This window comes from Nocardia sp. NPDC057440 (assembly GCF_042802915.1).
Taxonomy (GTDB): domain Bacteria; phylum Actinomycetota; class Actinomycetes; order Mycobacteriales; family Mycobacteriaceae; genus Nocardia.
Genome location: NZ_JBHVDF010000027.1, coordinates 1 through 47,877 on the forward strand (window position 1 = coordinate 1; position 47,877 = coordinate 47,877).

A 47,877-nucleotide genomic window follows, 5' to 3' on the forward strand; every position below is an offset into this window, starting at 1 on the left:
ACCTCTCCCGCCCTCTCCTCGGACGGTCGCGAGTCGCGCCCCCGCCCCCGCCCCCCCCCCCCCCGGGCCCCCCAACTCTAGTGCTCGGTCTCGCTTCGCTCGGAAGGTGTCATCGTGCCGAGTGGGGGCGTCGGTAGCTGAGCTTGCGACCTTGGTCGATGCGCTTCGGCTGTTGTGGGGTGGGACGGGCCGCGAACTTTAACGCTCGGTCTCGCTTCGCTCGGAAGGTGTCATCGTGCCGAGTGGGCGCGTGTGTGGGGATATTGCGGCTTAGTTGTCTGCGCTTTGTGTTGTATGTGTGGCAGGCCGCGAACGCTGGTGTTGGTTGCTCAGTGTCGTCCTCCCGAGTGGGCGTCGTTGGCGGGCGGGCGGGCGATTGGGTTGTGCAAGGGGTGGGTGGGTGCGAACTCGAGTGGTGAGTCTTTGTTGCGCTGGGACGGTGTCATCGCACCGATTGGGTGGGTTGGGCGTGGTGTTTGCGACCTCGTTGGATGGGTCTGTGTCTGCGCGAGGCGGCTGTGCAGGGCATGGGTAATACGGGCTTTTCGGTGGCTTTCGGCGCTCGAAGTGCGATCACATTCCGACCTCTGGGATTTGCCGCAAAGTGGGTGTCTGATCAGGCAAAAAGGATGGCGCGTTGTGTCGCCGAGGTGCCATGCTGAGGGTGGTCGGATCCCGCACTCCCCAAAGGGGCGATGGCTATGGGCTTGGATCGCCCAATTGCCCGCGAACAATTGGAACTCGAATTGGTGCGCGAAGTGGTACTGGCCAGGCGTCGCCTGGACAGTTTGGTCCTTGCTGCGCTGACTCTCGGCGCCGAGCTGATGGACCATCCGTCCGAGCGGGCGACTGCGACACGGGCCGCGCAGATCCTGGAACAGTATGCCGTGGACGAGAGCGAAGTCGCGCGCGATCCGCACGGCGCGTTGCGCTCGGATATGGCCCGCGATAACGCACGGGCCTGCCGGATCGGGCTCAGTGTAGAACCAGGTACACCCGCCTCCGAACAAGATCGGCGCAGACAGCGGCAGAAAGCGCTGCTGTGCGAGGTGCGCGCCGATCTGCTGGAGGTCATCAGCAAGTGCAGGAAGTTCCGGTTCGATCGCGTGGCGTTCGCGGACGAGATCGCGCAGGGGCTGTGCGCCGCCACCGACAAGCTGGTCGTCGGTGCGGATATGGACACCTATCAAGCCTGGCAGCGGGGCATGGTGCTGAAGTTGAACGAGGTACCGGTGCCTTTCGGGCCGCCACGGGTGATGGCGACCGTGGACGCCGGGCCGGGGCGCGGTCAACTCATCGTCGAGTGGGACAGCTGTGAGCGCCGTCTGGCGCTGGTCGCGCGGATGGCGCGCGCGGGGATCTCGCCCGTGGTGATCTGTGATCGGTTGCTGGCGGACCTGTCGGTCTCGTCACCGCTGCGGTATTCGGTGCGCTGATGAGCGGGTGCGGCGTGGTCCGCTTGGTGTGCCACCCGCTGTCGGGATGACCGGAAGGCGTGTCCTCTCGACCAAGCAAATGCTTGGTTGTATCATGGCGACGTGACCGCACCAGACGCCTCGAAATCAGCACGGCGCAATGAACTGCTCGCGCTGGCAGCCCAGCTGTTCGCCGAGCGGGGGCTGCGCGCGACCACCGTGCGCGATATCGCCGATGCGGCCGGAATCTTATCGGGGAGCCTCTATCACCATTTCGATTCCAAGGAGTCGATGGTCGACGAGATCCTGCGCGGCTTCCTCGACGATCTGTTCGGGCGCTACCGGGAGATCGTCGGTTCCGGGCTCAGCTCGCGAGACACCTTGGAAGCCTTGGTGCTTGCCTCCTACGAGTCCTTCGACCGCTCACACGCGGCCGTCGCGATCTACCAGGCCGAGGCCAAGCGCCTGCGCGGCTCGGAGCGGTTCACCTATATCGCCGACTACAACCGCGAATTCCGCGAACTCTGGCACCGAGTATTGACCAACGGTGTGCAGGACGGCAGCTTCCGGCCCGAGCTCGATGTCGAACTGGCCTACCGCTTCCTGCGCGACACCGTGTGGGTCGCGGTGCGGTGGTACGAGCCGGGCGGCGCCATCACCGTCGAAAACCTTGCCAAGCAATACCTCACCATCGTGCTCGACGGGCTCACCGTGCCCGCGTCCACCAAGTAGGAGATTCCATGTCTGCACCTGCCCGCCGTCCCTATGCCCCGCTGCGGGATGCCTACGTGATCGACGCGGTGCGCACCCCGGTCGGCAAGCGCAACGGCGCACTGGCCGGCGTGCATCCCGCCGACCTCGGCGCGGCCGCGTTACGCGGACTGCTGGACCGCACCCCGATCGACCCGGCGGTCGTAGACGACGTGATCGTCGGCTGCGTCGACAACATCGGCCCGCAGGCGGGCAATATCGGCCGCACGGCGTGGCTGACCGCCGGATACCCGGAGGAAGTTCCCGGCGTCACGGTCGACCGGCAATGCGGATCTTCCCAGCAGGCCATCAATTTCGGCGCCCAGGCCATCATGAGCGGCACCGCCGAGGTGATCGTCGCGGGCGGCGTGCAGAACATGAGCGCCATCCCGATCTCCGCGGCGATGCTCGCGGGCAAGGAGTACGGGTTCGATTCCCCCTTCGTCGGGGCCACCGGCTGGGATCACCGCTACGGCACCGGCGAAGTGTCGCAGTTCAACGGCGCGCAGCTGATCGCCGACAAGTGGGATATCAGCCGGGAAGACATGGAGCGCTGGGCTCTTCGCAGCCACGAACGGGCGCGCGATGCCATCAAGAACGGTCGCTTCGACAACGAGATCGTGCCCGTCGGTGACTTCTGGATCGACCAGTGCCCGCGCGAAACCACGCTCGAGAAGATGGCGTCGCTGCCCGTGCTCGCCGAGGGCGGCACGCTGACCGCCGCGGTCGCCAGCCAGATCTCCGACGGCGCGAGCGCGACGCTGCTGGCCTCCGAATGGGCCGTCGAGGCATACGGTTTGCGGCCGCGTGCCCGTATCCACCACGTCAGCGCCCGCGGCGCCGATCCGATCATGATGCTCACCGGCCCCATCCCGGCGACCAAGTGGGCGCTGGAGAAGTCCGGCCTGACCATCGACGACATCGATGTGGTCGAGATCAACGAGGCGTTCGCGCCGGTTGTCCTCGCGTGGCTGAAGGAGATCGGCGCGGATCCGGAGCGGGTCAATGTCAACGGCGGCGCGATCGCCCTCGGCCACCCGCTCGGCGCTACCGGCGCAAAGCTTTTCGCCACTCTCCTCAACGAGCTGGAGCGCGTCAACGGCCGCTATGGCCTGCTGACCATCTGTGAAGGCGGCGGCACCGCGAATGCCACCATCATCGAACGCTTGTCCGCCTAGCCGAGTATTCAGCCGGGCGGCCTCGTTTTCTATCGCCCTCGAGATCATCGCAACAGCGCCGCATGGTCCCGCGGCGTCGCCACCATCCCGTTGACCTGGAAGGACGGGATGGGCTGCCCCGAGTATCCAAGGGCGTTGCGCACTCGGCACAGACCCGAGCCCGACGAGGGGCGAATGGTGGAGAGACAATCTCGGCTGTCGGTGCAAATGGACGCCACTCGGGACACACGAAAGGCCGCCCCGGTCGGCAAGATCGGGGCGGCCTCGGTGGGTAAGTAGAAGGAATACTCGGGTCAGGGCGCGCTCGGGGTCACCTTGTGGTGCTCGGTGAGGGCGTTGACGGCGTCGATTCGGGCGACGGCGTCGGTGATGATGCGGTCGATGAGTTCTTTGCAGGTGGGCAGATCGTCGATGATGCCGGTGACCTGGCCCGCGGCCAGCACGCCCGCGTGGGTGTTGCCCTCGACAAGCCCCGCGCGCAACAGCATCGGGGTGTTGGCCGCCATGACGACCTGGGACCAGGTGAGGTCCTTGGCCTTTCGCATGGCCAGGCCGTCACGGACCATGGTCGACCACTTCATGCCGGTCATACCCTTGAACTTCGCCGCGTTGGAGACCGCGGCGGCCAGGCCGCGCCAGCGGCCCGAATGCTCCAGGCGCTGTACCAATTCCGTATTCAGCACCCGGTGCGGCATGCCGTCGACCTTGAGGGAGACGACAGTGTCCTGCAGCTGTCTCGCCAGGTACTCCTGCTTGACCGCATCGGGCACGGTGCTCTCCTGTGTGAGCAGGAAACGGGTGCCCATCGCGACACCTGCCGCGCCGTAGGCCAGGGCGGCGGCGAGGCCGCGTCCATCGAAGAACCCGCCCGCCGCGACAACGGGAATGTCCACGGCGTCGAGCACCGACGGCAGCAGCAGGGTGGTGGCCACCGGGCCGGTGTGCCCACCGCCCTCGCCGCCCTGCACGATCACCGCGTCCGCGCCCCAGGAGGCGACCTTCACCGCGTGCTTCGCCGCGCCGATCGACGGAATCACCACGACTCCGGCATCTTTCAGCTTGGCGATGAGGTCCTGCTTGGGCGCGAGCGCGAACGAGGCGACCGCCACTTTCTCGCGGATCAGCAGGTCGATGCGCTCGCCTGCGTCGGTCGCGTCGGCGCGGATGTTCACGCCGAACGGTTTCGGGGTCTGCGCCTTGGTCTTCGCGATCGCCGCTTCCAGCTCTTCGAAGGTCATGGTGGCCGAGGCGAGGATGCCGAGACCACCGGCGTTGGCGGTGGCCGACACCAGGCTCGGGCCCGCGACCCAGCCCATGCCGGTCTGTACGACGGGATGCTCGATGCCGACGAGTTCGGTCAGTGGCGTCCGCAGTGGTCCACTCATGACGCCACCTCGCCTGCGCTCGGCTTGCTGTGCGCACTCATGCCGGTACCTCCGATTCACGAACCTTTTTGGGGTCGAGCACATCTCGGATCAACCGCAGCTGCTCGGCGGTGGGCAGCGGGGTCTCGCCCGCGTCGGCAAGCCCCGCGATCTCGAAGGAGGTGTTCTCGGCGACCTCGGCGGCGGTGACGCCGGGGTGCAGGCTGCGCGCCCGCATGGTGTGATCGGGGCCCTCGAAATCGAAAACGCCGAGATTGGTGACCACGCGGTGCAGGTGGTGGAAACGGAACGCCGGATTGGCCGGATCGATCTTGTCGTAGCCGATGCCGGACACGATGTCGACCGCGTCGACGAAGACCCGCTTCGTGTGCCGAGACACCCAGTAGCTCGTCGCATGGTTGATCGTGTTGCCCGGCGCGCCGCGCACCCCGAACATCTGCCTGCTCGGCTGTTGCAACGGGCCGAAGGCCGACAGGTTCTGGTTGCCGAACCGATCGATCTGGTTGGCGCCCATCACCACATGGCGGCGGCCGGAGGCCACCACGTCGAACACTCTGCGGAATGGAATCCAGCCCTCGATCGGAGACTTGCCGCCGATCGGGGGAGTGTCGGCGAACAACAGCGCCTCGCCGTCGGAGAGCAACAGGTCCGGCTCGGTGGTGAGCTTGGCAAGCCGCGCCCCGATGATCGACATCGGCGACATCGGGCTCGCCATGATTTCCCCCGCACCACTGAATATCTCGGCGCACGCGACCGCGCAGATCTCGGCCCTTGTGCTGGTCTCGGTGCTCGTCACTTCGACGCCTCCTGTCCAAACTCACGAACGGCGGCCTGGTACTCCGCTTCGGAGACGGCCAGATACTTGTCGACGAACTGCTGCCAGGTTTCCGGCGTCTTGGCCGCTTCCGCGTAGTGGCGCTGGAACTTCTCGTCACGGCCGTAGCTGTCGCCCGCCAAGGTGAAGTGCGCGCCATCGGGCGCCTCGACGACGCCGTCGACCATCATCCGATTGAGCAGCAGTGATTGCAGCGGAACGGTTTTCACAAGTTCCTCGGTGTCGACCACGCGTTCCACCGAGACGTAGCGGCGGTCGGCGGCCAGGCAGTACAGGTCGTCGAAGTACGGATCGACACCGGTGTAACCGGCATTGCCGTGCCGATCTCCGATGTTCAGATGGACAAGCGCCGCATCGAGTCTCAGTGCAGGCATCGCGACGAGCGTCTCGGCCTTGCCGTCCGCGTCGGCGTACGGGGAGGTGACGGTCCGCAGTTCGCCTTCCCAGAAGTCGAGGACATCGGACCCGAGTCCGGCGCGGATCGGCAGGAACGGCAGTCGCGCCGCGGCCGCTTCCAGCCCGCACTTGAGCATGCCCTCGTCCATTTCCCGCGCCACCAGCGCACCGGACGTGCGTGCCTTGGAGAACCATGGATCGTAGAACGGCGGCGAATCCAGCGACACGAAGCCGTAGTAGGCCTTGCGGACCTTGCCCGCCGAGCACAACAGCCCGAGGTCGGGTCCGCCGTAGCTGACCACCGTCAGGTCGGTGATGTCCGAGCGCAGGATGGCCCGTACCAGGGACATCGGCTTGCGCCGGGAACCCCAGCCGCCGATGCCGATGGTCATTCCGCTGCGCAGTTCGCCGACGACCTCGTCGAGCGACATTCGCTTGTCCCGCATGGTCTCAGTTCCCCTTGCTCTCTGCTGCCTTGCGCGCCGCCAGATCGTCGTCGAAGCGGGCGCGGATCTCGTCCGCGACGCCTGCCAGGTTCAGCTCGAAGGTGAAGCCCTGCTCGAAGCGGTAGCTGCGGTGCACGTCCTGCACGTCGATGCCGTTGAGCGCGCGTTTCGCCGCGCGAATCACCCGGCCGTCCTTCGTCGCGATGTTCTTCGCGACTTCCATGGCGGCGGCGTCGAGCTCGGCGCGTGGCACCACCTGGTACACCGAGCCGAAGTGCTGCAACTGCTGTGCGGTGATGGTGCTCGCGGTGTAGAACAGCGCCCGCATCAGGTGCTGCGGCACCAGCCGCGACAGGTGGGTGGCCGCGCCGAGCGCACCACGGTCGACTTCGGGCAGGCCGAAGGTGGCATCGTCGGAGGCGATGACGACGTCGGCATTGCCGACCAGCCCGATCCCGCCGCCGAGGCAGAAGCCCTGGACGGCCGCGATCACCGGAACCGGGCAGTCGTAGACCGCCGCGAACGCCTCGTAGCAGCCGTGGTTGGCATCGATCAGCGCCTGATGGCCGGGCGTGCGCTGCATTTCCTTGATGTCGACACCGGCGTTGAAACCGCGGTTCTCGGCGCGCAGCACGACAACCTTGGTCTCCTGGTCGCGCCCTGCCGCGCGGATCTCGTCGGCGATGGCGAACCAGCCGTCGGACGGTATGGCATTGACCGGCGGGTAGTCGACCGTGACCACGGTGATGCCGGTTGATTCGGAGTGACGGTTGATCCCCATCGCATATCCCATCGTGCGTGCCGGATTAGCTCGGCGCATTGGCAAAGCAAGCAGTTGCTTGGTAGGTTAGCACGGTGGCACTCGAAATCGATCTCGCCGGCAGCGTCGTTCTGGTCACCGGAGGTGTGCGCGGGGTGGGCGCCGGCGTGAGCAAGGCATTTCTCGCCGCGGGCGCGACCGTGGTGGCGTGCGCGCGGCGGCCGGCCGACGGCCCGGTGCGCGGCGGTGGGCGCGAGATCGAATACCTGCCGTGCGATGTTCGCGACGCCGAGTCCGTGCAGGCGCTGATCGGCACGATCGTCGAGCGGCACGGTCGGCTCGACCACCTGATCAACAATGCCGGCGGCGCACCCTTCGCCCTCGCCGCCGAGGCGAGCAAGAATTTCCACGCCAAGATCGTCGAATTGAATCTGCTTGCACCACTGCTTGTTTCGCAGGCCGCGAATGCGGTGATGCAGCAGCAGTCCAGCGGCGGATCGATCGTGATGGTGTCGAGTGTGAGCGGTCACCGGCCCTCGCCCGGCACTGCCGCCTATGGGGCCGCGAAAGCGGGCATGGACAGCCTCACCGCGTCGCTCGCCGTCGAGTGGGCGCCGAAGGTTCGGGTGAATTCCCTGGTCGTCGGCCCGGTCGAGACCGAGCAGAGCCAGTTGCACTATGGCGACCAGGACGGCATCGACGCGGTGGGCGCGACGATCCCGCTCGGGCGGATGGCCGCGCCCGATGATATCGGTCGTTGCGCGGCCTTCCTTGCCTCCCCGCTGGCTTCATATGTCAGCGGCGCGACGTTGCTCGTGCACGGTGGCGGGGAACGGCCCGCCTTCCTTGCGGCGTCCAATGCGGTGGTCGGTGGACAGCGGGCCGACGCCTGACCCGGCAGACCTGAACTGACAAGACAAATACGACAGAGGGACAACAGGTATGGACACCGAGCAGATCTGCGCCGGGCGCACCGTCATCGTCACCGGCGCGGGCCGCGGCATCGGCAGGGCGCACGCGCTCGCCTTCGCCGCCGCGGGAGCCCGAGTGGTGGTCAACGATCTCGGCTCGGCGCTCGACGGCGCGGAAACCACGGAGACACCGGCCGAACAGGTGGTCGCGGAGATCAAAGCGCTCGGCGGCGAGGCCGTGGCCAACGGCGACGACATCGCGGACTGGGACGGCGCCCGCAATCTGATCCGGCAGGCCGTCGACACGTTCGGCGGTCTCGACGTGCTCGTCAACAACGCGGGCTTCGTGCGCGACCGCATGCTGGTCAACCTCGGCGAGGACGAGTGGGACGCGGTCATCCGGGTCCACCTCAAGGGCCATTTCGCGACCATGCGGCACGCGATCGAATACTGGCGCGGCGAATCCAAGGCAGGCCGCCCCGTCGACGCCCGCATCATCAACACCAGCTCGGGCGCCGGCCTCCAGGGCAGCGTCGGCCAGGGCAACTACGGCGCGGCCAAGGCGGGTATCGCGGGCCTCACCCTGACCGCGTCCGCCGAGTTCGCCCGCTATGGCGTCACCGTGAACGCCATCGCACCGGCCGCCCGGACCCGAATGACCGAAACTGTTTTCGCCGAAACCATGGCGGCCCCCGACGACGGCTTCGACGCAATGGCCCCCGAGAACATCTCCCCCCTGGTCGTCTGGCTCGGCAGTCCGCAGTCCGCAGGCGTCACCGGCCGCATGTTCGAGGTCGAAGGAGGCAAAGTGGCCATTGCCGACGGCTGGCGCCACGGCGCTCCCGTAGACCGCGGCGCCCGCTGGACCCCCGCGGAACTAGGCCCCGTAGTCGCCGACCTGATCGCAAAGGCAATTCCAGCCGAGCCCGTATACGGTGCCTGAGCTCTGCCTGCCCCCCGACTGCGTGGGCCCCGACTCTGAAACAGTGCGCGCCTAACCCCGCCGAGACGCACCGCGCACCCGAAGTGTGCGCCCACCAGGGCTTCTGACTCAGCCGCCGCGTGCGCCGTCACAGTGCCACCCACCCCACCCCACCCGCCCAACACCGAGCGCAGTGAAATGGTGGTTCCTGCTCCCATCTCCAACCACCATTTCACTACTTCTCGCTCGAGAAGGGGTTCTCGAGAACGGCACCACAGCCAGATGACTACGCCGGAACGGTGTCGGGTGTTCACGCGGAAGGTTGTGCGGGGTTACCAGGTGATCGCTGGGCGTGTGCCGTCTCTGCGTGTCGGGCGTGTCGTTGGAGTGCCGCGGCCGACCCCCTGCGCCGATCTGGGCTGGGGTTTACTATGGGCTCCCGTCCGTCAAAAGTCCCGGACCTGTGCGTTGCGACCGGGCGAAGATCTGCGCTATATCGAATGAGGGGAAGGCTGGCGCATGGCCGTTGGTCGCACGTCGCGCGTAGTTGCAGTAGCTGTGGCTGTTGCCGGCATTGCGCTACTCGGGGGCGTTGCGGCTCAGGCCCAGCCCGATTCGTCCGGCTCATCAGATGCGTCCGGTCCTGACAACGGTGATGGCTGGCAGCCGCTTTCGATCCCGGGCCAGCAGTCGCTCGTCGCCCTCCCGGTAGAGCCGACCGATGCCGCGTCGAACGTGGCGCTGGTACCAGGGTCGGCGGCGGCGGGCTCCGCCGCCGCTGGTTCGGCCGCGGCCGGATCTGCGACAGCGACTTCGGTGATTCTCGGTGCGCTGCTCGGGTCGGGTTCGGCAGGACTCGCCGTCGCTCTCGGCACCGGTTCGGCCGCTCTCGGCGCCGTGGCCTTCGGCGTCGGCTCCGCTGTTGCGGGGACCGGATCCGCCGCTCTCGGCACGGGTTCGGCTGCTATCGGAACCGGTTCTGCGGCAGTCGGTTCCGCTGCGGTAGGCGCCGGTTCGGCGGTCCTCGGTGCGGGTTCGGCACTCGGCGCGACCGGTTCCGCCGCGGTCGGCTCCGCAGGCGTTGGTTCCGCAGGCGTTGGTTCCGCTGGAGTCGGGTCGGCTGGTGTCGGTTCCGCGGGTGTCGGAACCGGTTCTGCAGCAGTCGGTTCTGCAGCAGTCGGTTCTGCGGCGGTCGGTTCTGCGGCGGTCGGTTCGGCCAGCCCGCTGCTGCTGCTCTTGATACCGCTGCCCACCCCACCGGCTCCGGTCGTCCCGTCGGCGCCCATCGTCATTCCACCCGCACCCGGCGCACCGCAGCTCGCGCCGGTCCCGGTGGCAGCGCCGCGTGCCCCGGCGGACGCACCTCCGCCGCCCCCGCCTCCGCCCGCATCTCCAGCCGCGACCCCGCCCGCTGCGCCCGCCAAGCCGAACCCCGACGTTCGGCCGACCAGTGCGAACGACGCACTGCCGAAGCCGAAGCTGTTGTCGGTGATCGGTGGCCTCGTCGCGATGGCATTGGTCGGAACCGGTTCCGGCGCAGTGAGTTTCCAGAGCGCTTCGGCCGCACAGGCACGTATCGATGCGGCACGTGCCGAGTTCTTCGGACCTCGGGCGTAAGGGGCGACTGATGAGTAAGCGAATTGTGTTTCAGCGTGCGTCGCGCGTGCCGGTGTCGAGTGTCGGCGAGGTGCAGGTGTGGGTGAGCGAAGCGAGCGAATTGTGTTTCAGCGTGCGTCGCGCGTGCCGGAGCCGAGCGTCGGCGAGGTGCAGGCGTGAGTGAGAGCAGAACACAGAGTAGTTCTCGGTCCTACCGGCGGGTCGCCGCTGCGGTCGACGCCGTGTGCGCCGTCGCCGCGGACTCCGATGCGACCACCCTCGACGAGGTGGTCGCCTCGATCGCCAGTGAACGCCAACGGCAGATCGAGATCGCCAGTGCGCAACTGGGCCCCGGGGTCTGCGGGCAGCGCAGGTTTTATCCGGACCGGGACGTGATCGTGCTCGCCACCGCGCTGCCGAGCCGCGATCACACTCTCGCACATGAGTTGGGCCACATCGTGTTCGATCACGAAGGCGCGCCCGCGCCGGAGGTGACGCTCGAGGCCAGTGACGATTTGATCGCGTACATGCTCAGCCAGCGGGCACATCAGCAGATCATGGACGACGGCTCCGACGAACTCGCCGAATGGGAGGCCGAGACGTTCGCCGCCATGTTGATGACCCGTTTGCGCGTATTCAACAGCCGGGGCGCAGGTGTCTCGGTCCTTCGATTCGATGAGGCACTCGGATGACCCTCTGGTTGACTGCCCTGCTGGTCTGGGCCGCCGCCGGTGCGCGAGTGGGCCGCGTGCTGGTGAAGCCCGCGACCACCGCTCGGGTGGCCATCGTCGTCGCGGTCGCCGCCGTGGCGCTTGCCGCGACGGTCGCGGTTCCCGAGATCGCTGTGGCGATAGACAATCTCGTGCCGCGCGGATTGCACGACGCCATGCTCTCCGAAGGTGTTGTGGTATCGGCCTGGATGACTTTCGCCGCGGCCACCTCGGTGGTCGCCTCGGCCGCGTGGCCGGTGGTGTCGCGCCAGAATCTGCGCCAGGTCGCCATGGCGATCTACGGCGTCGGTGTGATCGCGGTCGCGATCACCCTGGCCTGGTCGAGGACCTTCGGCTGGGCGGTGGTGGCACTGGGCGGCATATTCATCGTCGTCACCGGACTGCGCAACCTCGACTGGACGGCGCTTGGCCGCGGCATCGCGATCTACACCGCCGGCACGGCATTCGTGGCAGTGCTTGCGGTGCTGCAGATTCGGCAGGCCTCGATCAATGCGCCGCGAACGGCTCCCGGCCATGCGGCGTGGGCCTGGCCGGCGTGGGAGATCGCCGGTCTGCTCATCGCGTTCGGTGCGGTGTGGATCGTGGTGGAGCTGTGGGTGCGAGCGCGGGTGCTGCTGCGCCGGATTCAGCCGCTGCACCACATCATGATCAGCCGGTTCCCCGAGGTGATCGCGCACGAGCAGGCGAGTTCTTCCACGCAGCTCAGGGCGTCCGATCAGGTGGCGCAGATCATGGACGCGCTGTATCTGCAGTCGGGTGGCGGCGTTGAGCTGATCGCCGCGGGCCCACCGCCGTCGTCACCGGTCGAGCGTGCGGACCGCGTCGCGGAATGGGCACGTAATCCCTTGGGTGAGGTAGTGGTAGACGCGCGGTGGATTGCTCCACCCGAGGGAATCAGTCCGCGCGGCTGGGTCCAGACCATCGCTCGCGCCTATGAGGCGTCAACTCCCGTCCACGCCCGGAATTGATCGACTCGCCGCAATACTGATCATCTCGACGCATTCTTCGTGAAACCCCCGAATCGATTCTCCTGACACAACAACGAATCCAGCTCGGCGATCGCCGAGCCGGATTCGTGTATGCCCACGTGGTATCCGATCAAACTGTTTTCGTACACACATGGGGAAGTCGCGGGGGACACCTATGACCCACCCCCGCACTCTCCGCGAGCCCATAACTTTTGGGGCACCCGACCCATGACGCAGTACGGTGCGACCCGAAGGCCGCACCGTACCGCACTGTAGGAGAACCTATTCGGTACCGTCCGGAGGAATTTCGGGCAAGCCTTCGCTTGCTCGCAACTTCTCCGCCATGGAGGTGAGGAGGTTCTGTGATTCTTCGGACAGGTCGAACGCTCTACTCGACAACCGCCGCAGTCCGTAGCCCTGCAGCTGGGACAGCAACTCCAGATCGTGATCGATCTTGGCGGCATAGATGTCGTTGAAGAAGTAGTCCGGCTTGACCTTGAAGAACTTGGCCAGTGCAGCCACCGTTTCGTCCGACGGATTCGTCCGCTGCCCCGACCGCAACTGCGAGAGGTACGGTTTCGAGATCGGATGCCCGGAGGCTGTCAGCGCAGCCGCAACCTCCGCGTTGGTGTGCGGCTTGCGCCCCGGGGGATGCACGGTTTCGAACAGCTTGTTCAGCCGCGCCGCGAAATCAGCCATTGTGAGCCGCCCAATTCCCTTCGCTGTACTAACAGTCGTTATCTCGGATACGTATCATTGATATTAGCGGCTCAGTAACTGAAAACCTACGCCTGATTCAGGATTTCCTTGAAGCTTCCAGGTCCAGCTCCGGCGAAGTGACTGCGACCGTTGCGTTTGCGGGTCGCCCCAACGGCTCTTGTGAAGGGGTGGTGTTCTCCGGTTCTGGCCCGTCGCAGGGGTCTCGCCCCGCAGATCAATGATAGCCTAAAGATAGCTGACGTCTCATCTACCTGACCTCGATGATCTTTGTGTGGCGTACGACACGTTTTGGCGGCTCTGGGATGAACGTTCAACAAATCGTGGGGAATTGGTTGACGACCGCTACAACCGCTCGATGATCGTGCCTGTCGCCAGTGCGCCGCCCGCACACATGAGCACCATCGCCGTACTGCCCCCGGTGCGCTCCAGTTCGTGCAAAGCCGTTGTGATGAGCCGAGATCCGGTGGAACCGACCGGGTGTCCCAGTGCGATCGCGCCGCCGTTGACATTGACCCGGTCCATGTCCGGATTGTGTACAGATGCCCACGAAAGTGCGACCGACGCGAATGCTTCATTGATCTCGAATAGATCGATGTCGCCGATATTCATGCCCGACCGCTCGAGCAGTCGGGTGCAGGCCTGAACGGGTCCGTCGAGATGGAACTCGGGCTCGGCGCCGACCAGGACTTGCGTGACGATCCGGGCGCGCGGGCGCAATCCCGCTCGCTGTGCGGCCTTTTCGTCCATCAGCAGCACAGCGGCCGCGCCGTCGGAGATCTGTGACGACGTGCCCGCGGTGTGGATGCCGCCTTCGAGCACCGGCTTCAGCTTGGCGAGGCTTTCCAGGTTGGTGTCGCGCAGGCCCTGGTCCTTGTTCACCTCGAGCTTCTCACCGGTGAGGTTGCCCTCCTTGTCGACGGCGGGTGCGGTCACCGAAAGCACCTCGCGGTCGAAGCGGCCCTCGGCCCATGCCTGTGCGGCGCGCTGCTGCGAGCGGACGCCGAGCGCGTCGACATCGTCGCGAGTGATGCCGCGCCGCTTGGCAATACGCTCGGCCGCCTCGAACTGGTTGGGCAGATCAATGCTCCATGACGCGGGCCTGCGCGGGCCCGCGTTCGTGCCGACGTTGGCGCCCAACGGAACTCGGCTCATGGCTTCCACGCCGCAGGCCATGCCGATGTCGATGGCGTCGGTCGCGATGAGCCCGGCGATCAGATGATTGGCCTGCTGGGCCGAACCGCACTGGGTGTCGATGGTGGTCGCACCGACCTGCCACGGCAGGCCGGCATGCAGCCAGGCGACCCGGGTGACGTTGTTGGACTGCTCGCCCGCCTGGGTGACGCAGCCGCCGATGACCTGCTCGACAAGGGCGGGGTCCAGGTGCGCCTTCTCGAGCAGCCCGCGCTGCGCGAGGCCGAGTAGTTCGGCGGCGTGCAGGCCCGCGAGCCAGCCGCCGCGCTTGCCGATCGGGGTGCGTGCGGCCTCGACGATTACGGGTGTGCCCATGACCAACCTTTCCTTTGGGACAGAAAACTGAAACGTGTGTCCACGTTAGCCTCAGGCGGATCTGTCCAGTTCTTCCCTCGTTATCCAGCCTATGCTTCAATGATTGTAGAACGTGTTTCAGTTTGTCGAAGGAGACATCTGGTGGTTGACCCTCGGAATGCTCGGCCCAATCTGCCGGACGGGTTCGACGTCACGGACCCGGACATTTACGCCGAGCGTGTTCCGGTCGAGGAGTTCGCGGAACTACGCAGAACCGCCCCGATCTGGTGGAATCCGAAATCACCCGAGACGGGTGGATTCCATGACGACGGCTTCTGGGTCGTCAGCAAGCATGCTGAAGTCAAGGAAGTCTCGCGGCGCAGCGATGTGTTCTCCTCGTTCGAGAACACCGCGATCCCGCGCTTCAATGACGAGATCACCCGCGAGGCGATCGAACTACAGCGGTTCGTCCTGCTCAATATGGACGCGCCCCAGCACACCAAACTCCGCAAGATCATCTCGCGTGGCTTCACCCCGCGCGTGATCAACGGGCTGCGCGCGGAACTCAAGGCCAGGGCAGAGTCGATCGTGCAGGCGGCGGTGGCGTCCGGATCCGGCGACTTCGTCACCCAGGTCGCCTCGGAACTGCCGCTGCAGGCCATCGCCGAGCTCATCGGCATCCCGCAGGAAGACCGTATGAAGGTGTTCACCTGGTCGAACGATATGACCGGGTATGACGATCCGGAGAACGAGGCCGACCCGGTCGCGGCATCCGGCGAGGTGCTCGGTTACGCCTACCAGATGGCCGCGGCTCGCAAAGAATGTCCGGCCGACGACATCGTCACCAAGCTGATCGAGGCGGATGTCGACGGCGACGAGCTGACGCCGGAGGAGTTCGGCTTCTTCGTGATCATGCTGGCCGTGGCGGGCAATGAGACGACCCGTAACGCGATCACCCACGGCATGGCGGCCTTCCTCGAGAACCCGGACCAGTGGGAGCTGTTCAAGAAAGAGCGCCCGGCCACCGCCGCCGACGAGATCATCCGGTGGGCGACGCCTGTCACCTCGTTCCAGCGGACCGCGCTCGAGGACACCGAGCTCGGGGGAGCGCAGATCGAGAAGGGTCAGCGGGTGGTCATGCTCTACCGCTCGGCCAACTTCGACGAGGATGTCTTCGAGCACCCGGAGAAGTTCGACATCACCCGAAAGGACAACCAGCACTTGTCCTTCGGCGGCACCGGCGCGCACTTCTGCATCGGCGCGAACCTCGCGCGGATGGAGGTCGATCTGATCTTCAACGCCATTGCCGACTACATGCCCGACATCACCAAGCTGGGTGACCCGAAGCGCCTGCGTTCGGGCTGGCTCAACGGTGTCAAGGAGTTCACGGTCGACTACAAGACCTCGAGCGGCTGCCCGGTCGCACACTGACGACGGCAAAAGGGCCCTCGCACCCGGTGTTTCAGTGCCGGCGCGAGGGCCCTTTGCCGTGCTGCCCGGAGAGGGTGTAGGCAGCGAGCTCAGCCGACGGGCTTTGCGGTCGCCATCGCGCGGTCGACCTCCCAGAAAGCCCGCAGCGCAGCGATTTTGCCCTTTTCGTCCACCTTGTAGGTGAACACGCCTTCGGCATCGATGTGATGACCGCCGAGCGTGGAGCGAATGGTGCCGGTGAAGGCGATCTCGTTGCCGCAGGCGAAGGAATCGCCGAACAGGAACTCGATGGAATCGGTCTTCGCGATCGCCATGTCCCAGAACGCCGCGATGGCTTCCTTACCTCGGTGGCCCTTGCCCTCGGGATCGAAACCCGAAGGGCCGACCGGATCTTCGACGATGCCGTCCTCGGCGAACAGCGCGACCCACGCTTGCTTGTCCCTTGCTCGCACGGCGGCTTGCGAGGCGAGTCCGGCGGCCCGTGCTGGATGTTCGGTAGTGGTCATGCGCCTGCCTTCGCGACGATGGGTTCCTCGATATTTTTCGCGGCGAAGCGGCGCAGCGAGTCCTGCTTGGCCGCGAGCTCGCCGTCGAAGCCGATGCCGTCGGCCAGCCACGGAACGACGATCGCGTCGGTGACCCCGGCATCGGCCAGATCCTGGTACCCGGAGCGCCCGTATCGGTCGATGCACACCGCCTGGATCTCGAACGGCTCTGCCGCACGGTCGAATTCGGCTCGCAGCGCCTCGAGCTTTCCGATGGTCAGGCACAGCTCGTCGTAGGTCATCATGGCCGAGGTCCAGCCGTCGCCGACCCGGGCGGCCCGCCGCAGCGCGGGCTCGGTGTGTCCACCGATGTAGAACGGCACCGGCTCGGTCGGCGCCGGACTGATCTGCAGTGGATCGAAGTCGAAGAACTCGCCGTGGAATTCGACCATACCGCCGCCGAGCACCAGCTTGATGACCTCGATCATCTCGTCCACCCGTGCGCCGCGCCGGGCGTAGGGCACCCCGCACCACTCGAATTCCTCTGGTGCCCAGCCGATCCCGACACCGAAACCGAACCGGTTGCCCGACAGGTTGGCCACCGAGCCGACCTGTCTGGCCAGCAGCAGCGGGTTGCGCGAACCCAGCTTGAGCACGTTGGTGTAGAAGCGGATCCGGCTGGTCACCGCCGCCATCGCGGTCGCGCCGATGAGCGGGTCGACCCAGGGCGTCTCCGGTCCCCAGAAGCGGCTGCCGTCGGCGGTGTAGGGGTACTTCGCCGACGCGGACTTCATATAGAACAGCGAGTCGGGCAGGCCGATCGAGGCGAAGCCACACTCCTCCGCCGTCTTCGCCAGTTCGGGCAGCTGCTCCAGCGGGCTCAGCGCGATGCCGAGGGTGAATTTCATCGGTGCGGTGCTCATCGGCGCTCCGACCCGACCACCCACATCGAGAAGTACTGCGAGCCACCGCCGTACGCGTGGCCGAGCGCCTTCTTGGCATTTTCCACCTGATAGGCCCCGGCTCGGCCCATCACCTGCTTGGCGGCCTCGGCGAAGCGGATGAGCCCGGACGCGCCGATCGGATTCGAGGAGAGCACCCCACCCGAGGGGTTGACCGGCAGCGTGCCGCCGATTTCCGTCTCGCCCTTGTCGGTGAGCTTCCAGCCGTCCCCCGGCGGCACGAAGCCGAGGTTCTCCAGCCACATCGGCTCGAACCACGAGAACGGCACATAGATTTCGGCGACATCGATCTCGGCGAGCGGGTCGGTGATGCCTGCCGCCTTCCACAGCGCGGCGGCCGCGTCCTGGCCTGCCTGCGGGTTCACCTGATCGCGCCCGGCGAAGGTGGTCGGTTCGGTGCGCATCGCGGTGCCGTGCACCCATGCCACCTTCTTGCCCGCGGCTTCGGCGGCGGTCGCTGCTTCCTCGTCGCCGATCACCACCGCACAGGCGCCGTCCGACGACGGGCACGTTTCGTCGAATCGGATGGGATCCCACAGCATTTGCGACGCGAGCACCTTCTCCAGCGTGATATCCGGCTGATGCAGGTGCGCGAGCGGATTCTTCGCGCCGTTGCGGCGATCCTTGACCGCGACCATCGCGCCGATGTGTCCTGGCGCGTTCGAACGGCGGATGTAGGAACGGACGTGCGGGGCGAAGTACCCGCCCGCGCCCGCGCCGACCGGCATGGTGAACGGCACCGGAATCGACAACGCCCACATGGCATTCGATTCCGACTGCTTCTCCCAGGCGATTGCGAGCACACGCTTGTGCACGCCGGCCTGAACGAGGTTCGCGGCGACCACGCCGGTAGAGCCGCCCACCGAACCCGCGGTGTGCACGCGCAGCAGCGGCTTTCCGGTGGCGCCCAACGCATCCGCGAGATACAGCTCGGGCATCATGACGCCCTCGAACAGGTCGGGCGCCTTGCCGACCACGACCGCGTCGATATCGGCGATGGTGAGGCCCGAATCCTCGAGCGCGCGATCGATTGCCTCGCGACACATGCCCGCCATGGACACGTCGGCCCGTTTCGTCACGTGATGGGTTTGTCCGGTGCCGAGCACCGCAGCGGGGAGTGTCATCGAGTCTCCAAAACGGTCACAAGATTCTGCTGCAGCACGGGGCCGCTGGTGGCGTGGGCGAGCGCGCGATTCGCGGTGCCCGCCATGATGGCCTCGGCCGCGAAGCCGATCCGCTCCAAACCTGCGGCGAACATCGGGTTGGCCGCTAGGGCGCCACCTGAGGGGTTCACCCTGGTTTCGGGCTTCAGGCCGATCGCCTCGGCGAGGATCAGCTGCTGGTGACTGAACGGCGCGTGCAGTTCGGCAATATCGAAGCCGCTGGTGTCACCGCCGGTAACCGCGTGGGCGGCAGCCGAAGTCGAAGGGGAGACGGTCAGATCGCGGGCGCCGAGCTGAGGGGTGTCGACGCGGTGCGCCATCCCGGAGATCCAGGCCGGACGCTCGCAGAGCTCGCGGGCCCGGTCGCCGACGGCGAGCACGATCGCCGCCGCACCGTCGGTGATGGGCGCGACGTCATGTGCGCGCAGCGGGTCGGCGACATACGGAGTGTCGAGCAGGCTTGCGATATCGCCGGCAGCGCCCGCCGCCACGGCGGCCATATCGCGTTCGGTCCAGCGACCGGCATCCAGTCCGGCGCGCGCCTGCAGGCCCGCGATGGACAGCGCGTCCGGCCACAGCGGGGCGACCAGATAGGGATCGAGCTGCATAGTGAGGACCTGCCGCAGCGTGCCCGCCGAGGACTTGCCGAAGCCGTACACCAGTGCGGTCTTGGCCTGCCCTGAGCGCAGTTTCACGAACGCCTCGTAGAGCGCCCATGCGGCGTCCATCTCTACATGGGATTCATTGATCGGCGGCACCGCGCCGATGGCGTCGATCGCCGAAATGAACGAGAAGGCCCGTCCGGCCAGATAATCGGAGGAGCCGGAGCACCAGAAGTCGATATCGGACTTGGTGATGCCGAGTTCGGAGTAGAGCTGCTGGAAGATGGGCACCAGCATCTCGACACCGTTGGTGGTGCCGAAGGTTTCCGGCACGTGCGGTGCGTGGGCGAATCCCACGACCGCGATGTCGGTGGCGTTGTCGGTCACGTGGGCCTCTCTAGAGGTGATGGGAGTAGGTGTCGTATTCGGCGTCCGGCTCGCCGGTGGGACGGAAGTGGTCCACGTTCTCCAGCCCGTAGCCCCATTCCTCGCGCGGCTTCCACACGGCCTCCACCCGCATGCCCATCCGCACTTCAGTCGCCTCGCAACCGAGGACGAGGTGCAGGAACGGGATATCGGCGCCGTCGAGCAGCACGTAGGCCGCCACGTACGGCGGCTTGATCCGCTGACCGAGGAACGGCACGTTCACGATGCAGAAGGTGGTGACGGTGCCACGGTCGGGCAGTTCGACGATGTCGTCGGTCGGCCTGCCGTCTGTCGGGTTGGCGCCGCGCGGCGGGAAGTACACCTTGCCCGCGGCGTCGGTTCGCCCGCCGAGCAGCTTGCCCTCGGCCAGTCCGCGCAGGTAGATGGTCTCCTGCGGCGAGGCGGTGTGTTTGTAGTCGAGATCGACGGGGGTGGTGATCATCGTGACCGGCTCGGCGTCGTCGACGGAGTCCGCCGGCGCGTGCGATGTTTCGCCCGGCTCGAAGCAGACGATGTCCTTGATGCTGCCCGCGGTCTCGGCCGCCCACCTGGCGACGACGCGCTGGCCGGTGTGGATGGCGCCGGGCTCGGCCACGTCGACGGCGTGCAGCAGGGTGGTGTCCGCGCCGTCGAGTCTGATCAGCGCCCAGGCGAACGGGCGATCGAAGGGTTGCCCCGGCAGCGGGTCGTGCACCCAGGTCCATGATTCGACAGTGCCGGTGTCGGCCACATCGACGAACTCGGTGAGCGGCGCGGAGGTGATCGGATCGTATTCCGGTGGCGGCACGAGCACCCGCCCGTCCGAACCGCGTACGCCCACGATCTTGCGGCCGCGCAGCTCGGTCAGGAAGTTGCCGATCGTCGGTCCGACCGATCGGGTGTAGTCGAAGCGCACCCGAAGGGGCGCGCTGAGTACGTCGGGCTCGGTGTGGCCACCCGTCGCCGAGCCACCGCCCGCCATAGAGTCGCTGCGCGACGCAGTGTTCAATTCCGACCCTCTCTCATTCGCGATTGTGCCGGATGCAGTATTCCCCTGAGTCACAATGTCGAGTAGAACAGGTTCTTATTCTGCTGGCAAGAAGTTGGCTGGAAAGAGGTCGATGGTGAAGTTCGGATTGCAACTCGGGTACTGGATGGCACAACCACCGCAGAATGCCGGTGAGTTGGTGGCGGCCGCCGAGGCGGCCGGGTTCGACGCCGTATTCGCCGCCGAATCCTGGGGGTCGGACGCCTTCGGTCCGCTGATGTGGTGGGGATCTTCGACGCAGCGGGTGCGCCTGGGCACCTCGGTGGTGCAGATGTCGGCGCGCACGCCCGCCGCGACCGCCATGCACGCATTGACGCTGGATCATCTCAGCGGCGGCAGGGCGATCCTCGGCCTCGGCGTCTCCGGACCGCAGGTGGTGGAGGGCTGGTACGGCCAGCCGTTCGCCAAGCCGTTGCAGCGCACCAGGGAGTATGTCGGGATCGTTCGTCAGGTGCTGGCGCGGCAGGCCCCGGTCACCAATGCCGGACCGCAGTACCCGCTGCCGTACACGGGACAGGGTTCGACCGGGCTCGGCAAGCCGCTCAAGCCGATCGTGCATCCGCTACGAGCGGATTTGCCGATCTGGCTCGGCGCGGAAGGCCCGAAGAATGTGGCGCTGACGGCCGAGATCGCCGACGGCTGGCTGGCGATCTACTACGCGCCGCGGCTGGCCGGGATGTACAACGACTGGCTCGACGAGGGTTTCGCCAGGGCGGGCGCGCGGCGTTCGCGGGCGGACTTCGAGATCGCCGCGAGCTGCCAGGTGGTGCTGACCGACGATGCCAAGAGCGAGATCGAGCGGATGCGCTGGATTATGGCGCTCTACATCGGCGGCATGGGCGCGCCGGAAATGAACTTCCACGCGCAGGTGTACCGGCGGATGGGCTACGAGCGCGAGGTCGACGAGATCGGCAGGCTCTTCCAGGCGGGCAAGAAGGCGGAAGCGGCTGCGCTGGTCCCCGACGAGCTGATTCTGGACACCGCGATCATCGGCGACGAGGAGCATGTTCGTAAGCAACTCGGGGTGTGGGAGGCGGCCGGTGTCACCGAGATGCTGGTGTCTGTTCCAGATATTGAGCAATTGCATCGGCTCGCACCCCTTGTCCAGATGTAGAACACGTTCTAGATTCGTAGGGTGACGACGCAGGAGTCAGTAGAAATTCTCGGTCTCTGGAATATCGCGAACGCGGAACCCGATCGGACCGCCTTGGTCGACCCGGTCGGCCGCGAGGTGACGTATCGCGAATTAGCCACGCTGGCCAATCGATACGGCACCGGCCTGCGGGCGCTGGGCCTACAGCCCGGCGACGTGCTCGTCAGCATGGTGCACAACTGCGTCGAGGCGGTCGCCGCCTACTTCGCGGCGTACCAGGCCGGGCTGTACATCGTGGCGGTGAACTGGCACCTGACCGGCCCCGAGGTCGCCTACATCCTCTCCGACAGCGAGGCGAAGGCGTTCATCGCCAGCGACCGGTTCGCCGCGGCCGCGATCGCCGCGGCCGATGAGGCCGGATTGCCGGCGGCGGCACGCTTCGCGGTGGGTGAGATCGAGGGCTTCAAGTCGGTGGCCTGGCTCGGCGCGGCCGACACCGGCAGGCCCGACAACCGGACCACCGGCGCGCCGATGCTCTACACCTCCGGAACAACGGGGCGCCCCAAGGGCGTTCGCCGCCCTTTGACCGGCGCCGATCCGGATGTCGTTCCACCGCATACGAATGCGTTCTTCGGGCTTTTCGAGCTCGCGCCCTACGACGACCATGTCCACATCTGCGGCTCGCCGCTCTATCACACCGCGGTGCTGAACTGGGCGACCATCTCGATTCAGCTGGGGCACAAGGTTGTCCTGATGGATCGTTGGGACGCCGAGGAGATGTTGCGGCTTATCGAGAAGCATCGGGTGACCCACAGCCACATGGTGCCGACCCAGTTCCACCGGCTGCTCGCGCTGCCGGAGGAGGTGCGCGCCAAGTACGACGTGTCCTCGCTGCGCAGCATGGTGCACGGTGCGGCGCCGTGTCCGCAGGAGACCAAGCGGCAAATGCTGGCGTGGTGGGGCCCGACGGTCACCGAGTACTACGCGGCCACCGAGGGCGGCGGCACGGTGATCAACGGCACCGAGTGGCTGCTCAAGCCCGGCTCGGTCGGCAAGGCCTGGCCATGGTCGGTGATCAAGGTGCTCAGCGAGGAGGACGGCTCCGAAGTGCCCGCCGGTGAGACCGGACTGGTCTACATGAAGATGGGCGCATCGAGCTTCGAGTACCACCACGCCAAGGAGAAGACCGAGGAGTCGAGGGTCGGTGACCTCTTCACCGTCGGCGACATCGGCCATCTCGATGAGGACGGCTACCTCTACCTGCACGACCGCCGATCCGATCTGATTCTCTCCGGCGGCGTGAACATCTATCCGGCCGAAATCGAAAGCGTGCTGGTCACCCACCCGAAGGTCGCCGATGTGGCGGTTTTCGGTCTGCCACACGCCGATTGGGGCCAGGAGGTGAAGGCCGTAGTCCAGCCCGCCAACGGGTTCGAGGGCGACGACAACCTCACCGCCGAGCTACTCGCCTTCGCCGCAACACAATTGGCGAAGTACAAGATGCCACGCTCGATCGACTACCTCCCCGAACTCCCCCGCGACCCCAACGGCAAGCTCTACAAGCGCAAGCTCAAGGAAAGCTACCTGGCCGCGTCCTAGCACTGCCTCGCGCCGAACACCCCGGGTGGCAACCAGACATCTGGCACACGGGGTGTTCGGTTGCGATGGGTGTTCGGATCGATACGAGGTGCGGATCGACAGGGGCGCAGCTGTGGTTGAGCCACCATAGGACTACGTTCGTCAGATTTCTTCGCGTAGTTCCTGGGGGAGGCCGAAGAGGGGGAACAGCTTTTCGGTGTCGAGGAAGAAGTTGAGACCGGCGACGGCGGCGCCGTCGAGTTCCAGGACGGTGATCGACCACGGAACCCAGACGCCGGGCTCCTCGCTCGGCTTGTAGTGGCCGAACGCGGGGAGACCGTTGGCGCCGTCGAGGCGAACCAGCCGGGAATCGCGGCAGGCCTGGCCGGTGCCGAGCATGAACGCGGCCACGTTCTCCGGGCCGGAGATCCACAGCTCGATCGGGGGCATCGACAGTGCGACATCCGCTTTCAGCAGGGTGGTCAGCGTGTCCATGTCGTAGGCCTCGAACGCCTTGACGAAGTCGTCGACCAGTTTGCGCTGGTCCTCGTCGGTCTCGTCGTAGGTGTCGGTGGTCGTGGGCTGCACCTTCGACATGGTCGCCCGTGCGCGCTGCAGCGCGCTGTTCACCGACGCGGGCGACATGGTGAGGGCCTCGGCGGTCTCGCTGGCCGAGAAGCGCAGTACCTCACGCATGATCAGGATGGCGCGCTGGGTGGCGGGCAGATGCTGGCAGGCGGCGACGAACGCCAGCCGTAGCGTTTCCTTCACGCTCGCGTGCTCGGCCGGGTCCGACCCGAAGGCGAGGGCATTGGGGATCGGTTCGATCCAGACGTAGTCCGGTTGTGGCATGGGCAGCGGGGTGTCCGGCCGCGACGGCCCCGACAGATCCATCGGCCGGGCGCGGCGCTGCGGACCGTCGATCATGTCCAGGCAGACATTGGTGGCGATTCGGTACAGCCAGGACCGTAGACTGGCGCGCCCTTCGAACGAGTCGTAGGACTTCCATGCGCGGGTGAAGGTCTCCTGCACCGCGTCTTCCGCCTCGAAGGACGAGCCGAGCATTCGGTAGGCGTATGCGCACAGCTCCCGCCGGTGCCCCTCGAACGAGGAGAGCACATCGGGGGCGAGGCCGGCGGTATTGCCGGACAAGTCGGTCATGGAAGTCACCCTGCCATAGCCCACCGACACATCACAGACCCTATAAACGTCGTCTGCCTGCCGAATCAAGATCATCATCACGGTTGCGGAGCCACGTCGACGCCGGTGACGGGCCGCACCGCTCCCGGCAGCGATGAGTTCTCGGCCGACGGCCCGTCTCTACTGGTGAACCGAAAAAACGGCTCACGCATGGACCGAGGAAAAGGACGCCGAACATGAGCAGCAAGATGATCTTCATCAACCTACCCGCCGCCGATCTGGGCCGGTCGAAGAACTTCTACGAGGCTCTCGGCTGGAAGGTGAACCAGGACTTCACCGATGAGAACGCCGCCTGCATCGTGGTCGACGACAACATCTGCCTGATGCTGCTGACCAAGGACTTCTTCCCGACCTTCAGCAGCCGCCCGCTGTCGGACACCGTCTCGACCATCGGCGCCGCGTACGCGCTGGCGCTGTCCAGCGCCGAAGAGGTCGACGCGCTCACCGCCGCGGCACTGGGCGCCGGTGCCACCGAGGAGGTCAACGAGGACAAGCGCGCGCAGGAGGCGCAGGTCGGCATGCACGGCCGCACCTTCATCGACCCCGACGGCCATCAGTGGGAGCCGTTCTGGATGGACTACCCGGGCGGCAACTGAGCCACAACGCAAGCGACCCCCGGCGCGGAATGCGCAGGGGGTCGCGTGTTTTCGCTCTTTCAGCTGCCGGTGAACGTGGGCTTGCGCTTTTCCGCGAAGGCCTTCGGGCCCTCCTTGGCGTCGGCCGACTTGAAGACCGCCGTGCCGAGCTCGGCATCAATCTTGAAGGCCTCTTCCTCGTGCATGCCCTCGGTGTCGCGGATGGTGCGCAGGATGGCCTGGACCGCGAGCGGGCCGTTGGCCGCGATCTGCGCGGCCAGTTCGAGCGCCTTGTCCAGCGCGGTGCCGTCCGGCACCACATGCCCGATCAGGCCGATTTCCTTGGCTTCGGCCGCGGTGACGTGCCGACCGGTGAGCAGGATGTCCGCGGCCACGGTGTAGGGAATCTGGCGCACCAGCCGCACCGCCGAGCCGCCGAGCGGGAACAGGCCCCAACGCGCCTCGGACACACCGAATTTCGCGCTTTCGCCGGCCACCCGGATATCGGTGCCCTGCAGGATCTCGGTGCCGCCCGCGATGGCGGGACCCTCGACCGCCGCGATCAGCGGCTTGGTGAGCCGCCTGCCCTTGAGCAGCGCCTCGATCTTCGACAGATCCCAGCCGCCACCCTTGAAAGAGTCGCCCGGGTGCTGGGTCGTCATCGCCTTCAGATCCGCGCCCGCGCAGAACGCGCCGCCCGCGCCGGTCAGGATCGCGACCCGGATGTCGGGATCACTGTCCACCTGATCCCAGGCGTCGCGCATGATCGCCATCATCTCGCCCGACAGCGCGTTGCGGGCCTCGGGACGATTCATGGTGACGATGAGGACGTGATCGCGCTTCTCGACGAGGCAATCTGGCATTGGTGATTCTCCTGACTTTCAAGCCTTGTCAGAAACAGTAACACGTTCTATTTTTAGGTTTGTGAGCTACAACATAGCCGACCTGGTCGAACACGCCATCGATCTCATGCCCGACCGCGTAGCGCTGGCCGACGACGGCCGTGAGGTGACTTACGCGCAGCTGGAGGAGCGGGCCAACAAACTGGCCAACTACCTGCTGGAACAGGGTGTCCAACCGGGTGACAAGGTGGGCATCTACTCGCGCAACACGATCGAGGCCGTCCAGGCCATGGTCGCGATCTTCAAGGCTCGCGCCGTGATGATCAACGTGAACTACCGATACGTCGAGAACGAGTTGCAGCACATCTTCGACAACTCGGACATGGTCGCGCTGATCCACGAGCGCCGCTTCAGCGACAGGGTGGCCGGTGTCCGCCCGAATACTCCGCTGCTGAAGACGGTCATCGTCGTCGACGACGATACGACCGGCACGATCCCCACCGCAGCGGATTCGGTGGAATACGAGACGGTGCTCGAGCAGTCCTCCGGCGAGCGCGATTTCGGCGATCGCTCCCCGGACGACCTCTACATGCTCTACACCGGCGGCACCACCGGCCTGCCCAAGGGCGTGATGTGGCGGCAGGAGGATGTATGGCGGGTGCTCGGCGCGGGCATCAACTTCGTCACCGGTGAATATGTCGACGACGAATGGGAATTGGCCAAGGTCGGCGCGGCCAACCCGCAGATGGTGCGCTTCCCGATTCCGCCGATGATCCACGGCGGCTCACAATGGGCGACCTTCCACAGCCTGTTCGGCGGCGGCAAGGCCGTGATGATCCCCGAGTTCAGCGGGCACGGCGTGTGGCAGCACATCGACCGCCATGGCATCAACCTCATCTTCATCACCGGTGACGCGATGGCACGGCCGATGCTCGACGCGCTGATCGAGGGCAACCCGGAAACCGGTAAATCCTATGACCTTTCGACGCTCTATGTGATGGCGAGCAGTGCGGCGCTGTTCTCACCGGCCCTCAAGGACCAATTCCTCGAGCTGCTGCCGAACCGGATGCTCTCGGACTCCATCGGCTCTTCGGAGACCGGTTTCGGTGGACTGTCCATCGTCACCAAGGGCGCCACGCACACCGGTGGGCCCCGCGTGAAGATCGACGCGTCCACCGTGGTGCTCGGCGAGGACGGCAATCCGGTGGAGCCGGGTTCGGGTGTGGTCGGCATTCTCGCCCGCAAGGGTCACATTCCGCTCGGCTACTACAAGGACGAAGCGAAGACGGCGGCAACCTTCAAGGAGATCAACGGCGTTCGCTACTCGATCCCCGGCGACTACGCGCGGGTCGAGGAGGACGGCACCGTGACGATGCTCGGTCGCGGTTCGGTGAGCATCAACAGCGGTGGCGAGAAGATCTACCCGGAAGAGGTCGAAGGCGCGCTCAAATCGCACCCGGAGATCTTCGACGCGCTGGTGGTCGGCGTCGAGGACGAGCGGTGGGGTCAGCGGGTCGTCGCTGTTGTGCAATGCCGCGGCGACAACCGCCCGTCACTGGAAGAGCTGCGCCCCATGCTCACCACCGAGATCGCGCCCTACAAGCAGCCGCGCAGCCTGTGGTTCGTCGACGAGATCAAGCGCTCGCCCGCGGGCAAGCCGGATTACCGCTGGGCCAAGGAGCAGACCGAGGTCCGCCCGGCCGATGACCACCTCGAGGCGAGCGGCAAGTAGGAAGTAGGGGCGACTGATACCTGCGAGGGCTGCCGTGACATGCGGCGGCCCTCGCCGTTTTCAGCAGTCGCCTGCGGTGTTGGTTCGAGCGACCTGCCAGCAGTCGCGAGCGGTGGAACAGGAGATCGAATTGGCAACGCCCTATGCGTTTTTCGCCGCGAACGGACACGGCTTCGAGCCCTTGCCGTTCGCTGTCAGCGCCTGGTCGTCGACGATGATCAACGGGCCCGCGATCTGCGGCCTCCTGGCCAGAGCGCTAGAACTGCAGCATTGTTCTGCCGAGTTCACGCCCGCCCGGTTGACGGTCGACCTGTTCCGCCCGACGCTGAACAAGCCGGTGACCGTGGTGACCGAGTTGGTCAGGGAGGGGAAGCGGATCCGGGTGGCCGATGCCGCGCTGATGCAGGACGGCGCGGATGTGGCCCGCGCGACGGCGATCTTCTTGAAACGGTCGGTGCAGCCGCCGGGAGAGGTCTGGACCAGGGCCGACGGTCCGCGGCCGCCCGAGGTGCCGATCGCCGACGGACCGACCCCGCCGCTGTGGAACAGCGACGGTCGAGCCGACGGCTGGTCGTCGCGGATCGGCGAGCATCAGAACGGCGGGCGCAAGCGCACCTGGCAGGTGCCGATGTCGGTGGTCGAGGGGGAGGCGCCTTCGGCGTTCGCCGGCGCCGCGATGATCGGCGAGGCGACGAGCATGATGACCAACTGGGGCAGCGCGGGGATCGGGTTCATCAACACCGATCTGACGCTCGCGCTGGCGCGGCCCGCTCTCGGGCCGGAGATCGGGTTGGAGGCCGACAGTCACATCAGTGCCGACGGGATCGCAGTCGGCACTGCGACCCTGTTCGATCGCTCCGGGTCGTTCGGGACCTGCATGGTGACCGCGCTGTCGAACGCCGATCGGCAGGTCGACTTCGCCGACGGCTCCGTATTCGCGGCGCGAGCAGGCATCCAGTAGGAATTCCGGCAGATCGGCCCGCCGGTTGTCCTGGCGGGCCGATCTTTTCGGTCTCGGCGACTCAGCGGTTGGCGAGTTCGGCGAGTTGGAAGGCCAGCTTGTAGCGGACCGAGGGGATGCGGGTCGCGAGCGACATGACGGTATTGCGGAGCAGCCGGGCGGACCGCGGGCGCAGGGTGCCCATCTTGGTCATCCGGTCGGTGAAGGCGAGGACGCCGAGTGCCACCGGGCGCCGAGTGGTTTCGTAGGCGTCCAGGACGGCGTCCGGCTCGCCTTGGATGACTCGAACGAGCAGCGGGCCGAGGAAGGCCGCGTCCTGGATGCCGGTGTTCATACCCTGTCCGCCCGCCGGGCTGTGCACATGCGCGGCGTCGCCGGCGAGCAGCACGCGGCCTGCCCGGTAGCGGTCGGCGACGCGGTGGTGCACCCGGAAGCGCGAGCTCCACAGCACCTCACGGACTTTCACCGCGCCACCGGGGCCGCGGGTGTCGAGGATCGACTGGATATCGGCGGCGTCCGGGTGTTCGGGGGCTTCGTCGAGGGTGGCGACGACCCGGTAGCGGTTCGGTTCGGCGTCGTCGGGCAGTGGCGCGACGACGGTGACGCCCTCGGGTGAAAGGTGCAGCGCCACTTCGTTTCGCGCGATCGGCCAGTCCATCTTGACATCGGCGAGCACGAACGAGGCGGGGTAGGTGTCGCCGGTGAACCCGATGCCCACCTGCTCCCTGACGACGCTGTGCATGCCGTCGGCGCCGATCACGTAGTCGGCCCTGATGGTCCCCGGTGCGCCGGTGCCATCGACGTAATCCACCGTGACGCCGTTGTTTTCGTCGGCGATCCTGGTGACCTGGTACGGTCGGCGCGGCTCGCCGCCCGCCTTGCGCAACCGGTCCAGCAGCACCTTCTCGGTGGTGTCCTGCGGAACCATGAGGGTGTAGGGGTACTGCGTGGGCAGTCCGTCGAAGCCCACAGTGGCCAGCGTGCGGCCGCCGTCGTGCACGGTGAAGGTCGGCACCACGATGCCGCGGGCGATGAGTTCCTCGGCGATGTCGAGCTCCCGCAGGACCTCCAGGGTCCGTGCGTGCACCACCGCGGCGCGCGAGGTGTTGGCGCCCTCGGCCAGCCGGTCCAGTAGTACGAAGTCGACACCGGCGTCGGCCAGGGTGATCGCGGCGGTCAGTCCGGCGGGCCCGGCTCCGACGATCACTACGGAGGTGGTGTCCGGCAGCTCGTTGCTCGGGGTGGCGCTCATCAGAACTCCTAGGTCAACATCTGTAGGCCAACACTTGTTGGCTTAACGGTAGACTCAGCCGCCCGTGTAAGTCAACACTTGTTGGCATACACTTGTTGGCATGACCGTCGTGCCAGATCAACAGCCCGCGCGCCGCTCCGATACCACCCGGGCGGCGATCCTCGAAGCTGCCCGCGCCCGATTCGCCGCGGAGGGCTTTCGCAAGGCGACCATTCGCGCCATCGCGGCCGACGCGGCGATCGATCCGTCCATGGTGATGCGGTACTTCGGCAGCAAGGACGGTCTGTTCGCCGCCGCGGTCGATGTCGAACTGAATCTGCCCGATCTGGCGGCCGTGGAGGCGGAGGCTGTGGGCGAGTTGCTGGTCCGCCGCTTTCTGGCGATCTGGGAGGACCAGCCTGACAACAAGGTCCTGCTGATTCTGCTGCGGTCCTCCATCGCCGACGAAGCGGTGAGCGAACGCTTCCGGCAAGTCTTCGCGGACCAGGTGTTGCCTGCCGTGCTTCGCTTCGGCGACCCCGCCGATGCGCAGCGTCGCGGCGGATTGATCGTGACCCAGCTGCTCGGGCTTGCCCTGTGCCGCTACGTGCTGCGGCTGCCGCCGGTGGTCGGGCTTTCGCGGGAGCAGATCATCGTGGATATCGCACCGACGCTGCAGCGGTATCTGACCTCGACCCCGATCGGTGCGGCGGCAGGCGGTCGCGCGAGCTAGCGCGGCCCGAAACGGCAATCGGCCCGCCGTGGCAGGACGGCGGGCCGATTCGGGTGCGGAATTCCTGGGTCAGGCAGGAGTTTCCGCGAGGAGGGTGCCGATGGCGCGAAGGTGGTCGGTGGCCGCGCCGAGGGCGAATTCGTTGTGCTTGGCGGCGGTGAAGTAGTTGTGCACGATGTGGTCGCGGTCGATGCCGACGCCGCCGTGCACGTGCACGACGGTGTGGGCCACGCGGTGGCCCGCATCGGCGGCCCAGAACTTCGCGGTGTGCACCGCCTCGGCGCTCGGCAGATTCTCCGACAGCTGCCAAGTGGCCTGGGTGACGGCCAGGCGCAGGCCCTGCACGTCGATGTAGCCGTCGGCGAGGCGCTGGGCGACAGCCTGGAAGCTGCCGACCGCCTTGCCGAATTGTTCACGCTCGCGGGCATAGTCGGCGACGAGCTCCAGCGCGCGCTCGACGGTGCCCAACTGCTGGGAGCTCAGGCCGAGCCAAGCCCTGGTCAACAGCCAGTCCAGGATCTCGGCGCCGTTGTCGAGCGTGCCGACCAATTCGGCGGGGGTGTCGGTGAATTCGAGCGAGTACTCCGCGCTCAGGTCGGTCACCTGCTGAGCGGTCACCTGAATCGAGGCATCCGACGGGTCGACCAGGAACACCGCGGTGCGGCCGGAAACCGTGGCGGGGACCAGGATTCTGGTCGCCTGGGCGGCGAAGGGCACCGCCAGTTTGGCGCCGGTCACGCGCCAGTCGCCGTCGGCTTCGGTCGCGGTGGTTGTCGGCTTGGCGGGCTCCCAGTTCTGCTCTTCGGCGAGTGCGGTCGTGAGAATCACGCTGCCCGCACCGGCCTGGGTGGCCCACTCGCGTTGCGCCTCGGTGCCGAACGCGGCAAGCGCGCCCGCGCCGAGCACAATCGACCACAGGTACGGCACCGCGGCCACGTACTTGCCGAGCTCACGCAGGATGGCGCTCTGTTCCAGCGGGCCGAAGTCGTTGCCGCCGACGGCCTCCGGCAGCGCCGCCGCGAGCACGCCGGTCTCGGCCAGCGAGGCCCACAGTGGTTCGTCGAAACGCACGGCGGTCTTGTCGAGTTCGCGCAGCCGGTCGGCGGTGACCAGCTTGCCGCACACCTCGCCGGTCAGCCGGGCGAGATCGAGCTGGGCCTCGGTCGGGGTGAAATCCATGGCGATCTACCTACTTTCGTACAGTCTCGCGTCAGCGCGCCGAGGCCGGCTGCTTGAGGGCGGTCATGGCGATGATGTCGCGCTGGACCTCATTGGTGCCGCCGCCGAAGGTGAGGATCAGCGCGGCCCGGTGCATCCGCTCCAGCCGCCCGCGCAGCACCGAGCCGGGGGAGTCCTGGCGCAGGTAGGCCTGCGGGCCGAGGATCTCCATCAGTAGCCGGTAGGCCTCGGTGGCCAGTTCGGTGCCGTACACCTTGCAGGTGGAGGCGTCCCACGGGCGCGGCGCGGCGTCGCCGCCCGCATCGGCGCGACTGGCGATCTCCCAGTTCATCAGCTTCAGGTACTCGACTTTGGCGTGCACCCTGGCGAGGTTGAGCTGCACCCACTCCTTGTCGATCACCCGCTGGCCGTCGGCCGACTTGGTGTTGCGCGCCCACTCCACGGTCTGGCTCAGCGCGAGGCCGAGTGGTCCCGCCGAGGTGAGTGCCACCCGCTCGTGGTTGAGCTGGTTGGTGATCAGCGACCAGCCGCCGTTCTCCTGGCCGACCAGCGAGCTCGCTGGAACGCGGACGTCCTGGTAATAGGTGGCGCTGGTATCCGGGCCCGCCATGGTGTGCACCGGTGTCCAGGAGAAGCCCTCGGCCGTGGTCGGCACGATGAGCATGCTGATGCCCTTGTGCTTCTTGGCGGTCGGGTCGGTGCGCACAGCGAGCCAGATGTAATCGGCATAGGCGATCAGGCTGGTCCACATCTTCTGACCGTTGATCACATAGTCGTCGCCGTCGCGCACCGCGGAAGTGCGCAGGCTGGCCAGGTCGGTGCCCGCGCCCGGCTCGGAGTAGCCGATGGCGAAGTGCAGTTCGCCGGCCGCGATCTTGGGCAGGAAGAACTTCTTCTGCTCCTCGCTGCCGTAGTGCATGATCGTCGGCGCGACCGAGTTGATGGTCAGGAACGGCACCGGCGCGCCCGCGATGGCCGCCTCGTCGGTGAAGATCAGCTGGTCCATCGTCGGCCGGTCCTGGCCGCCGAACTCCTTCGGCCAGGCCAGGGTCAGCCAGCCGTCGCGGCCCATCTCCTGCACGACCTCGCGGTACACGTTGCCCTGCCCGTACTCGCCGGTCTGCGAGCTCAGCGCCGCACGGCGCTCCGGGGTGATCAGCCGCGCGAAGTAGTCGCGCAGCTCCGCGCGGAGCTCTTCCTGCTGCGGCGTGTACGCAATGCGCATGGCAAATACCTCATGCCTTCGTTCGATTGGGTTCAACCGATCATTGCATATGAACTGAAACATGTTCCAGTATTGAGGGTGAATCCGGTCGATGGCGGCGCGCGCCGTCAGCTCGGGTTGTTAGGCTTGGATCACAGTCTTGTCAAAGGAGTTGCCATGAAGGTCAGTGTCGATCTGGACCAGTGCGAGGCGAACGGAATCTGTGTCGGAATCGCCCCCGACGTCTTCGAACTCGATGACGAGGACGTGCTGCACATCGTGGCGGCCGAGGTTCCGGCGGATCGGCTCGCCGATGTAGAGGATGCCGTGGCGCAGTGCCCGAAGGCCGCGCTGCGATTGGAGTGACCCGGTCCTTGCTCTAGATAGGAACACGTTCTAGAGTCGGCCCCGTGATCGATGAAGAAGTGATGGGCAACACAGACCTCGCGGGGCGGGTGGCGATCGTGACCGGGTCCGGCGCGGGGCTGGGCCGGGCCGAGGCGCTCGCGCTGGCTGCCGCGGGCGCGTCGGTAGTGGTCAACGACCTGTCGGAGTCGGATGCTGTCGCCGACACCCTCGCCGAGATCAGGGCGCTCGGCGCCAAGGCGGAGTTCGTCGCGGGCAGCATCGCCGAGCGCTCGACGGCCGATGCGCTCATTCGCACCGCGGACGAGGCGTTCGGCGGCGTCGACATCGTGGTCAACAATGCGGGCATCACCCGCGACCGGATGCTGTTCAACATGTCCGACGAGGACTTCGACGCGGTGATCGCGGTGCATCTGCGCGGCCATTTCCTGTTGTCCCGCAATGCGGGAGCCTACTGGCGCGCCAAGTCCAAGGAAGCGGGCGCGCCGATCTACGGCAGGCTCGTCAACACCTCGTCCGAGGCGGGACTGCTCGGGCCGGAGGGGCAGGCCAATTACGGCGCCGCGAAGGCGGGCATCACCGCGCTGACGTTGTCCGCCGCACGCGGCCTCTCCCGCTTCGGCGTGCGCGCCAATGCCATCTGCCCCCGGGCGCGGACCGCGATGACCGAGGCCGTGTTCAGCGCGGCGCCCGAGGGCGGCGTCGATCCGCTCGCGCCGGAACATGTGGCAAGACTGGTCGCCTACCTCGCCTCGCCCGCCGCCGACGCGGTGAATGGGCAGGTCTTCGTGGTGTACGGGCCGATGGTCGCGCTCATGGCGGCGCCGACGGTCGAGCGGCGATTCGACGCGGCGGGTGATCAATGGTCAGCGAACGATTTGGCCGCCACGCTCGGCGGGTACTTCGCCGATCGGGCGGAAGGTCGTACATTTTCGGCATCTTCTTTACTCGATCTCGGCTGATCCGTTCGCTGATGGCGGGTGCCATCGGTCGACGTGCTGATCATGTGACCAACTGTTGATCACCGGTCCGGCGCTTGGTAGACATGGGAGTCAAAGGTGTGCCACGGCTCACAAGGCCCAGGCCATGCATTTCTGACACACGTTTCAAATTGAAATCCCCGCGTCTAAGAGAAGTGCAGTTCAAAGTTGGCGAAAAGCTTCCTACGACAAAATGAACATGTTCTAATCGTTGAGGCAACGACGCCTCGAGGGGGCATCACGCTGTGAGCTGTGCAAGCAGGATGAGCAAGGAGGATCGCGAATGAACGAGGTCCTCGCTGTGCCGTTGCGTGCGGTGGGCGGATTTTTCGAACTTGTCGCCGATGTCGCCCGCGCAAGCATTCGACGCCCTTTCCAGGGGCGCGAATTCATTGATCAAGCCTGGTTCATCGCCCGCGTCTCGATCGTTCCGACGCTGCTCGTCGCGATCCCGTTTACCGTGCTGGTCAGCTTTACGCTGAACATCCTGCTTCGCGAGATCGGCGCCGCCGACCTCAGCGGCGCCGGTGCGGCATTCGGCGCGGTCACCCAGGTGGGACCGATCGTCACCGTGCTCATCGTGGCAGGCGCAGGCGCCACCGCGATCTGCGCCGACCTCGGTGCCCGGACGATCCGCGAAGAGATCGACGCGATGCGCGTGCTCGGCATCGATCCGGTCCAACGGCTGGTGGTGCCGCGAGTGCTGGCCTCGACCTTCGTCGCACTGATGCTCAACAGCCTGGTCTGCACCATCGGCATCGTCGGCGGCTTTCTGTTCTCGGTGCTGCTGCAAGATGTGAACCCCGGCGCTTTCGTCAACGGCATCACGCTGCTCACCCATCTGCCCGAACTGATCATCTCCGAGGTGAAGGCCGGCTTGTTCGGACTGATCGCCGGGTTGGTGGCGTGTTATCTGGGCCTTAATGTCAAAGGTGGTCCCAAGAGTGTCGGTGATGCGGTGAATCAGACCGTAGTCTTCGCCTTTATGGCCCTGTTCGTGGTGAATGTCGTGGTCACCGCCGTCGGTATCAAGTTCTCGGCGCGGTGATCACATGGCATTCGTGATCGAATCCCGGTTTCCGCGCACTGTGCGGCGAGTGCGTCGAGTTTCCGGCTCGCTCGATTCGATGGGCAAGCACGCGGTGTTCTATGCGCAGACGCTGGGATCCATCCCGCGTGCGCTGGTGCACTACCGGACCGAAACGATCCGATTGATCGCCGAGATCAGCATGGGCACAGGTGCTTTGGCTGTTATCGGCGGCACCGTTGTCATCGTCGGATTTCTCACCCTGTTCACCGGCGGCACCATTGCCGTTCAGGGTTACAGCTCGCTGGGCAATATCGGCGTCGAAGCGCTGACCGGATTCTTCGCGGCATTCATCAACGTACGCATTGCGGCGCCGGTGATTTCGGGCATCGGCCTCGCCGCAACCATCGGCGCGGGCTCGACCGCGCAGCTGGGCGCGATGCGGGTGGCCGAGGAAATCGACGCGCTGGAGTCGATGGCGATCCGGCCGGTGCCCTACCTGGTCGGCACCAGAGTGCTGGCCGGGATGATCGCGATCGTGCCGCTGTACGCGCTGGCGGTCATCTGTTCGTTCATCGCGAGCCGGTTCGCGACGGTGGTCATCTACGGACAGTCCGCCGGCGTGTACGACCACTACTTCTCGACGTTCCTGATTCCCAGCGACATCCTCTGGTCGTTCGCGCAAGCGATCTTCATGGCCCTGGCGGTCATGATGATTCACACCTACTACGGCTTTCACGCCGCGGGCGGGCCGGTCGGTGTGGGAATCGCGGTAGGCAATGCGGTGCGGGCCTCGTTGGTCGCGGTGGTCACGGTGACACTGCTGATCTCGCTGGCCATCTACGGCACCTCCGGCAACTTCCATCTCTCCGGGTAAAGCGGTATGGCGCAATCGAAGCAAGCAGAACGCGGCCTGGCAGCAGCCATGCGCGGTGGGCTCGGCCTGAAACTGGCGGGCGCCGCGATGGTGCTCACCCTGGTCGCCATCGCCGCCGTCGCAATGATCATGTTCGTCGGCGGCTTCACGAAGACGGTCACGGTCACGGTCGACGCACCGCGCAGCGGCCTTGTCCTGGACCCCGACGCCAAGGTGAAGGTGCGCGGGGTGGAGATCGGCCGCGTTTCGGCGATCGACCAGATCGGCGACGGTGCGAAGCTGAAGCTCGCGCTGGATCCCGAACTGCTGAAACTGGTTCCGTCGAACGCGGGCGTAGACATCCGTTCCACCACCGTATTCGGCGCGAAGTACATCAACTTCACCGTGCCGCAGCAGCCCGCGTCGACGTCGCTGCAGCCCGGCGCGACCGTGACCGCCGCCGCGGTGACCGTCGAGTTCAACACCTTGTTCCAGCATCTGTCGGACCTGCTCGGCAAGATCGAGCCGGAGAAACTGAACGCGACGATGACCGCGCTCGGCACCGCGCTGCAGGGACGGGGGCAGAAGCTGGGTGAGCTGCTCACACGCAGCGACGCGTACCTGAAGGACATCAACCCGTATCTGCCCACCCTGCAACAGGACCTGATCAAGACGGCCGATGTCACCGAGCTCTACGCCGACACCGTTCCCGACCTCCTGCGCACCGTGGACAACCTCACTACGACGAGCAATACCTTCGTCGACGAGCAGAGCAGCCTGGACAACGTGCTGGTGAACCTCATCGGCCTGGCCGACACCACCGGCTCGGTGTTGCGGGAGAACGAGAATAACCTCGCCACCACGCTGGATCTACTGCGGCCGACGTCCAGTCTGCTGTGGGAGTACGCGCCCGCGCTCGGCTGCGTCATCAATGGCATCGGGCCGCTGATGCCGACGGCCGAGGCCATGTTCGGCGGCATAAAGCCCGGAATCGGGATGAACACCAACTTCATGTTCGGCGCCAAGCCGTATACCTATCCGGATGATCTGCCGAAGGTGAACGCCACCGGCGGTCCGCACTGCAACGGCGTCGTGAACCGCGTACCCGGCAGCCACGCCGACTATGTCGTCACCGATACCAGCCAGGGCACGGTGTACCAGCCGAACACGGGATCGCCGCGATTGAACGAAGCGCCCAAGGTGTTCCAGCTGTTGTTCGCCGGTCTGCCGGGGGTGGCCAAGCCGTGAAAAACACCGGAACAGCAATCAAATTGGCCATCTTCACCCTGGTGATGACGCTGGTCTTCGCCGGGCTCGTGGTCGTCTTCAGCCAGATCCGTTTCGCGAGGGAGTACGGATACCACGCGGTGTTCACCAGCTCGTCGGGGATGCTGCCCGGCTCGAAGGTGCGCATCGCCGGTGTGCCGGTCGGCTCGGTCACCTCGATCAAGGTGGGCAAGGACCATCTGGCGCACGTCGAATTCGATGTCGACCGCAAGTACCGGTTACTCGCGAGCACGCGCGCGACGATCAAGTACGAAAACCTGGTCGGCGACCGGTATATGGAATTGCTCGAGGGGCCCGGTTCGCCGCGGGTGCTCCCCGACGGCGCCACCATCGGCAAGGAGCAGACCGCGCCTGCGCTGGACTTGGACATGCTGCTGGGTGGCTTCAAGCCGCTGATCCGTGGCCTCGATCCCGGGCAGGTCAACGATCTGACCAATGCGCTGCTGCAGATCTTCCAGGGCCAGGGCGGCACGCTGGTGCAGCTGCTGAACAGCGGCGGCTCGTTCGCCAAGACCCTCGCCGACCGTGACGAGCTGATCGGCAGTGTGATCAACAATCTGAATACGGTGTTGCAGACCATCGACGAGCGTGGTGACCAGTTCGCCACCACGCTCGAAGAATTGCAGCGCCTGGTCAGTGGTTTGGCCGCCCAGCGGGACCCGATCGGTGACGCACTGCCCCGGATCGCCGGAGCCACGCGCGATCTCACCGATCTGCTCGGTCAGGCGCGGCCGGACCTGCGCGCCACCATCGAGCAGACCGGGCGCCTGGCCACCAATCTCGACGGTGGCTCCGACACCGTGCAGTGGGTGCTCGAACGCCTGCCTGCCACCTACAAGCAGCTGATCCGCATCGGCGCCTACGGCTCCTTCCTGCAGCTGTACATCTGCGGCACGAACATGCTCGTGGATGGCCCCAATGGCCAGGTGATAGAGGTCAACCTGCCCGGGGAGCAGACGACCGGAAGGTGTGCGCCGAACAAATGAACGAGAAGCGATCACCAGCCGTCACCATCGGCGTCGTCGGCCTTGTCGTCGCGATCGCGGTGGCACTGTCGGCGCTGCAATTCGACCGGCTGCCGTTCATCCGCGGTGGCGCCACCTTCACGGCGTACTTCGCCGACGCGGGTGGTTTGGTGCCCGGCGACCCGGTGCAGGTCGCCGGGGTGCGCTCGGGCCGGGTAGAGGATGTCCATCTGGACGGGGCCAAGGTGCTTGTCCGGTTCACCCTCGACGAGTCGATCGTGCTGGGACAGAAGACCGCTGCCGCGGTCAAGACGAACACGGTGCTCGGCCGCAAGTCGCTCGAGGTGACACCGGAAGGTTCCGGAGCGTTGCGTACCGACGACACGATTCCGTTGGAACGCACCACCTCTCCGTATTCGCTCAACGACGCGCTCGGCGATCTCGGTCGCACGGTGCAGGGGCTGGATATGGATCAGGTCGACAAGACCCTCGACGCACTGTCGGACGCCTTCGCCGACACTCCCGCACCGCTGCGTTCCGCATTGGACGGCGTGACCGCGTTGTCGCGCAGCATCAATGCCCGCGATCAGGCGCTGTCGGAGCTGCTGGCCCGTGCGCAGAACGTCACGAAGATCCTCGCCGACCGGAGCAACCAGATCAATGCGCTGCTCCTGGATGGCAATGACCTGCTCGGTGAGCTGGATCGGCGTCGCGGCGCGATCGCGCAGCTGATCGTGTACGTGAACGGTGTGTCCAAGCAGCTGTCCGGACTTGTCGCCGATAACGAGGCGCAGCTGAAACCGGCGCTGGACAAGTTGAATTCGGTGCTCGCGCTGCTGCAGCGCAACAAGCAGAACATCAGCGAGGCGCTCGACGGACTCGGACCGTACTCGGCGGCGCTCGGCGAACAGGTCGGCAACGGTCCCTGGTTCAACGCCTACGTGGTGAACGCGTCGAGCACCGAACTGCAGCCACTCGTCGACGCCCTGGTATGGCCGGAGCATCTCCCGGAGGACCTGCGCAATATCTTCACGAACCCGGGACCGTCGATCGGGCCCGCAGTCCAGGAGCCGCCGCGATGAGCATGCTGACCAAGGTTCGGAAGCTGCCGCGCTGGGTGCTGGTTGTCGCGGGAGTGCTCGTCGCCGCCCTGCTGGCGGCCGGTGTGTACAGCGGTATCACCCGAATCGGGAAGACCACGATCACCGCGTACTTCCCCTCCACGACGGGTTTGTACGCGGGCGACGATGTGCGGGTACTCGGCGTCAAGGTCGGCCGCATCGATGCGATCGAGCCCGGCCGTGACCGGGTGCAGGTGCGGGTGACCATCGATCGCGGGATCGACATCCCCGCCGACGCGCGCGCGGTGATCATTTCGCCGTCGTTGGTGTCGGCCAGGTTCATTCAGCTCGCACCCGCCTACATCGGTGGACCGAAGCTGCGCGACGGTGCGGAGATCGGGCTCGATCGCACCGCGGTCCCCGTCGAGTGGGACGACATCAAGGCCGAGCTGTCCAAGCTGGCAACGACTCTCGGCCCGGTGGGCAACGACACGCAGGGTTCGTTCGGGCGCTTCATCAACACTGCCGCCGATAATTTGGACGGCAACGGCCAGAAGCTGCGCGACACGTTGCGGGAGCTGTCGTCGACCTTGAGCACGCTGTCCGATGGCCGCACCGACCTTTTCGGCACCATCCGTAATCTGCAGAAGTTCGTCGAGGTGCTGTCGTCGAGCAACGAACAGATCGTGCAATTCGGCGGGAGGCTCGCCTCGGTGTCCTCGGTGCTGGCCGGCGTCTCCGCGGATCTCGGCGCCGGACTCGACAATCTGGACACGGCCCTCGCGGATGTGAAGCGATTCCTGGAGGGCAGCGGCACCGAACTCACCGAGGGCGTGCAGCGGCTGGCCGACGTCACGCAGATACTGGTGGACAAGCAGCCGGAATTGGAAAGGGTGCTGCACTCGGGACCGACGGCGCTGGTGAACTTCTATCAGATCTACAAGCCCGCGACCGGCACGGTCACCGGCGCCGTGGCGCTGAACAACACGGCGGATCCGCTCAGCTTCCTGTGTGGATCGGTCCGGGCGCTGGAGGCCAATGATTCCGCCCGCTCCGCCGATCTGTGTGCCCAATACATCGCACCCGTGATCAGCTCGCTGGCCATGAATTACGCGCCGATACTGCTGAATCCGGCCTCCAGCGTGACCGCGTTCCCGAACCAGCTGGTGTACAGCCCACCGAGCCTGGCGGCGCGGGCGCCATCGACGGCACCGCAGCCGGCGCCGGTAACAGTGCCGAATGGGCTAGAGGGACTGGCTATTCCGGGAGGAGGGCGATGACGCGACCGCGTTCGATGCGCAGGATAGGTGCCCTCGCCATTGGCATCGCGGTGACGCTCGGCGTCTCCGGCTGCCAGTGGGACGGCCTGAATTCGCTGCCGATGCCCGGCACCCAGGGGACCGGGAAAGGCTCCTACGAGGTGCGCATCCAGATGCCGAATGTCACCACGCTGACCAGGAATTCACCGGTTCGCGTCGATGACGTCGCGGTCGGGACGGTGACCAAGATCGAGGTGGAGGGCTGGCATGCGCTGGTCACCGTTTCGCTCGATCCTGAGGTGAAGCTCCCGGCCAACGCGGTCGCGAAGATCGGTCAGACCAGCTTGCTCGGCAGTAATCATCTCGAGCTGGCCCCGCCGACCGATGTCGCGCCGCAGGGGCAACTGCGCGCCGGGGATCTCATTCCGCTGGACCGCGCGGGGATCTACCCGACCACGGAGCAGGTGCTTTCGTCGCTGTCGGTGGTGCTCAACGGCGGCGGCATCGCACAGTTGGAGACGATCACCCGCGAGCTCAACTCCGCGTTGCACGGTCGCGAGAACGACATCCGTGACCTGCTGCCGCAACTGGCCGAACTCACCACCAATCTCGACGCGCAGCGCAACGACATCATCAGGGCGATGAGCGGATTGGATCGCTTCGGCGGGGAACTCGTCCAGCAGCGCGAGGTGCTGGCCACCGGCATCGAGCAGATCCATCCCGCGCTCACCGTGCTCGCCGATCGCACGGCGAACATCACCCATGCGATCACCGCGCTCGGCGAACTGAGCGACGTCACCCGGCGGGTCGTCGCCGCGAGCGGTGAGAACCTGAAGTCGAATCTGCGCAGCCTCGCGCCGGTCGTGCAGACGCTCGCCGACACCGGCAACAACCTCATCGAGGCGCTCAAGATCTTGCCCACGTTCCCGTTCCCGATGAAGAACCTCAACAACGCGATCAAGGGCGACTACCTCAACCTGTACATCACCATGGATCTGACCGGGAAACGGCTGGACACCAACTGGCTCACCGGAACACCGCTCGGCGGCCGGTTCGGCGGCGTCGAAGGTGTGCTCGGCGGGTTCGCGCCCGACACGGCCACCCAGAGCGGGAACCCGGCGACCGGGCCGCTGCAACCGCCGCCCGCTCAGGGCCGGCCCACACCGACTATCCCCGGCCTACCGCCGATCCCGGGGCTGCCCGCCATCCCAGGACTCACCGTGCCATTGCCGGGAGCCACTGCGCCACAAGGGGGTCCGGGACGATGACGCTCACCCGATTCGTCCGCATCCAGCTGTCGATCTTCGCCGTGCTCACGGTGATCGGCCTGGTGGTGATGGGCGGCATGTACGTCCAATTGCCCGCGATGTTCGGCATCGGACGTTACGACGTGATCGTTCAACTCGAGGCGACCGGTGGCCTCTACCAGACCTCGAACGTCGCGTATCGCGGCACGAATGTCGGTGTGGTCAAGGAAGTTCGGCTCACCGAAGACGGTGTCGAGGCCGAACTGTCCATCGACAGCGACTACAAGATTCCGGCCGATGTGGACGCCTGGATCCGCAGCGTTTCCGCGATCGGTGAACAGTACGTCGATCTGGTGCCCGTCGAGCAGCCCAAGGGCGGAAACCTGGCCGCCGGCTCGGTGATTCCGGTGGAGCGCACCAAGCTGCCACAGGATGTGGGATCGCTGCTCGACCAGACCGACCGGCTGCTGTCCAGCGTCGCCGACACCCGGCTGCGGCAAGTCATCGACGAGGCATTCCGGGCCTTCAACGGTGCGGGGCCCGATCTACAGCGGTTCATCGATTCGGCGGCCCTGCTGGTGCAGGAGGCACAGGACAGCGCGGAACCGACCAAGAAGCTGCTGGATCAGATCGGGCCGCTGCTGGACACCCAAACACAGTCCGATGCGGCGATCCGTTCGTGGACAAGTGATCTGGCGACGGTGACCGACCAACTGCGCGCGCACGATCCCGCGCTGCGCAATCTGCTGCGCAACGGTCCCGCCGCGTTGCAGCGGGTCAGCGCGCAGTTCAACGATCTGCGACCCACGCTGCCGATCGTGTTGCGGAATCTGGTCAGCACCGGACAGGTCGCCGTCACGTATCACGCTGGGCTGGAACAACTCCTGGTGGTTCTCCCGCCGCTGATCGCGGCACTGGAGACCATCATCCGCGGACCGCTGGAATATGGCGTGCTGGTCGACTTCATGGCCGTTATCAACGATCCGCCCGCTTGCACCACCGGCTTCCTGCCGCCGGATCAGCGTCGCTCGCCCAGCGAGCTGGACGCCATCGACACCCCGCCCGGCCTGTACTGCAAGGTGCCGCAGGATTCACCCATCGAGGTGCGCGGCATCCGCAACACCCCGTGCATGGAGGTGCCGGGCGTGCGCGCTCCGACCCCGGAGCTGTGCCGTACCGGGTACGTGCCGGAAGGCGACAACCCGCCGTTCGGTCCGCCGCGGCCGGTGGCTCCCGCCGGCGCGCCTGTCGCGCCTGCGGCGGTGCCGGTCGCACCCGCGAGCTACGGTGGCGGCACGCCTACGGCGGCCAAACCCTACGACCCCGCCACCGGCGTGTACATCGGTACGGACGGACGCACCTACCGGCAAGGCGACGTCGGGCCGGACGGATCGGGCACGGTACCGTCGAGCTGGCAGGCAATGCTTGAGGAGCAGCAACGATGAGTGAGATCAACGAAGATACTCACCGCGCGCGGCGACGCGCGGTGCGTTCGGCTGGGCCTCCGGTCGAGGAGACCGGGTCGGGCGAGTCCGCCGCCTCGATGTCCGCGGTCGCGAAGGGCTTCTCGGCTCGCGCCTCGGCGCTCGGCGCGGCGGCCGGACCCGAGGACACCGCGACTGCCGGTGCCGCATCGACGTCGGCCGCATCGACGGTGCCGGACGCCGAGCCTGCCGAGGGCAGCCGGGTCGACCTCGGCACATCATCGGCGGAAACCGCCAAGGATGCCGATGAGCCCGGCGACTCCGGGCAGGCCGGGGAAACGAAGGCAGGCGGAGGACGCACCCGCGTCCTGGCCGCGGCCGCGTGCGCACTGCTGGCCGTCGCCGCGGTGATCGGCGCGGGCTGGTCGGTCATGGCGATGAAATCCGTCGACGACCGCGACGCCCGCCGCACCGAATACAGCCAGACCGCCAGGCAGGCGATCCTCAACCTCACCACCATCAGGGCCGATACCGCCAAGGAGGACATCGACCGGATCCTTTCGGTCGCCTCCGGCCAGTTCAAGACCGAATTCGACGGCCGGGTCGACCCGTTCCTCAACATCGTCAAGGAGGCCAAGGTCGTCTCCAACGGCGAGATCGTGGAGGCCGCGGTCGAGAGTGACGACGAGAGCTCGGCAAAGATCCTCGTCGCCGCCAAACAGACACTGACCAACGCGGGTCAGGCCGAGCCGCAGACGCGGTTCTACCGGTTCCGGGTCACCGTGACTCGCAACGGTTCCGGGCTGTCCGCGTCCAACGTGGAGTTCGTGGGATGAGTGGACTACAAGGCAAGATCCTGCTGCTCGTGACGGCTGTGATCGTGGTCGTCGCGGGAATCGTGGCCGGTATCAACGGATATCGGTACTGGGATGATCGGCGGTCGGAGCAGTCGCGCACCGAAGCGGTCGACGCGGCCGACCGCACGGTATCGGCCATGTTCACCTACGACTACAAGACCGTGGACACCGAGCTGCCGAAGGCGGCCGATCAGCTCTCGGCGAGCTTCCGCGACGACTACCTGAAATTGATCAAACAGGCCATCGCGCCGGGCGCCAAGGAGAAGCAGCTCAGCGTCAAGGCGACCACCGAGGCGCGCGGCGTGGTTTCGGCCGATCACTCGCATGCGGTTGTCCTGATCTTCCTCAACCAGGTCACCACCAGTCAGGAATCGCCGCAGGGCACCTCCACCGGCAGCCGGGTCCGGGTCACCCTGGACAACAGCGACGACCACTGGCTGGTTTCGCAGGTCACGCCTGTCTGAGCTGGTGCACCGACCCGCTGCCGGTGCACCGGCAGCAGTTCACGATGCCATGAGCAGGGCGCGGTCGGCCGCGGTCGGAAACAGCGCGCTGTAGGCCCGCATCAGTGCGGCGAAGCGTGGATACAGAGCGATCGGTCTCGTGCGGATGGCCCGCACCTGCCATTCCGCACGATATCAAGAATTCTCGCCTCGAATCGCCTCGAATCGCCTCGAATCGCCTCGAATCGCCTCGAATCGATTCGAATTGCGAAGTCTGACAGTCGATTACGAGATCTGGAAGCCCTACGCGCCCGCTCGTCGCGTCGATCGCGGAAGATGCACGGTGAAAGTGGTTCCCGATCCTGGCACGCTGTCGGCGGCAACCGTGCCGCCGTGGGCGACCACCAGGGCTTGGACTATCGATAGGCCGAGGCCGGTGCCGCCGCTGGCGCGGGTCCTGGAGTTGTCGGTGCGGTAGAAGCGTTCGAAGATGCGCTCGGCCTCGTCGGTGGGCAGGCCGGGGCCGGTGTCGGCGACTTCGAGCAGGATCTCGTCCAGCTCGGGCGTCAGACGCACCTTGACCGAGGCGTCCGGCGGGGTGTGGGTGAGTGCGTTGTTCAGCAGATTGGCCAGCACCTGGCGCAGCCGCTCGTCGTCGCCGTTCACCTCCAATGTGCCTTCACCGGAACGTATTTCCAGTTCGATGGAACGATGCGGGCCGTCCGAGCCGTTGGCGGCCGCCATCGCCCGGGCGTTGTGCACGGCATCGCTTGCGACGGCGAGCAGATCCACTGGACCCTGCTCCAGGGGGCGCTGCGCGTCGAGCCGGGCCAGCATCAGTAGGTCCTCGACCAGCAGGCCCATGCGTTGGGCCTCGCGTTCGATCCGGTTCATGAACAGGGCCGGGTCGGTGGTAGCGCCCTGGCGGTAGAGCTCGGCGAAGCCGCGGATCGTGGTCAGCGGCGTGCGCAGTTCGTGGCTCGCGTCGGCGACGAAGCGGCGCATCTTCGCCTCGGAGCGGCGTGCCGCGGACTCCGACGCCTCGGTCGCCGCGAAGGCGCTCTGAATTTGGGCGAGCATGCCGTTGAGCGATTGCGACAGTCGATCGACCTCGGTATTGGTGCCGCGCACCGGAACTCGGCGAGTCAGATCCCCGGCGGCGATCGCGGCGGCGGTCTTCTCGACTCCGCGCAGCGGCCGCAGACTGCGCCGGATCACGAAGTAGGCGGCCACCGCGAGCGCGGCGAGGACAGCCGCGCCGACGATCAGTTGAAGCATGATCAGGTGGCGGACGGTCTCGATGTTCTGGGTGAGCGGCAGCGCCACCGTCGTGGTGGCGTCCGGTGTTCGCACGGTGATGGCCCGCCACTGAACCGACGCGCCGTTCTTGGAGCCGACCGTGGTGGGCTTGGTGATGGCGATAACCCCCGGCGGGGGATCGCGGTCGGTCCGCCACGGCGGCGGATCCGGCAGCGCAGGTTCGGCCTCCACATTGAACGGGGTCTCGAGCCGGATGCCGTTACCCGCGGTCGGTTCGGACCGGATGTAGAAGACGGTCGGCAAATGCGGTGCGCCGGGTGGTGCGGGCCGTGGTGGCCGCATCCACGCCATCGAGGCGTCCCGCAATTGCTGATCGGTGCGGCGCATCAGCGAATCTTCCAATACGGAGGTGACCACCATTCCGGAAGCCAGCAGACCGAGCCCGGCCAGTACAACGAGGGCGAGCACCAATGTCACCCGAAGCGGGATTGCCGACCATCTCCGTGCGAGCCTGCTGCGGACTTTCCGAATGCGCGTGTTCGTCACTTCTCGGCCTGTCGCGCGCGATTAGGCGCGCGCATCACATAGCCGACACCCCGCAGCGTGTGGATCAGACGCTCGTTTCCCGTATCGACCTTCTTGCGCAGATAGGACACATAGGTCTCCACAACACCGACCTCACCCCCGAAGTCGTAGCGCCACACGTGATCCAGAATGCGCGGCTTGCTCAGCACGGTGCCCGCATTCACCATGAAGTAGCGCAGCAAGGTGAATTCGGTGGGGGACAACGGAACCGGCTCGCCCGCCTTCCACACCTCGTGGGTGTCGTCGTCGAGTTCGATGTCCTCGAATCGAATGCGCGAACTCTCCCGCACCGGCGCATGGTGACCGGACCGGCGCAGCACCACCCGCAGCCGTGCGACAACCTCCTCCAGGCTGAACGGCTTGGTGATGTAATCGTCCGCGCCGAGAGTGAGTCCGGCGACCTTGTCCTGCACTTCGTCACGTGCGGTGAGAAACAGCACCGGCGCGTCGATGCCGTCGGCGCGCAGCCTGCGCAGCAGCCCGAACCCATCCATGCCGGGCATCATCACATCGACGATCAACGCCTGCGGGCGGAAGCTGCGCGCCCTGTCCAGCGCCTGCGCGCCGTCAGCCGCGGTCTCGACCTCGAAGCCCTGGTAGCGCAGACTCACCGACAGCAACTCCACAATCATCGGCTCGTCGTCCACCACAAGGACCCGGGCCTCCGGTGTGCTCTCCGCGGGCGCGCTCATTGTTTCATCGTCGGGCACTCGCCTGGGAACTCGCTGGACCTTTCCTGGGTGATTCCTGTGTGTATCCACCGAGGTCGCGACATTCCCTGCCGACGCCCCCCACGCGGCACGACGACACCTTCATCACGCAGCAGACCCAGCACTAGAGTTCGCGGCCGCCCCACCTCCGCGGCACCGAAGCATCCACCGAAGTCGCAAGAGCGGCTACCAACGCTCCCACGTGGCACGGTGACGCTTTCTCCGCGAGATCCAGAGTTGCCAGTTCGTGGCGCATCCCACCTCTCGAGCAGCCCAGCCGCATCCGGCACGATGACGCCTTCCGAGCGAAGCGAAACCCGAGCGTTAGAGTTCGCGACCTGTCCTCGCCTCTACAGCCGCCGGGGCGCGTCCACTGAAGTCGCAAGCTCCGCTACCGACGCTCCACTGGGCACGATGACGCATTTCGAGCGAAGTGAGATCCGGCACTAGAGTTCGCGGCCCGTGCCAGAAGCGCCCGAGGCGAACGCGCCAAAGTCGCAAGCTCGGCTACCGACGCTCCCACTGGGCACGATGATGTCTTCCGAGCGAAGCGAGACCGAGCACTAGAGTTCGCGGCCCGTCTCGCTTCCGAGCGGGGGGCCCGGCCGCGGCGGCGTAGGCAAGTGCG

The 47,877-nt window shown here is 66.3% G+C and carries 45 protein-coding genes; 27 read left to right on the forward strand and 18 right to left on the reverse strand.

The window, feature by feature from the left end; genetic code table 11:
* The first annotated feature begins 701 nt into the window (after positions 1 to 701).
* The 3 genes from ACFU4Z_RS34160 to ACFU4Z_RS34170 all read left to right on the forward strand — a co-directional run bounded on the left by ACFU4Z_RS34160 (position 702) and on the right by ACFU4Z_RS34170 (position 3,343).
* Entirely contained in the window at positions 702 to 1,436 is a 735-nt protein-coding gene (locus ACFU4Z_RS34160; protein WP_379071838.1) for a hypothetical protein, read from the forward strand.
* 102 nt (positions 1,437 to 1,538) lie between these two features.
* Positions 1,539 to 2,147 (forward strand): TetR/AcrR family transcriptional regulator, encoded by a 609-nt coding sequence (locus tag ACFU4Z_RS34165; protein WP_379071840.1) that lies wholly within the window; start codon positions 1,539 to 1,541, stop codon positions 2,145 to 2,147.
* 8 nt (positions 2,148 to 2,155) lie between these two features.
* Positions 2,156 to 3,343, forward strand: coding sequence for an acetyl-CoA C-acetyltransferase (locus tag ACFU4Z_RS34170; RefSeq protein WP_379071843.1), 1,188 nt, complete (start codon positions 2,156 to 2,158; stop codon positions 3,341 to 3,343).
* A gap of 293 nt (positions 3,344 to 3,636) precedes the next feature.
* Here the strand turns inward: ACFU4Z_RS34170 and ACFU4Z_RS34175 are convergent, their stop codons facing one another.
* Genes ACFU4Z_RS34175 through ACFU4Z_RS34190 form a run of 4 tightly spaced genes read right to left on the reverse strand, consistent with a single transcriptional unit; the run spans position 3,637 to position 7,186 of the window.
* Positions 3,637 to 4,728 carry an NAD(P)H-dependent flavin oxidoreductase gene (locus ACFU4Z_RS34175; RefSeq protein ID WP_379071846.1) on the reverse strand — a complete coding sequence of 364 codons (1,092 nt, stop codon included), beginning with the start codon at positions 4,726 to 4,728 and terminating at the stop codon, positions 3,637 to 3,639.
* 37 nt (positions 4,729 to 4,765) lie between these two features.
* Entirely contained in the window at positions 4,766 to 5,524 is a 759-nt protein-coding gene (locus tag ACFU4Z_RS34180; RefSeq protein WP_379071849.1) for a CoA-transferase subunit beta, read from the reverse strand.
* The gene (locus ACFU4Z_RS34185) at positions 5,521 to 6,405 is read right to left on the reverse strand and encodes a CoA transferase subunit A (RefSeq protein WP_379071851.1); all 885 of its coding nucleotides are present in this window, start codon (positions 6,403 to 6,405) and stop codon (positions 5,521 to 5,523) included. The genes ACFU4Z_RS34180 and ACFU4Z_RS34185 overlap by 4 nt, the downstream gene beginning before the upstream one ends.
* Positions 6,406 to 6,409: 4 nt before the next feature.
* Positions 6,410 to 7,186 carry an enoyl-CoA hydratase family protein gene (locus ACFU4Z_RS34190; protein ID WP_328408671.1) on the reverse strand — a complete coding sequence of 259 codons (777 nt, stop codon included), beginning with the start codon at positions 7,184 to 7,186 and terminating at the stop codon, positions 6,410 to 6,412.
* A 74-nt stretch (positions 7,187 to 7,260) separates the two neighbouring features.
* Here ACFU4Z_RS34190 and ACFU4Z_RS34195 point away from each other — a divergent pair, with 74 nt between their 5' ends.
* From ACFU4Z_RS34195 to ACFU4Z_RS34215, 5 genes are all read left to right on the forward strand, one after another.
* On the forward strand, positions 7,261 to 8,058 hold the full coding sequence (locus ACFU4Z_RS34195; RefSeq protein ID WP_379071855.1) for an SDR family oxidoreductase: 798 nt from the start codon (positions 7,261 to 7,263) through the stop codon (positions 8,056 to 8,058).
* 49 nt (positions 8,059 to 8,107) lie between these two features.
* Positions 8,108 to 9,019: an SDR family oxidoreductase gene (locus ACFU4Z_RS34200; RefSeq protein ID WP_379071858.1), complete on the forward strand. Its 912-nt coding sequence runs from the start codon at positions 8,108 to 8,110 to the stop codon at positions 9,017 to 9,019.
* A 537-nt stretch (positions 9,020 to 9,556) separates the two neighbouring features.
* Positions 9,557 to 10,615: a hypothetical protein gene (locus ACFU4Z_RS34205; RefSeq protein ID WP_379071861.1), complete on the forward strand. Its 1,059-nt coding sequence runs from the start codon at positions 9,557 to 9,559 to the stop codon at positions 10,613 to 10,615.
* A 155-nt stretch (positions 10,616 to 10,770) separates the two neighbouring features.
* The gene (locus ACFU4Z_RS34210; protein ID WP_379071864.1) at positions 10,771 to 11,286 is read left to right on the forward strand and encodes an ImmA/IrrE family metallo-endopeptidase; all 516 of its coding nucleotides are present in this window, start codon (positions 10,771 to 10,773) and stop codon (positions 11,284 to 11,286) included.
* Positions 11,283 to 12,293 (forward strand): hypothetical protein, encoded by a 1,011-nt coding sequence (locus ACFU4Z_RS34215; protein ID WP_379071867.1) that lies wholly within the window; start codon positions 11,283 to 11,285, stop codon positions 12,291 to 12,293. Before ACFU4Z_RS34210 ends, ACFU4Z_RS34215 begins: the two co-directional genes overlap by 4 nt.
* A gap of 282 nt (positions 12,294 to 12,575) precedes the next feature.
* Here the strand turns inward: ACFU4Z_RS34215 and ACFU4Z_RS34220 are convergent, their stop codons facing one another.
* Entirely contained in the window at positions 12,576 to 12,992 is a 417-nt protein-coding gene (locus tag ACFU4Z_RS34220) for a helix-turn-helix domain-containing protein (RefSeq protein ID WP_011207048.1), read from the reverse strand.
* 363 nt (positions 12,993 to 13,355) lie between these two features.
* Positions 13,356 to 14,519 carry a steroid 3-ketoacyl-CoA thiolase gene (locus ACFU4Z_RS34225; protein ID WP_379071870.1) on the reverse strand — a complete coding sequence of 388 codons (1,164 nt, stop codon included), beginning with the start codon at positions 14,517 to 14,519 and terminating at the stop codon, positions 13,356 to 13,358.
* Positions 14,520 to 14,618: 99 nt separating this feature from the next.
* Here ACFU4Z_RS34225 and ACFU4Z_RS34230 point away from each other — a divergent pair, with 99 nt between their 5' ends.
* Positions 14,619 to 15,929 (forward strand): cytochrome P450, encoded by a 1,311-nt coding sequence (locus ACFU4Z_RS34230; protein ID WP_379071874.1) that lies wholly within the window; start codon positions 14,619 to 14,621, stop codon positions 15,927 to 15,929.
* A gap of 89 nt (positions 15,930 to 16,018) precedes the next feature.
* On the opposite strand, the gene ACFU4Z_RS34235 is transcribed toward ACFU4Z_RS34230, so the two are convergent.
* From ACFU4Z_RS34235 to ACFU4Z_RS34255, 5 genes are read right to left on the reverse strand one after another with little or no spacing between them, the layout of a single operon-like run.
* Entirely contained in the window at positions 16,019 to 16,435 is a 417-nt protein-coding gene (locus ACFU4Z_RS34235; protein ID WP_379071877.1) for a nuclear transport factor 2 family protein, read from the reverse strand.
* On the reverse strand, positions 16,432 to 17,322 hold the full coding sequence (locus ACFU4Z_RS34240) for a TIGR03619 family F420-dependent LLM class oxidoreductase (protein ID WP_379071994.1): 891 nt from the start codon (positions 17,320 to 17,322) through the stop codon (positions 16,432 to 16,434). The genes ACFU4Z_RS34235 and ACFU4Z_RS34240 overlap by 4 nt, the downstream gene beginning before the upstream one ends.
* Positions 17,323 to 17,333: 11 nt before the next feature.
* On the reverse strand, positions 17,334 to 18,500 hold the full coding sequence (locus tag ACFU4Z_RS34245; protein ID WP_379071880.1) for a thiolase domain-containing protein: 1,167 nt from the start codon (positions 18,498 to 18,500) through the stop codon (positions 17,334 to 17,336).
* Entirely contained in the window at positions 18,497 to 19,528 is a 1,032-nt protein-coding gene (locus tag ACFU4Z_RS34250) for a thiolase domain-containing protein (protein ID WP_379071883.1), read from the reverse strand. Before ACFU4Z_RS34250 ends, ACFU4Z_RS34245 begins: the two co-directional genes overlap by 4 nt.
* A 10-nt stretch (positions 19,529 to 19,538) precedes the next feature.
* Positions 19,539 to 20,528, reverse strand: a complete 990-nt coding sequence (locus ACFU4Z_RS34255; protein ID WP_379071997.1) for a Zn-ribbon domain-containing OB-fold protein — start codon at positions 20,526 to 20,528, stop codon at positions 19,539 to 19,541.
* A gap of 142 nt (positions 20,529 to 20,670) precedes the next feature.
* Here ACFU4Z_RS34255 and ACFU4Z_RS34260 point away from each other — a divergent pair, with 142 nt between their 5' ends.
* Both ACFU4Z_RS34260 and ACFU4Z_RS34265 read left to right on the forward strand, forming a co-directional pair.
* The gene (locus ACFU4Z_RS34260; protein ID WP_379072000.1) at positions 20,671 to 21,708 is read left to right on the forward strand and encodes an LLM class F420-dependent oxidoreductase; all 1,038 of its coding nucleotides are present in this window, start codon (positions 20,671 to 20,673) and stop codon (positions 21,706 to 21,708) included.
* A 21-nt stretch (positions 21,709 to 21,729) separates the two neighbouring features.
* On the forward strand, positions 21,730 to 23,286 hold the full coding sequence (locus ACFU4Z_RS34265; protein ID WP_379071886.1) for an acyl-CoA synthetase: 1,557 nt from the start codon (positions 21,730 to 21,732) through the stop codon (positions 23,284 to 23,286).
* Positions 23,287 to 23,427: 141 nt separating this feature from the next.
* Here ACFU4Z_RS34265 and ACFU4Z_RS34270 read toward each other — a convergent pair whose 3' ends face one another.
* Positions 23,428 to 24,426 (reverse strand): sigma-70 family RNA polymerase sigma factor, encoded by a 999-nt coding sequence (locus ACFU4Z_RS34270; RefSeq protein WP_379071889.1) that lies wholly within the window; start codon positions 24,424 to 24,426, stop codon positions 23,428 to 23,430.
* Positions 24,427 to 24,641: 215 nt separating this feature from the next.
* On the opposite strand from ACFU4Z_RS34270, the gene ACFU4Z_RS34275 reads away from it, so the two are divergent.
* Complete coding sequence (locus ACFU4Z_RS34275) at positions 24,642 to 25,061, forward strand: VOC family protein (protein WP_379071892.1); 420 nt, start codon at positions 24,642 to 24,644, stop codon at positions 25,059 to 25,061.
* Between the two features lie 59 nt (positions 25,062 to 25,120).
* On the opposite strand, the gene ACFU4Z_RS34280 is transcribed toward ACFU4Z_RS34275, so the two are convergent.
* Entirely contained in the window at positions 25,121 to 25,903 is a 783-nt protein-coding gene (locus ACFU4Z_RS34280; protein WP_379071895.1) for a crotonase/enoyl-CoA hydratase family protein, read from the reverse strand.
* 61 nt (positions 25,904 to 25,964) lie between these two features.
* Between ACFU4Z_RS34280 and ACFU4Z_RS34285 the strand changes: the two genes are divergently transcribed.
* Positions 25,965 to 27,614 (forward strand): acyl-CoA synthetase, encoded by a 1,650-nt coding sequence (locus ACFU4Z_RS34285; RefSeq protein WP_379072002.1) that lies wholly within the window; start codon positions 25,965 to 25,967, stop codon positions 27,612 to 27,614.
* Between the two features lie 112 nt (positions 27,615 to 27,726).
* Entirely contained in the window at positions 27,727 to 28,575 is an 849-nt protein-coding gene (locus ACFU4Z_RS34290; RefSeq protein WP_379071899.1) for a thioesterase family protein, read from the forward strand.
* 61 nt (positions 28,576 to 28,636) lie between these two features.
* Here ACFU4Z_RS34290 and ACFU4Z_RS34295 read toward each other — a convergent pair whose 3' ends face one another.
* A complete protein-coding gene (locus tag ACFU4Z_RS34295; protein WP_379071902.1) occupies positions 28,637 to 29,827 on the reverse strand; it encodes an FAD-dependent oxidoreductase in 1,191 nt (396 codons plus the stop codon).
* 100 nt (positions 29,828 to 29,927) lie between these two features.
* On the opposite strand from ACFU4Z_RS34295, the gene ACFU4Z_RS34300 reads away from it, so the two are divergent.
* Positions 29,928 to 30,539, forward strand: coding sequence for a TetR family transcriptional regulator (locus ACFU4Z_RS34300; protein ID WP_379071905.1), 612 nt, complete (start codon positions 29,928 to 29,930; stop codon positions 30,537 to 30,539).
* A 69-nt stretch (positions 30,540 to 30,608) separates the two neighbouring features.
* On the opposite strand, the gene ACFU4Z_RS34305 is transcribed toward ACFU4Z_RS34300, so the two are convergent.
* Positions 30,609 to 31,718, reverse strand: a complete 1,110-nt coding sequence (locus ACFU4Z_RS34305) for an acyl-CoA dehydrogenase family protein (RefSeq protein WP_379071908.1) — start codon at positions 31,716 to 31,718, stop codon at positions 30,609 to 30,611.
* 31 nt (positions 31,719 to 31,749) lie between these two features.
* Entirely contained in the window at positions 31,750 to 32,943 is a 1,194-nt protein-coding gene (locus ACFU4Z_RS34310; protein ID WP_379071911.1) for an acyl-CoA dehydrogenase family protein, read from the reverse strand.
* A 156-nt stretch (positions 32,944 to 33,099) separates the two neighbouring features.
* Between ACFU4Z_RS34310 and ACFU4Z_RS34315 the strand changes: the two genes are divergently transcribed.
* From ACFU4Z_RS34315 to ACFU4Z_RS34370, 12 genes are all read left to right on the forward strand, one after another.
* On the forward strand, positions 33,100 to 33,288 hold the full coding sequence (locus tag ACFU4Z_RS34315; protein ID WP_328408708.1) for a ferredoxin: 189 nt from the start codon (positions 33,100 to 33,102) through the stop codon (positions 33,286 to 33,288).
* A gap of 62 nt (positions 33,289 to 33,350) precedes the next feature.
* The gene (locus ACFU4Z_RS34320) at positions 33,351 to 34,250 is read left to right on the forward strand and encodes a 3-oxoacyl-ACP reductase (protein WP_379072005.1); all 900 of its coding nucleotides are present in this window, start codon (positions 33,351 to 33,353) and stop codon (positions 34,248 to 34,250) included.
* A gap of 301 nt (positions 34,251 to 34,551) precedes the next feature.
* Complete coding sequence (locus ACFU4Z_RS34325; protein WP_366530328.1) at positions 34,552 to 35,316, forward strand: ABC transporter permease; 765 nt, start codon at positions 34,552 to 34,554, stop codon at positions 35,314 to 35,316.
* A gap of 4 nt (positions 35,317 to 35,320) precedes the next feature.
* Positions 35,321 to 36,172, forward strand: a complete 852-nt coding sequence (locus tag ACFU4Z_RS34330) for an MlaE family ABC transporter permease (protein WP_379071915.1) — start codon at positions 35,321 to 35,323, stop codon at positions 36,170 to 36,172.
* Between the two features lie 48 nt (positions 36,173 to 36,220).
* Entirely contained in the window at positions 36,221 to 37,399 is a 1,179-nt protein-coding gene (locus ACFU4Z_RS34335; RefSeq protein ID WP_379072008.1) for an MCE family protein, read from the forward strand.
* Entirely contained in the window at positions 37,396 to 38,424 is a 1,029-nt protein-coding gene (locus tag ACFU4Z_RS34340) for an MCE family protein (RefSeq protein WP_379071918.1), read from the forward strand. The genes ACFU4Z_RS34335 and ACFU4Z_RS34340 overlap by 4 nt, the downstream gene beginning before the upstream one ends.
* Entirely contained in the window at positions 38,421 to 39,485 is a 1,065-nt protein-coding gene (locus ACFU4Z_RS34345; protein ID WP_379071921.1) for an MCE family protein, read from the forward strand. Before ACFU4Z_RS34340 ends, ACFU4Z_RS34345 begins: the two co-directional genes overlap by 4 nt.
* Positions 39,482 to 40,744 carry an MCE family protein gene (locus ACFU4Z_RS34350; protein WP_379071924.1) on the forward strand — a complete coding sequence of 421 codons (1,263 nt, stop codon included), beginning with the start codon at positions 39,482 to 39,484 and terminating at the stop codon, positions 40,742 to 40,744. The genes ACFU4Z_RS34345 and ACFU4Z_RS34350 overlap by 4 nt, the downstream gene beginning before the upstream one ends.
* Entirely contained in the window at positions 40,741 to 41,991 is a 1,251-nt protein-coding gene (locus ACFU4Z_RS34355) for an MCE family protein (RefSeq protein WP_379071927.1), read from the forward strand. The genes ACFU4Z_RS34350 and ACFU4Z_RS34355 overlap by 4 nt, the downstream gene beginning before the upstream one ends.
* A complete protein-coding gene (locus ACFU4Z_RS34360; protein WP_379071930.1) occupies positions 41,988 to 43,415 on the forward strand; it encodes an MCE family protein in 1,428 nt (475 codons plus the stop codon). The genes ACFU4Z_RS34355 and ACFU4Z_RS34360 overlap by 4 nt, the downstream gene beginning before the upstream one ends.
* Positions 43,412 to 44,230, forward strand: a complete 819-nt coding sequence (locus tag ACFU4Z_RS34365; protein ID WP_379071934.1) for a hypothetical protein — start codon at positions 43,412 to 43,414, stop codon at positions 44,228 to 44,230. The genes ACFU4Z_RS34360 and ACFU4Z_RS34365 overlap by 4 nt, the downstream gene beginning before the upstream one ends.
* Positions 44,227 to 44,715: a h domain protein gene (locus ACFU4Z_RS34370; RefSeq protein WP_379071937.1), complete on the forward strand. Its 489-nt coding sequence runs from the start codon at positions 44,227 to 44,229 to the stop codon at positions 44,713 to 44,715. Before ACFU4Z_RS34365 ends, ACFU4Z_RS34370 begins: the two co-directional genes overlap by 4 nt.
* Before the next feature lie 282 nt (positions 44,716 to 44,997).
* On the opposite strand, the gene ACFU4Z_RS34375 is transcribed toward ACFU4Z_RS34370, so the two are convergent.
* A complete protein-coding gene (locus ACFU4Z_RS34375; protein ID WP_379072011.1) occupies positions 44,998 to 46,443 on the reverse strand; it encodes a sensor histidine kinase in 1,446 nt (481 codons plus the stop codon).
* Positions 46,444 to 46,496: 53 nt separating this feature from the next.
* Positions 46,497 to 47,231 (reverse strand): response regulator transcription factor, encoded by a 735-nt coding sequence (locus ACFU4Z_RS34380; RefSeq protein WP_379071940.1) that lies wholly within the window; start codon positions 47,229 to 47,231, stop codon positions 46,497 to 46,499.
* Positions 47,232 to 47,877: the final 646 nt, after the last annotated feature.

Bases quoted from the DNA above. Each gene is read 5' to 3' on its own strand.
- ACFU4Z_RS34160 (WP_379071838.1), top strand. From the start codon at position 702: ATGGGCTTGGATCGCCCAATTGCCCGCGAACAATTGGAACTCGAATTG.
- ACFU4Z_RS34170 (WP_379071843.1), top strand. From the start codon at position 2,156: ATGTCTGCACCTGCCCGCCGTCCCTATGCCCCGCTGCGGGATGCCTAC.
- ACFU4Z_RS34175 (WP_379071846.1), bottom strand. From the start codon at position 4,728: ATGAGTGGACCACTGCGGACGCCACTGACCGAACTCGTCGGCATCGAG.
- ACFU4Z_RS34185 (WP_379071851.1), bottom strand. From the start codon at position 6,405: ATGCGGGACAAGCGAATGTCGCTCGACGAGGTCGTCGGCGAACTGCGC.
- ACFU4Z_RS34190 (WP_328408671.1), bottom strand. From the start codon at position 7,186: ATGGGGATCAACCGTCACTCCGAATCAACCGGCATCACCGTGGTCACG.
- ACFU4Z_RS34200 (WP_379071858.1), top strand. From the start codon at position 8,108: ATGGACACCGAGCAGATCTGCGCCGGGCGCACCGTCATCGTCACCGGC.
- ACFU4Z_RS34215 (WP_379071867.1), top strand. From the start codon at position 11,283: ATGACCCTCTGGTTGACTGCCCTGCTGGTCTGGGCCGCCGCCGGTGCG.
- ACFU4Z_RS34220 (WP_011207048.1), bottom strand. From the start codon at position 12,992: ATGGCTGATTTCGCGGCGCGGCTGAACAAGCTGTTCGAAACCGTGCAT.
- ACFU4Z_RS34225 (WP_379071870.1), bottom strand. From the start codon at position 14,519: ATGGGCACACCCGTAATCGTCGAGGCCGCACGCACCCCGATCGGCAAG.
- ACFU4Z_RS34230 (WP_379071874.1), top strand. From the start codon at position 14,619: ATGATTGTAGAACGTGTTTCAGTTTGTCGAAGGAGACATCTGGTGGTT.
- ACFU4Z_RS34235 (WP_379071877.1), bottom strand. From the start codon at position 16,435: ATGACCACTACCGAACATCCAGCACGGGCCGCCGGACTCGCCTCGCAA.
- ACFU4Z_RS34240 (WP_379071994.1), bottom strand. From the start codon at position 17,322: ATGAAATTCACCCTCGGCATCGCGCTGAGCCCGCTGGAGCAGCTGCCC.
- ACFU4Z_RS34245 (WP_379071880.1), bottom strand. From the start codon at position 18,500: ATGACACTCCCCGCTGCGGTGCTCGGCACCGGACAAACCCATCACGTG.
- ACFU4Z_RS34255 (WP_379071997.1), bottom strand. From the start codon at position 20,528: ATGGCGGGCGGTGGCTCGGCGACGGGTGGCCACACCGAGCCCGACGTA.
- ACFU4Z_RS34270 (WP_379071889.1), bottom strand. From the start codon at position 24,426: ATGACCGACTTGTCCGGCAATACCGCCGGCCTCGCCCCCGATGTGCTC.
- ACFU4Z_RS34275 (WP_379071892.1), top strand. From the start codon at position 24,642: ATGAGCAGCAAGATGATCTTCATCAACCTACCCGCCGCCGATCTGGGC.
- ACFU4Z_RS34280 (WP_379071895.1), bottom strand. From the start codon at position 25,903: ATGCCAGATTGCCTCGTCGAGAAGCGCGATCACGTCCTCATCGTCACC.
- ACFU4Z_RS34295 (WP_379071902.1), bottom strand. From the start codon at position 29,827: ATGAGCGCCACCCCGAGCAACGAGCTGCCGGACACCACCTCCGTAGTG.
- ACFU4Z_RS34300 (WP_379071905.1), top strand. From the start codon at position 29,928: ATGACCGTCGTGCCAGATCAACAGCCCGCGCGCCGCTCCGATACCACC.
- ACFU4Z_RS34305 (WP_379071908.1), bottom strand. From the start codon at position 31,718: ATGGATTTCACCCCGACCGAGGCCCAGCTCGATCTCGCCCGGCTGACC.
- ACFU4Z_RS34310 (WP_379071911.1), bottom strand. From the start codon at position 32,943: ATGCGCATTGCGTACACGCCGCAGCAGGAAGAGCTCCGCGCGGAGCTG.
- ACFU4Z_RS34315 (WP_328408708.1), top strand. From the start codon at position 33,100: ATGAAGGTCAGTGTCGATCTGGACCAGTGCGAGGCGAACGGAATCTGT.
- ACFU4Z_RS34320 (WP_379072005.1), top strand. From the start codon at position 33,351: ATGGGCAACACAGACCTCGCGGGGCGGGTGGCGATCGTGACCGGGTCC.
- ACFU4Z_RS34325 (WP_366530328.1), top strand. From the start codon at position 34,552: ATGAACGAGGTCCTCGCTGTGCCGTTGCGTGCGGTGGGCGGATTTTTC.
- ACFU4Z_RS34330 (WP_379071915.1), top strand. From the start codon at position 35,321: ATGGCATTCGTGATCGAATCCCGGTTTCCGCGCACTGTGCGGCGAGTG.
- ACFU4Z_RS34335 (WP_379072008.1), top strand. From the start codon at position 36,221: ATGCGCGGTGGGCTCGGCCTGAAACTGGCGGGCGCCGCGATGGTGCTC.
- ACFU4Z_RS34345 (WP_379071921.1), top strand. From the start codon at position 38,421: ATGAACGAGAAGCGATCACCAGCCGTCACCATCGGCGTCGTCGGCCTT.
- ACFU4Z_RS34350 (WP_379071924.1), top strand. From the start codon at position 39,482: ATGAGCATGCTGACCAAGGTTCGGAAGCTGCCGCGCTGGGTGCTGGTT.
- ACFU4Z_RS34355 (WP_379071927.1), top strand. From the start codon at position 40,741: ATGACGCGACCGCGTTCGATGCGCAGGATAGGTGCCCTCGCCATTGGC.
- ACFU4Z_RS34360 (WP_379071930.1), top strand. From the start codon at position 41,988: ATGACGCTCACCCGATTCGTCCGCATCCAGCTGTCGATCTTCGCCGTG.
- ACFU4Z_RS34365 (WP_379071934.1), top strand. From the start codon at position 43,412: ATGAGTGAGATCAACGAAGATACTCACCGCGCGCGGCGACGCGCGGTG.
- ACFU4Z_RS34370 (WP_379071937.1), top strand. From the start codon at position 44,227: ATGAGTGGACTACAAGGCAAGATCCTGCTGCTCGTGACGGCTGTGATC.
- ACFU4Z_RS34380 (WP_379071940.1), bottom strand. From the start codon at position 47,231: ATGAGCGCGCCCGCGGAGAGCACACCGGAGGCCCGGGTCCTTGTGGTG.